General features: G+C 34.0%; 45 protein-coding genes and 1 tRNA gene (2 of these 46 running past the window's edge). 15 read left to right on the top strand and 31 right to left on the bottom strand.

Going from position 1 to position 57,671, the window contains the following annotated elements:
• The 13 genes from EOD40_RS06950 to recF form a co-directional block, all read right to left on the bottom strand.
• A protein-coding gene (locus EOD40_RS06950) for a tetratricopeptide repeat-containing hybrid sensor histidine kinase/response regulator (protein WP_231129592.1) crosses the window boundary here: on the bottom strand, positions 1-1,939 show its 5' portion. The gene continues 245 nt to the left of window position 1, outside the view; only the first 1,939 of its 2,184 coding nucleotides appear in the window; its start codon is at positions 1,937-1,939; its stop codon lies beyond the left edge, outside the window.
• A 4-nt stretch (positions 1,940-1,943) separates the two neighbouring features.
• Positions 1,944-2,942, bottom strand: a complete 999-nt coding sequence (gene gap / locus EOD40_RS06945; RefSeq protein WP_128194167.1) for a type I glyceraldehyde-3-phosphate dehydrogenase — start codon at positions 2,940-2,942, stop codon at positions 1,944-1,946.
• 22 nt (positions 2,943-2,964) lie between these two features.
• Complete coding sequence (gene lipA / locus EOD40_RS06940) at positions 2,965-3,834, bottom strand: lipoyl synthase (RefSeq protein ID WP_128194166.1); 870 nt, start codon at positions 3,832-3,834, stop codon at positions 2,965-2,967.
• A gap of 230 nt (positions 3,835-4,064) precedes the next feature.
• Positions 4,065-4,904 (bottom strand): energy transducer TonB, encoded by an 840-nt coding sequence (locus tag EOD40_RS06935; RefSeq protein ID WP_128194165.1) that lies wholly within the window; start codon positions 4,902-4,904, stop codon positions 4,065-4,067.
• A 381-nt stretch (positions 4,905-5,285) separates the two neighbouring features.
• On the bottom strand, positions 5,286-6,674 hold the full coding sequence (locus EOD40_RS06930; RefSeq protein WP_128194164.1) for an MFS transporter: 1,389 nt from the start codon (positions 6,672-6,674) through the stop codon (positions 5,286-5,288).
• A gap of 873 nt (positions 6,675-7,547) precedes the next feature.
• Positions 7,548-7,841 carry a hypothetical protein gene (locus EOD40_RS06925; RefSeq protein WP_128194163.1) on the bottom strand — a complete coding sequence of 98 codons (294 nt, stop codon included), beginning with the start codon at positions 7,839-7,841 and terminating at the stop codon, positions 7,548-7,550.
• A 221-nt stretch (positions 7,842-8,062) separates the two neighbouring features.
• Complete coding sequence (locus tag EOD40_RS06920) at positions 8,063-8,614, bottom strand: RNA polymerase sigma factor (protein WP_128194162.1); 552 nt, start codon at positions 8,612-8,614, stop codon at positions 8,063-8,065.
• The gene (locus EOD40_RS06915; RefSeq protein ID WP_128194161.1) at positions 8,605-9,711 is read right to left on the bottom strand and encodes a glycosyltransferase; all 1,107 of its coding nucleotides are present in this window, start codon (positions 9,709-9,711) and stop codon (positions 8,605-8,607) included. Before EOD40_RS06915 ends, EOD40_RS06920 begins: the two co-directional genes overlap by 10 nt.
• A gap of 123 nt (positions 9,712-9,834) precedes the next feature.
• A complete protein-coding gene (gene murB, locus EOD40_RS06910) occupies positions 9,835-10,848 on the bottom strand; it encodes a UDP-N-acetylmuramate dehydrogenase (RefSeq protein ID WP_128194160.1) in 1,014 nt (337 codons plus the stop codon).
• Positions 10,849-11,019: 171 nt separating this feature from the next.
• Complete coding sequence (locus tag EOD40_RS06905) at positions 11,020-12,090, bottom strand: glycosyltransferase (RefSeq protein WP_128194159.1); 1,071 nt, start codon at positions 12,088-12,090, stop codon at positions 11,020-11,022.
• A 36-nt stretch (positions 12,091-12,126) separates the two neighbouring features.
• Positions 12,127-12,804: a DUF2461 domain-containing protein gene (locus EOD40_RS06900; protein ID WP_128194158.1), complete on the bottom strand. Its 678-nt coding sequence runs from the start codon at positions 12,802-12,804 to the stop codon at positions 12,127-12,129.
• 19 nt (positions 12,805-12,823) lie between these two features.
• Positions 12,824-13,213, bottom strand: coding sequence for a rhodanese-like domain-containing protein (locus EOD40_RS06895; RefSeq protein WP_128194157.1), 390 nt, complete (start codon positions 13,211-13,213; stop codon positions 12,824-12,826).
• A gap of 182 nt (positions 13,214-13,395) precedes the next feature.
• On the bottom strand, positions 13,396-14,475 hold the full coding sequence (gene recF / locus EOD40_RS06890) for a DNA replication/repair protein RecF (protein WP_128194156.1): 1,080 nt from the start codon (positions 14,473-14,475) through the stop codon (positions 13,396-13,398).
• A gap of 243 nt (positions 14,476-14,718) precedes the next feature.
• Between recF and EOD40_RS06885 the strand changes: the two genes are divergently transcribed.
• The 6 genes from EOD40_RS06885 to EOD40_RS06860 all read left to right on the top strand — a co-directional run bounded on the left by EOD40_RS06885 (position 14,719) and on the right by EOD40_RS06860 (position 20,950).
• The gene (locus EOD40_RS06885; protein ID WP_128194155.1) at positions 14,719-15,495 is read left to right on the top strand and encodes a tetratricopeptide repeat protein; all 777 of its coding nucleotides are present in this window, start codon (positions 14,719-14,721) and stop codon (positions 15,493-15,495) included.
• A gap of 99 nt (positions 15,496-15,594) precedes the next feature.
• Positions 15,595-16,170: a 6,7-dimethyl-8-ribityllumazine synthase gene (ribH, locus tag EOD40_RS06880; protein WP_128194154.1), complete on the top strand. Its 576-nt coding sequence runs from the start codon at positions 15,595-15,597 to the stop codon at positions 16,168-16,170.
• Positions 16,171-16,320: 150 nt separating this feature from the next.
• Entirely contained in the window at positions 16,321-18,207 is a 1,887-nt protein-coding gene (gene mutL / locus EOD40_RS06875) for a DNA mismatch repair endonuclease MutL (protein ID WP_128194153.1), read from the top strand.
• The gene (locus EOD40_RS06870) at positions 18,204-18,953 is read left to right on the top strand and encodes a rhomboid family intramembrane serine protease (RefSeq protein ID WP_128194152.1); all 750 of its coding nucleotides are present in this window, start codon (positions 18,204-18,206) and stop codon (positions 18,951-18,953) included. The genes mutL and EOD40_RS06870 overlap by 4 nt, the downstream gene beginning before the upstream one ends.
• A gap of 33 nt (positions 18,954-18,986) precedes the next feature.
• Positions 18,987-19,850, top strand: a complete 864-nt coding sequence (locus tag EOD40_RS06865; protein WP_128194151.1) for a rhomboid family intramembrane serine protease — start codon at positions 18,987-18,989, stop codon at positions 19,848-19,850.
• Between the two features lie 53 nt (positions 19,851-19,903).
• The gene (locus tag EOD40_RS06860) at positions 19,904-20,950 is read left to right on the top strand and encodes an endonuclease/exonuclease/phosphatase family protein (RefSeq protein ID WP_128194150.1); all 1,047 of its coding nucleotides are present in this window, start codon (positions 19,904-19,906) and stop codon (positions 20,948-20,950) included.
• Positions 20,951-21,010: 60 nt separating this feature from the next.
• Here the strand turns inward: EOD40_RS06860 and EOD40_RS06855 are convergent, their stop codons facing one another.
• The 7 genes from EOD40_RS06855 to EOD40_RS06825 form a co-directional block, all read right to left on the bottom strand.
• Positions 21,011-21,631, bottom strand: coding sequence for a WbqC family protein (locus tag EOD40_RS06855; RefSeq protein ID WP_128194149.1), 621 nt, complete (start codon positions 21,629-21,631; stop codon positions 21,011-21,013).
• A 73-nt stretch (positions 21,632-21,704) separates the two neighbouring features.
• Complete coding sequence (gene lepB, locus EOD40_RS06850) at positions 21,705-23,300, bottom strand: signal peptidase I (protein WP_128194148.1); 1,596 nt, start codon at positions 23,298-23,300, stop codon at positions 21,705-21,707.
• Between the two features lie 38 nt (positions 23,301-23,338).
• Positions 23,339-24,916: a signal peptidase I gene (gene lepB / locus EOD40_RS06845; protein ID WP_128194147.1), complete on the bottom strand. Its 1,578-nt coding sequence runs from the start codon at positions 24,914-24,916 to the stop codon at positions 23,339-23,341.
• 35 nt (positions 24,917-24,951) lie between these two features.
• Positions 24,952-25,653: a 4-hydroxy-tetrahydrodipicolinate reductase gene (dapB, locus tag EOD40_RS06840; RefSeq protein ID WP_128194146.1), complete on the bottom strand. Its 702-nt coding sequence runs from the start codon at positions 25,651-25,653 to the stop codon at positions 24,952-24,954.
• Positions 25,654-25,707: 54 nt separating this feature from the next.
• Positions 25,708-26,268 carry a DUF5683 domain-containing protein gene (locus tag EOD40_RS06835; protein ID WP_231129591.1) on the bottom strand — a complete coding sequence of 187 codons (561 nt, stop codon included), beginning with the start codon at positions 26,266-26,268 and terminating at the stop codon, positions 25,708-25,710.
• The gene (locus EOD40_RS06830) at positions 26,268-27,170 is read right to left on the bottom strand and encodes a ParB/RepB/Spo0J family partition protein (protein ID WP_128194145.1); all 903 of its coding nucleotides are present in this window, start codon (positions 27,168-27,170) and stop codon (positions 26,268-26,270) included. Before EOD40_RS06830 ends, EOD40_RS06835 begins: the two co-directional genes overlap by 1 nt.
• A gap of 4 nt (positions 27,171-27,174) precedes the next feature.
• Complete coding sequence (locus EOD40_RS06825) at positions 27,175-27,942, bottom strand: ParA family protein (protein WP_128194144.1); 768 nt, start codon at positions 27,940-27,942, stop codon at positions 27,175-27,177.
• Positions 27,943-28,142: 200 nt separating this feature from the next.
• Between EOD40_RS06825 and EOD40_RS06820 the strand changes: the two genes are divergently transcribed.
• Together EOD40_RS06820 and trxB are read left to right on the top strand one after the other, a co-directional pair.
• Positions 28,143-28,217, top strand: a tRNA-Pro gene (locus EOD40_RS06820).
• 135 nt (positions 28,218-28,352) lie between these two features.
• On the top strand, positions 28,353-29,342 hold the full coding sequence (gene trxB, locus EOD40_RS06815) for a thioredoxin-disulfide reductase (RefSeq protein ID WP_128194143.1): 990 nt from the start codon (positions 28,353-28,355) through the stop codon (positions 29,340-29,342).
• 114 nt (positions 29,343-29,456) lie between these two features.
• Here the strand turns inward: trxB and EOD40_RS06810 are convergent, their stop codons facing one another.
• From EOD40_RS06810 to EOD40_RS06790, 5 genes are all read right to left on the bottom strand, one after another.
• A complete protein-coding gene (locus tag EOD40_RS06810) occupies positions 29,457-30,293 on the bottom strand; it encodes a GIN domain-containing protein (RefSeq protein ID WP_128194142.1) in 837 nt (278 codons plus the stop codon).
• Between the two features lie 87 nt (positions 30,294-30,380).
• Positions 30,381-31,106 (bottom strand): head GIN domain-containing protein, encoded by a 726-nt coding sequence (locus EOD40_RS06805; RefSeq protein ID WP_128194141.1) that lies wholly within the window; start codon positions 31,104-31,106, stop codon positions 30,381-30,383.
• 2 nt (positions 31,107-31,108) lie between these two features.
• Positions 31,109-32,785: a PspC domain-containing protein gene (locus tag EOD40_RS06800; RefSeq protein WP_128194140.1), complete on the bottom strand. Its 1,677-nt coding sequence runs from the start codon at positions 32,783-32,785 to the stop codon at positions 31,109-31,111.
• A complete protein-coding gene (locus tag EOD40_RS06795; RefSeq protein ID WP_128194139.1) occupies positions 32,782-33,120 on the bottom strand; it encodes a PadR family transcriptional regulator in 339 nt (112 codons plus the stop codon). The genes EOD40_RS06800 and EOD40_RS06795 overlap by 4 nt, the downstream gene beginning before the upstream one ends.
• A gap of 15 nt (positions 33,121-33,135) precedes the next feature.
• On the bottom strand, positions 33,136-33,591 hold the full coding sequence (locus EOD40_RS06790; protein ID WP_128194138.1) for a DUF4870 domain-containing protein: 456 nt from the start codon (positions 33,589-33,591) through the stop codon (positions 33,136-33,138).
• 150 nt (positions 33,592-33,741) lie between these two features.
• Between EOD40_RS06790 and EOD40_RS06785 the strand changes: the two genes are divergently transcribed.
• Positions 33,742-34,197, top strand: coding sequence for a DUF4442 domain-containing protein (locus EOD40_RS06785; RefSeq protein ID WP_128194137.1), 456 nt, complete (start codon positions 33,742-33,744; stop codon positions 34,195-34,197).
• Between the two features lie 128 nt (positions 34,198-34,325).
• Here the strand turns inward: EOD40_RS06785 and EOD40_RS06780 are convergent, their stop codons facing one another.
• The 6 genes from EOD40_RS06780 to EOD40_RS06755 form a co-directional block, all read right to left on the bottom strand.
• On the bottom strand, positions 34,326-35,333 hold the full coding sequence (locus tag EOD40_RS06780) for an FAD:protein FMN transferase (RefSeq protein ID WP_128194136.1): 1,008 nt from the start codon (positions 35,331-35,333) through the stop codon (positions 34,326-34,328).
• 24 nt (positions 35,334-35,357) lie between these two features.
• Positions 35,358-37,541, bottom strand: coding sequence for a PepSY domain-containing protein (locus EOD40_RS06775; RefSeq protein WP_128194135.1), 2,184 nt, complete (start codon positions 37,539-37,541; stop codon positions 35,358-35,360).
• 12 nt (positions 37,542-37,553) lie between these two features.
• Entirely contained in the window at positions 37,554-38,036 is a 483-nt protein-coding gene (locus tag EOD40_RS06770; protein ID WP_128194134.1) for a DUF2271 domain-containing protein, read from the bottom strand.
• A gap of 4 nt (positions 38,037-38,040) precedes the next feature.
• Positions 38,041-39,555, bottom strand: coding sequence for an ankyrin repeat domain-containing protein (locus EOD40_RS06765; protein ID WP_128194133.1), 1,515 nt, complete (start codon positions 39,553-39,555; stop codon positions 38,041-38,043).
• A 290-nt stretch (positions 39,556-39,845) separates the two neighbouring features.
• A complete protein-coding gene (locus EOD40_RS06760; protein ID WP_128194132.1) occupies positions 39,846-44,798 on the bottom strand; it encodes a LamG domain-containing protein in 4,953 nt (1,650 codons plus the stop codon).
• A gap of 967 nt (positions 44,799-45,765) precedes the next feature.
• Positions 45,766-46,059: a helix-turn-helix transcriptional regulator gene (locus tag EOD40_RS06755; RefSeq protein ID WP_231129590.1), complete on the bottom strand. Its 294-nt coding sequence runs from the start codon at positions 46,057-46,059 to the stop codon at positions 45,766-45,768.
• A 349-nt stretch (positions 46,060-46,408) separates the two neighbouring features.
• Between EOD40_RS06755 and EOD40_RS06750 the strand changes: the two genes are divergently transcribed.
• The 6 genes from EOD40_RS06750 to EOD40_RS06725 form a co-directional block, all read left to right on the top strand.
• Positions 46,409-47,008 carry an RNA polymerase sigma factor gene (locus EOD40_RS06750; RefSeq protein ID WP_128194131.1) on the top strand — a complete coding sequence of 200 codons (600 nt, stop codon included), beginning with the start codon at positions 46,409-46,411 and terminating at the stop codon, positions 47,006-47,008.
• 134 nt (positions 47,009-47,142) lie between these two features.
• Entirely contained in the window at positions 47,143-48,351 is a 1,209-nt protein-coding gene (locus EOD40_RS06745) for a FecR family protein (RefSeq protein WP_128194130.1), read from the top strand.
• A 146-nt stretch (positions 48,352-48,497) separates the two neighbouring features.
• Positions 48,498-51,830 carry a TonB-dependent receptor gene (locus EOD40_RS06740; protein WP_128194129.1) on the top strand — a complete coding sequence of 1,111 codons (3,333 nt, stop codon included), beginning with the start codon at positions 48,498-48,500 and terminating at the stop codon, positions 51,828-51,830.
• A 21-nt stretch (positions 51,831-51,851) separates the two neighbouring features.
• Positions 51,852-53,309 (top strand): RagB/SusD family nutrient uptake outer membrane protein, encoded by a 1,458-nt coding sequence (locus tag EOD40_RS06735; RefSeq protein ID WP_128194128.1) that lies wholly within the window; start codon positions 51,852-51,854, stop codon positions 53,307-53,309.
• Positions 53,310-53,567: 258 nt separating this feature from the next.
• Positions 53,568-55,607, top strand: a complete 2,040-nt coding sequence (locus EOD40_RS06730) for a glycosyl hydrolase family 95 catalytic domain-containing protein (protein ID WP_128194127.1) — start codon at positions 53,568-53,570, stop codon at positions 55,605-55,607.
• 751 nt (positions 55,608-56,358) lie between these two features.
• A protein-coding gene (locus EOD40_RS06725) for a beta-glucosidase family protein (RefSeq protein ID WP_196781421.1) crosses the window boundary here: on the top strand, positions 56,359-57,671 show its 5' portion. 883 nt of this gene lie beyond the right edge of the window; only the first 1,313 of its 2,196 coding nucleotides appear in the window; it begins with the start codon at positions 56,359-56,361; its stop codon lies beyond the right edge, outside the window.

Genomic DNA, 57,671 nt, shown 5'->3' with positions numbered 1-57,671 from the left:
TAATAGCATCTTCGCCATTGTCAATTACTTCGCAAAGAATCTCTTTATTCTCAAGCATTTTTTTAGTAATCATCTGGTTGATGTTATTGTCTTCTACCACTAAGATGTTTTTGCCTTTTATTTTAGAGATATCAAAAGTGGTTTTTACTTTTTGCTCAACCGGAACCAGGTTGTTATTGATGCTTAATTCTAATTCAAACGAAAAGCAGGATCCTTCCCCAAGGGTACTTTTTAAATGAACATCACTTCCCAATAAGTTCAATAGCTTTTTTACGATAGTCAAGCCTAAGCCGGTTCCGCCATATTTTCGGTTAATTTCGGTGGATCCTTGGGAAAAACTCTCAAAAACGGTTTCTAATTTTTCGGCAGGAATTCCTATTCCGGTATCGGTTATTTCAAAAAATACTCTGGCTTTTTCTCCTTCTATGGAATTTAGTTTGGCTACAATGATCACTTTTCCATTTTTAGTGAATTTTAGTGCATTGTTAATTAGGTTAATGAATATTTGGGATAACTTAATAGGATCGCCAATTAAATTATTCGGGATACTAGGGTCGATGTCTAATAAGAAGGCATTTTTGTTTTTTGTGGCAACTTCAATTAAAGAGTTTTGTATGCCTTCTAGCAATTGTTTTAAATTAAAATTGATGTGTTCCAGCTCTACCTTACTCGAATCTATTTTGTTGATTTCTAAAATATCATTGATAAAAGCGGTTAGATAATTCCCTGAATATTGTAGCGAATTAAGATAATGCAATTGCGATTTTTTAGGATTTTCTTCTAATAACAAATGTGTAATCCCGTTAATGGCATTTAATGGAGTTCTGAGTTCGTGACTAACTGTAGACAAGAAATCGGCTCTTGCATTTGAGGCTTTTTCGGCTTTTATTTTAGCTTTTATCAGTTCGTTATTTTTTTCTTTCAGTAAAAGATTCGTCTTTTTTCGAATAAGATTATTTCGATACAATGATAAACTCAATAAGGATAGAATAGCAATTAGGGCAATAGACAAGTAGTTGATTAATCTGGAAAATTTCTCTGTTTGCTCCTGTTCTTCTTTTTCTTTATTAAGTCGGGCTAAGTTTTGTCTTCTTTGGTTTTCTTTGAAAGCTTCGTAGTCGTTAATTCCTAATTTTTCATTAATCGAAATGGCAATACTTTCTTTTAAATTAAGATGTAATTTTAAAAAAGCGTAGGCGTTGCTTTTGTCAAGCATTTTTTCATAAACGTCACTGATGGCAAGTAAAATATTAGATTTTTGATCTAAATTTTCATTCTTGGCATTTAGGTTTAAGGCTTTGTTGAAATAATTTAAGGCTAAGTTATTTCGGTTGTTGTGTTCTTCAATAAGTCCCATTTGGTACAAAGCTTCCGCTTTTGTGTTTAAAATACCGGGATTATCCGCTTTTGAAATTATAGTATTGAAAATAGCAGCAGCTTCATTTATTTTTTGAGTCGAACTATAGATAATAGCTTTTTGAAGATTAATCAGGTCGTCATTATCCTTAATTTGAAGTGCTTTTGAAATGGCAAGTGTTTTGTCATTGCAAATTTTGGCAGCCTTAAAATTGTTGTTCCCTATGTAGGCTAATCCCAGATAATAATAGGTTTTAGCATATTCAGTCGAAGGGCTGAGGGTTTTGTATAAGTTGATGCTTTCGGTGAGTTTTTCTATGGCATCATCATATTTTTTTAGATTATAAAAGAGTTTTCCTAATTTGGCTATTTGATTAGCCTGCTCATTTATTTTTGAATTTCCCTGAGCAAAATCAATCGCTTTTTGAGTATATGAAAAAGCGTTTTTGTAGTTGTTTTCTTTTATGTTAGTATTGGCTAAACTACTGTAATAGCGGATACTATCTGTTTCTTCTTTTTGAGAATACAGAACTGAATTAAATAAAATAACGAAAATCAGGTAGAATTTGATTTGTAATTTCATTCAGTTAATTGGTTTTGGTCAAAAGTATTAAATCTATTAAGCGCGATGAATATCCAATTTCGTTATCATACCAACCTACAACCTTTACCATTTTATCAATTACCGAGGTAAGTTGAGCGTCAAATAAACAGGAATTTCTATTTCCCAGAATATCAACCGATACGATTGGATCTTCGGTATAATCCAGAATTCCTTTTAGTTCATTTTGCGAAGCCAATTTGAAGGCTTCGTTGATTTCTTCGATGCTCACAGCTGTTTTTACATTAAAAGTAATATCAGTCAAAGAACCATCAGGAACAGGAACACGAATACCACATCCGCCAATTTTGCCCTCTAAGATAGGAAAAATTTTTGTTAATGCTTTAGCTGCCCCAGTTGTTGTAGGAACAATTGACTGGCTGGCACCTCGGGCTCTTCGTAAATCCTTATGTGGCTGGTCGTGTAAACTCTGGTCTGTAGTATAAGAGTGAATTGTAGTGATGTAGGCTTGCTCAATTCCGCAAAGTTTATCGATTATTTTAATCATCGGAGCTGCATTATTAGTCGTACAACTCGCATTCGAAATGATTTTTTCAGTTCCGTCAAGAATGTGTTCGTTGACTCCTAAAACTACTGTTTTTATCGTGTCAACTTCTGATGGTGCCGAAAGAATTACTTTTTTAGCACCGGCAATAATGTGCTTGTTTAAGTCTTCGTAAGTTTTGAATTTCCCTGTGGATTCAATTACAAAATCAATGTTTAAATCCTTCCAATTAAGATTGGTAATATTTTTTTCGTGGAAAAATATAAAATGCTTTCCGTCAATAGTAAATCCCTTTTCATCGGCAATTACAGTCTGAGGCAATACACCGTGAATACTGTCGTATTTGATTAGATGCGCCATAGTCTTAGTGTCGGCAATATCATTGATGGCGACAACTTCTATTTCAGGATGATTTAAAAGTAGACGAAACAGGTTTCGACCAATTCGACCAAAACCGTTGATGGCAATTCTTGTTTTCAATTTTTATGTAAACGTTAGGGAATTAAAGAATGTGTTTTTGTGCTTTGTATGAAGAACGAACTAACGGTCCGCTTTCAACATGACGGAAACCTAATTCCAAACCAAATTGCTCGTATTTAGCAAATTGTTCCGGGGTAATGAATTCCTTAACGGGTAAATGTTTTTTACTAGGCTGCAAGTATTGACCAAGAGTGACTACATCTACATTGGCAGCGCGTAAATCTCTCATGGTTTGGAATACTTCTTCTTCTTCTTCACCCAGACCTAACATAATCCCTGATTTGGTTCTGTTAATTCCTTTTTCTTTTAGATAACGCAACACTTCTAAACTACGGTCGTATTTAGCCTGGATACGTACTTCACGGGTCAATCGACGTACGGTTTCCATGTTGTGTGAAACCACTTCCGGGTTGGCTTCCACAATTCTGTCTATATTTCTTTCGATACCTTGAAAATCAGGAATTAAAGTTTCAAGAGTCGTGTTTGGGTTCATTCTGCGAATTGCTTTTACCGTTTCAATCCAAATAATAGAACCACCGTCTTTTAAATCGTCACGGTCAACACTTGTAATTACGGCGTGTTTGATGTTCATGATTTTTATAGAACGGGCTACTTTTTCAGGTTCGTCCCAATCCACCGTTTCCGGACGGCCTGTTTTTACACCACAAAAACCACAAGAACGCGTACAGGTATTCCCTAATATCATAAAAGTAGCCGTTCCTTCGCCCCAGCATTCGCCCATATTAGGGCAGCTTCCCGAGGTGCAAATGGTGTTTAAGCTATATTTATCGACTAAGCCACGAAGTTCTGTATATTTTTGCCCGATAGGTAATTTTACTTTTAACCATTTTGGTTTAGCTACGGGTTTGGTGTTGTCTAAAACAGTTTCCATAAATCAATTTTAAGGTTACAAATATACGTAATGTTGATTTAAAATGCGATGTTTTAACTATTGAAGCTTTTATGTGGATTTGTTATAAAAATGAAGGCTATCTTTTTATTGGTCATAGAAATAATTATGAATAGTGTTTTAGTCTATTTTGCTCTATTTCAAAAAAATGAAAAGTCAGCTCAATGAAAAAGCAGCACTATGGCTGCTTTTGTTTTTATGGAAAAGTAATCTTAATTGATTTGTACGGTGATAGGTAAGTTATAAGCTGTTCTCACAGGTTTTGAATGAAGCATTCCAGGAGTCCATTTGGCTTTTATGGATTGTAATACCCTGATGGCTTCTTTTTCTAAAATAGCTCCCGGATTGTTCATGACTTTGATATTGCTCATGCTACCGTCTTTTTCGACTACAAAAGAAATAAAGATACGAACGTTTCTGTTTTCATCTAATTCCGGACTGTTAAAATTATTGGCAATATAGCGGTAGAATTTTTCTATACCTCCCGGAAATTGTGGTTTACTGTCTAATGATTCGGTTAGAACAAGCTCGGTTCCATTTGAGTTTGAAATTTCAGTACCCGTTCCCGCAGCTGTTCCGTTAACTACACCTTCGCCAGTTGAAGTGCCGATACCGTTAAGAGCTGTCCCTGTAGTAGTATTTTCAACAGGATTATTTCTCTCTAAGGTAAATTTAGTATCAACGGCTTGAGTTGCACTTACCACAATTGGGTTTATGAGTTGTTTGCTGTCTATTTTATCGATAGTTTTTTGCTGTTGCGCCGCCGGAAGTGGAGCCGAAGCAGCCTTCTGTTTATTTTCTATCGAATGAATATCTTTTAACTCAATTACTGTTTTTTCCCAATCAGGAGCTGTGGGGACGGTAATGTCTTTTGGATGAAACAGCAAATTGGGTAGAATTATTAATGCGGTACATAATAAAATACCAATACAGAGGGCATTAATAGAAGTTTTGGTGGTTTCCTGACGCAGTTGGAAAGCGCCGTACTCTTTGTTTTTGTTTTCGAAAACTAGGTTAATCCAGTTGCTTTCATAAAGACTGTGGTGTGACATAAGATATAGATTTAATGGTTAAAGATTCAGTTAAATCGGTATGCGTATGTGGTATTTTTATTTAGAAAGGATTAAGATAGTAATTTTATATGTAAATTCCTTACTGTTTTTGAAAATAATTTAGAATAATTTTAAAATAAGTTGTTTGTAGTTTTAAATGTTAGCTGTGTTCTTTGATGAGCCGAGTTACAAACGCTCTGTTTTGTTTTGGAAAAGAAGTAGGTTGCAAATCCGAGCTATTGGGTTCGAACTGACAAAACGAACTATTTTATAAAAAAATATTGATATAAGAAAGGCTGTCTTTATCCAGACAGCCTTTCTTTTTTATAATAACCGAAACATTTAATTTATTCCTATATCATTTGTGGATTTTAAATGATGTTATTTTGATTTTACATAAGATACAGCAGGTATTACTTCGCCGCTTACTTCGATTTCCTCTTCTTTATCTTTAACTGCAAATTTCACAGCTAAAACAACTACTCCTGTTATTAGAACGATGATTCCTAATATGTAAAAAGCATTGGTGTAATCAATTAAATCTTTAGTTTGTGATACACCTGTTTCATCAATTACATCTTTTGTGAATTTAACTGCTTTGGCTTTGAATAAGAAAGCAATTAACATCGCTCCGATATTTCCACCTGCTCCAACGATTCCGGCAACACTACCTACTGCTTTTGGATTTACGAATGGTACAAGACTGTATGTAGCACCGTTTGCCATTTTTAAACTCATTCCGAACAAGAACATTAAGAAGATAGCAACTCCTAATTGATTAGTCATACCAAAGAAAAGAACTCCAACACCTTCCAAAAGAAGCAGTAAAGCAAGTAATAAATTTTTACCTGAAAAACCATAGTTTTTACCTACTTTGTCAGCAACGATTCCTCCTAATGGTCTTGCAAAAATATTGATCAATCCAAAAATACCTGCGCAGATCCCTGCTGTTTTCAAGGTAGCGCCGAAAGTATCTGTGAAATAAATAGGAGCAAAATTATCAATAGTGATTTCAACACCAAAACAAGCAGCATAAGCAATAGTTAAAACCCAGGTACGGTAATCCTTAACAGCCAACATAAATGTGTTTTCTTTATTCTCTTTTTCAATTCCAAGTTCTTTATAGTTACCGTTTGGCAAATCTTTAGTAAATCTGAAATATAAGAAAGCAAAAACCAATAACATTACTCCAGGAACAATCATAGCATATCTCCAGCTGTCTTCCTTAGTACACACTCCTAATCCTACAAATCCTGCTGCAATAAGAGGCATGGTAATATTAGCTAAACCGGCACCTGCGTTTCCGAAACCACCTGCTGTTGCATTAGCAGTTCCTTTAATAGACGGAGCAAACATTACTGAAGTATGAAACTGTGTGATAACAAAAGAAGCACCAATAACACCGATAGCTAATCTAAAAAACAAGAAACTTTCATAAGTCTGTGAAGTACCAATTAATAAGACCGGTACGGAACAAATTACTAATAACCAGGTGTAGATTAATCTTGGACCAAATTTATCAACTAATCTACCTATTAATAATCTGGCGATGATAGTTGCCGATACGGATGCAATTTGAATATTACCTAATTGGTCTTTTGTCAGGTGCAATTGTTCTTTAGCGATTGGCATAAGTGATGCCATACCAAACCATGCAAAAAAGCAAAAGAAAAAGGTTAGCCAAGTAATGTGGAATGTACGCATTTGAACGCCCTTGCCACTAAAAATGTTTAAACTAGAAAGCGGTTGATTTGTTGAAATTGAACTCATCTTTAAAAAAAATTAATTGTTTTGCACTATTTTTTCTAAGTATCTAACTTATGTCTAAGTAGTAAGCTTAACTTTAAGTATATTACTTATTTACAAGGCAAAATTAGACGCATTATTTTGATTAAAAGTTGCGAAAACGCAGTTTTTGAAAAAAAATTAAGTATTTTTACGTAAGTATTGATTCTAAGTATACTAAGGTTGGTTTTATTAGGGTAAAAAAAATCCAAAGTTTACAAGGGATGTAAGGCTGTGAATGAGTAAATTTTTAGGTAGTTAGAAAAATTTATAAGGATTGAGAAAATTTTTAATTTTTCCGGTATTTGTACAAAAAAACTTGCTATAAAAGAAGTAAACTTTGATGAACCGCATTGCAAACGCTTTGTTTTGTTTTAAAAAGAAAGTAGGTCCTCGTTACAAATGAGAATGAGTGGGGTGTTGCTCACTGTTGTGGGCATGGAAAACATTTCCGCGCTATCGTTGTTTTGATATATATGGGCGGTCGGGTCTTGACAAAGTTGGTAGTTGATAGTCTCTTTGTAGATAAGTTTGCGCTATCGGGGTTTTTTATAATTATCCGCAATCTTGTCATTCCGACGAAGGAGGAATCTCATCCAGTGATTCCACAAAGTTGTTCACTGTTGTGGGCACGGAAAATATTTACGTGCTATCGTTACGTTAATATATTTGTGAGGTTGGGTCAATTTTTAAGTTATACAATACAAATTTCTTTTTTTGAGGAGTTGTGCAACAGTTACTGATGTTGTGCGAAGGTTTTCTCTTCGATATTTTTGTAAGCTTTAGCTAATCCAAATAAAGTAGTCAAAAACCACCAAATAAAAAGAAACAAGAACCATTGTAGTACTTCTGTCGTCCTCACAATTGCTTTATTATATTCTTGAAAAGATTTAGAACTTTTGCATCTCCTTTTATTGCTGAAATATCATCTGGATAGCCAAATGATTTTAAGCTTGGAGTTGAGGGAAGAGATAGCCATAAGACTACTAAAAGAGCACCAAAGACTATCGAAGTGATTTTAAAATGGTCAATTGCTTTACTTAATTCAGAAGCGTTTTGTTTATTACTTCGGTTTTTAATTATTACCAAGACAATTATTGCTATTAGCAAGGCAGGTCCGAAAATGTAAAGAAGGTCGATGTTTGAAAACATATTTTTAAGGCTTTGAAGTTTTGTGTTTAGGGCTTTGTCATAACTAGTTTATACACGTATAAATTTGAACTGTTTTGTTTTTATTGTTGCGTATTATTTTCTATTTACGAATACAAATTTAAAAACTTTTCTTATTTACGAAAGAAATGACAGTATTATTTACAGCTACACTAAAACAAATTCTTAATGCAACTTAAATCCCTTAATGGTTTTAAAAAAAATTATCGTTTATTGTTGATAATCTCAGCTAATAGTTTCTTAGCCCTGAGGAGTTTTACTTTGACGTTGTTTAGGGGTTCGTCAATTTTATTGGCTATTTCCTGATAGCTCATTTCCTGGAAATAACGCAGCTGGATTACTTCCTGATAATGCGGTTTTAATTCCTTGATGTATTGCAGTAATTGCGACAAATTTTGCTCAGTAATCAGTTCGTCTTCTTTAGACGGAGTGGTATCTGCAATATTGTAGGCTTTCTGGTCTTCCTGTTCGGTAATTTCCACAAAAAGACTCGATCTTTTTTTGCGAAGCATGTCAATATAAACATTCTTTGCAATAGAAATCAGCCAGGTGTTGAACTGGAATTCAGGATTGTAAGTGGCTATTTTATCAAAAGCTTTCGAGAAAGTTTCAATGGTAATGTCTTCGGCATTGGTTTCGTTTTCAGTGCGTTTAAGCATGAATCCATAGACCTCACTCCAATAATGGTTCAATAGAAAAGTAAAGGCCGTTTGGTCTCCTTTTTTTGCTTTTTCTATTTGAGTTTTTATTTCCAATTGACTGGTTTTGAAAAAATATTAGTGATAAAGACATTGATTTGTGTAAAAACAAGCGCAATTTCAATAATTGGAAACCAAAATTTAATGTCTTTTTCTTTTAATTTTCCAGCTGAAAAACCAATGATAAGCCAGGCACATAAATAGCGTAATCCTACTAAACTCAATACCAGAATCCATTGGAATTGGAAAGATAATAATAAAGTAGCCAAAACAATAAATAACAATTGCGAACTATAAAATAAACCCAATTGGAATTGATCGATGCTTTTGTAATGTTTTGCCGTAGCTACATGTCTTCTTTTTTGGGTAAACCAGTCTTTGTATTTTGTTTTTGGTGCTGAGTACGTAAAACTCTCAGGAGTGTAAGCTACTGCGGTATTACTTCCTTTAGCAGCTTCGTTTATAAATAAATCATCGTCGCCCGAACGCACCTGTATGTGATTGATAAAACCGTTTACCTTGAAAAATTCTTCTTTTTTATAGGCTAAATTTCGACCCACTCCCATATAAGGATGTCCAATTTTAGCCCATGAAAAATATTGAACTGCAGTAAGCAAAGTTTCAAAACGAATGATTTTGTTCAGGAACGAATTGGCAATTTTTTCATAGCCTCCATATCCTAAAACAATCGTTCTGTGTAATGTAAATTGCGAACTCATAGCAGTAATCCAATCTTTAGATGTTGGGTAACAATCGGCATCAGTAAATAGTAAATATTCTTTTTTAGCGGCTTTGATACCTAAGGTCAAAGCATATTTTTTATTTCCCCAAAAAGCTTCGTTGTTTTCTACCTTAACGAGACGAATGTTAGAATATTGTTTTTCGAATGCTTCAAAAAGTTCCAAGGTGTTATCACTCGAAGCATCGTCGATTAAAACAATCTCAAAATCAGGGTAGTTTTGCTCGGCTAACAACGGAACAAACTTTGCTACATTTTCTTCTTCATTTTTAGCACAAACGATAACCGAAACAGGAATTCTTTTGGGTGTTATTTTTTGTGCTTTGGCGAAAGCAAATTTCCCAAAAACACCTAAATAATACGCAATTTGAATAGCAACAATAGCAATAAAAAAGTAAAGAATCAGTATAAGCATCAGAGTTTAATGGGTTATTAATCCCGAAAGCTTTCGGGAGACTGCAAAGGTATGAATAGAATTAGGATTTGAAAATGATACAATATGAATTTTCAAAGAAAATTTTCAGAGCTGTTTTTAGCCTTAAATTATGTTTACTTCGGCCTCAATGTGAATGCCAAAAGTCTCAAAAACAGTTTTTTGGATGTCTCTGGAAATGGCTAAAATTTCTTGTCCCGTTGCATTGCCATAATTCACTAAAACCAAAGCCTGGTTTTTATGAATTCCTGCATCGCCAAAGCGTTTTCCCTTAAAACCAGCTTGTTCGATCAACCAGCCCGCAGGAACTTTAACTTCGGTTTCCGAAACCGTATAGAATTTCATCTCCGGGAATTTTTGGTGAATTGTTTCGAAATCGGCTTTCGGAACAATCGGATTCTTGAAAAAACTACCGCTGTTTCCCAGTTCTTTCGGATCAGGTAATTTACTTTGTCTAATGGCAATTACAGCATTGCTCACGTCTTTTAATCCCGGATTAGTGATGTTGTTTTTAGTTAATTCTGCCAAAATATCTCCGTAAGAAGTATTGATTTTATGGTTGCGTTTAGTGAGTTTAAAAACCACCGAAGTAATAATGTACTGGTCTTTTGCCTCGTGTTTAAAGATGCTTTCGCGGTATCCAAAACGGCATTCCTCGTTATGGAATACTTTTGTTTCCAATGTTTTAATATTTATGGTGTTACAGGAAACAAAGGTGTCCTTGATTTCGGCTCCGTAAGCGCCAATGTTTTGAACTGGTGTTGTGCCCACATTCCCCGGAATTAGCGACATATTTTCCAGTCCGCCAAAATCTTGCTCGATGTTCCAAAGTACAAATTCGTGCCAGTTTTCGCCTGCCTGACTTTCAATCCAGACAAAATCATCGTCTTCCTTGATGATTTTTTTTCCTTTTAAATCAATGTGAATCACTAAAGCGTCGATATCCTGAGTCAATAACATATTGCTACCGCCACCCAGAACGAATTTTTTCTCAGAGGAATGTTGTTCTAAAATCGTTTTCAAATCGGCTATGCTGTGAACAGCAACAAATTGTCTGGCCTTGGCCTCAATGCCAAAAGTATTGTAGTTTTTTAAAGAAAAATGATTTAGAATTTCCATAAAAGAAAGCGCTTTGTTAAGATTGAATTTGCGATTCAAAAGTAAGGATAAAATATAAGTTGATTCGAATGAATTTTAAGGTTTTTCTACGACACCTAACTTTTTTCACCATTAAGAGATTTAAGAGAATTAAGCAAAACATTACTTAATTAAACTTAATTACTTAATGGTTTATTTTTTTGAAGAGCTTGTGTCAATCAACTCGTTGTATTTATCGGCAATGATTTTCATGTTGGTTTTGTAATTGACATGTTTTTCAATGAATTCGCGGTTGTTTGTAACAGCTTGGTTTCTAATGCTTGTATTTTCAAAAGCCCAAAGGATTTCATTGGCCAATATTTCAAAATCGTTAATAGTAATTAATTGTCCGTTTTCACGGTGGCGAATCCAGTTTTGATTTCCCGAAATATCGCTGACAATAGGGTAGCAACCGCAAGCCATAGCTTCAAATAATGATGCTGAAACGCCTTCGGTTATTGGCATGCTCAGATAAAAATTAGATTGCTGTAAAAGCTTTGGTAAAGCGGTGTTTATAACTCTTCCTGTGAAAACGACTTTGTTTTCAATATTCAATTCTTTGGCTAATTCTTTTAAAAAATCGAGTTGTTTGCCGTTGCCAATGATGGTTAAACTAAAATTAATTCCTTTTTTGTGTAAAATGCCAAAAGCTTTTAAAATAACCTCATGTCGGTATTCCGGTAAGAGCGAACGAGTAACAATAGCCGAAATTTTATCAGGATTGGCTGTGTTTTTATTTTCGAATTGGTTCAAGTCAATTCCCTTTGGTAAAACCAAAACTTTGGTCATATCCACCTTGGCTTTAGCCATAGAATCAGCCATTACAGGACCCCAGGCGTGAATAAGAGAGGCTTTTTTGAAAGCGTAATTCTGTAAAATTTTCTTAAGCGGAATGGTGATAGAATCTTCCGGCCATAAATCGGTTTTACCTTGTTGGGCAATGGCGGAGGGTTTTAATCCTGAAAGTGCCGCCAGAAAACCATAGCTGGTCGTTCTCTCGGCAATAATCATATCGGGTTTTCGCTGGCGAATTATTTTTCGAATAGCAATAGGAGCGAAGAAAAATTCAAGTGTTCGCAGGATTCTATTGTGCAAGGAATCGTTGGGCGTTTGTAATTCCCAACTGATAATTTCAAAATTTCCAAATTCTTTTAAGCCGTTTATCCAGGTGATAGCGTCAGCGCGATAGGATTCTCCAAGAAAAAGTATTTTTCTTTTTTTCATTAAAGATGTTTTTTTGCCACGAATTTGCGAATTGATTTAAAATTCATCTGTTTCCAACGCGCGATTCATGAATTCGTTCAATGGTTTCAAAAGGATTAGCTTTTGACTCATTTTTGAAACAAAATCTTTTTTAGTCACTTCGGAAATGTCGAATTTCTGAACGGTTTCGAAACTTTTTAATTTTAATAGTTCAATGGCAGGATGGTCTTTTTCGTAACCTCTTGGCGGACTTTTAAGCATGCTTTTTTCATTTCGACTAAAATCGCCAAATTCTCTTTTGAAATTAGCCTCGTTTAAAATGGCTTCTAAATCTTCATGGAAAAAAGCAATTTCTTTACGCACTTTTTTTAAATCGTCGGCTTCGGGGGCATAAAAACCACCGGCTATAAAAGAACCGTTTCTGTCAATATGCACATAATAACCCGCACGATTGAGACCTTTGGAACCAGAAGATAACCAAACGCCCAAATGCGATTTATAAGGCGATTTGTCTTTAGAAAAACGGATATCGCGATTGATTCTGAAAGTACAATTTTTAATCTCTAGCATTTCTAATGTAGGATCCATAGGTTTCATGGCGTCCAGAAAATCACTCACTAACTGATGATAGTCTTTTTTGAAAATCTCATAGCGTTTTTTATTATCCTGAAACCATTCTCGGTTGTTATTGGCTCTTAAATCGTCTAAGAATTGTAGTGATTCTTTTGTTAGCATGAATGTGACTTTTAGTTTTTTATTGTGCTTTTTGTTTTTCGGCATTCCATTTAAGGAAGCCGCCGTCCAGATTGTAGATGTTTTTGAATCCTAATTCTTCCAGTTTTTCAGATGCTTTCAGACTTCGTTTGCCACTTCGGCAATACACATAAACAGGCTTGTTTTTATTGAGTTTTTCGACGTTTTTAACAAAATTTTCTCCTTGCCAGTCTATGTTTTGTGCATTATCAATATGCCCTGTGGCAAATTCTTCGGGAGTGCGAACATCCAGGATTTGTGGTTTTTGAGTTGTTTTTATTTCTTTTGCGAAAGCAGTAACTTCAACTGTTTTGATATTTGTTGCGGTTTGGGCTTTTCCAGAAAATAGTGTGAATAAGAAGATTAACGAGAATAAGATTTTAGATTTCATTGAATTTGAATTTTTATAGTCTCAAAATTAGTTAAAACGATAGACTTTAATGCATTTTACTTTTAGTTTGTGAATTTTTTTGCCACAGATTAACAGAGATTTAAACGGATTTTTTCTTTTTGCTTCGCTAAAAAAAACTTAGTGAGCTTTGCGGAAAACTTAGTGTTCTTTGTGGTTAAATATTATAAGTTGAATATTTTATAAGATTGCAGCGTCGATTTCACAATGGCTTCGGTGCGTTCCGGATGGGTATCTGAAATAAACAGTTGACCAAAAGTATCCGAGTTGACCATTTCGACAATTTTAGCTACCCGGGTTTCGTCTAATTTATCAAAAATATCATCAAATAATAAAATGGGTTTTACGCCACTTTGTTTTTTCAGGAATTCAAATTGTGCCAGTTTTAAAGCAATCAAAAATGATTTCTGTTGGCCTTGCGAACCAAATTTCTTGATAGGATGATTGTCGATTTCAAATGCCAAATCATCTTTATGGATTCCCACGCTGGTGTAATGCAAAGCTCTGTCTTTATTGATGTTTTCCTGTAAAAGTGTTAGTAAATCATTTTCGAATAAATGACTTTCATACACCAACTGAACTGATTCCTGCGAACCCGTAATGGCATGATGGTGTTCGTTGAAAATGGGAATAAACTCGGCGATGAATTCTTTTCTTTTTTCGAAAATGTACTTTCCATAAGCATTTAGTTGCTCATTATATATAGAAAGGGTGTCGTTGTCAAAAACATGATTCAAAGCAAAATATTTCAACAAGGCATTGCGCTGACTCATTACTTTCTGGTACTGAATGAGTTGTTGTAAGTAATGTGAATCGAGTTGGGATATAATGCTGTCAATAAACTTTCGGCGGGTTTCGCTGCCTTCGATAATTAAATCCCTGTCGGCTGGTGAAATAATAACGAGCGGAATGAATCCAATATGATCTGAGAATTTATCGTAAGCTTTGCCGTTGCGTTTCAATACTTTTTTTTGTCCTTTTTTCAGGCTGCAAACCAGTTGTTCGCTTCTCTCATTTTTTATGAATTCGGCATCAATTACAAAAAACTCTTCGCCATGTTTGATATTTTGAACCGCCAACGGATTAAAATAGCTTTTTCCATAAGACAAATGGTAAATGGCATCCAGGACATTTGTTTTTCCGATACCATTTTTACCTACAAAACAGATTATTTTACCATCAAATTCGAAATTGGCTTCCGAAAAATTTTTATAATTGAATAAAGAAATTTTTTTTAAATACATTTTAAGCGCTGCTGATATTGAGGTGTTTGCTGTTTTTGCCTGGACTTTTAAAAGAGGCTGCAAATTATTGAAAAATATCGATATAAAAGGCTTTTGGATGTTTTCTGTGCTAAAAAAAATCCGACTGAATTTGGAGTTTGTTCGTTAAAATAAAAATATTTTGGATTTAGATATAAAATATGAGTTTTTATGTGTGGGTTTGAATAAAAATTTTATTTTTGCGGTTCACTAAATTATTTTTAAATGGCTACGTACAATAAAAGAGGATATAAAGCACCAAAAGAGAAAGAAGTAAAAGAGGCAGTAGAAGAACAAGTAGTAATTGACGAAAAAAACAGTACAACGGCTGAGGTTTTTTCTAAATTAGATGAAACTGCATCAAAAACGGAAGACTGGGTTGCTAAAAACCAAAAAATCATTATTGGTGTAGTAGCAGCTGTGGCTTTGTTTACAGTAGGATATGTAGTTTTTCAAAAGTTTATTGCTGAACCAAAAGAAGAAGAAGCTGCCAGTGAAATGTTTGTTGCCCAACAAAATTTCCAACAAGCCAGTAATGGAGTTGCCAGCGATTCATTGTATAAATTAGCATTGAATGGTTCAGAAGGTAAATTTGGATTCGTTAAAATTGCTGATGAATATTCAGGGACTTCAGCAGGAAATTTAGCTAATTATTATGCAGGTATTGCCTATTTGAATACAGGAAAGTACGCTGAAGCGATTGATTATTTAAGCAAATTCAAATCGGAAGATGTTATTTTGAGCGCAATGGCAAAAGGTGCTATTGGAGATGCTTATGCTGAGAAAAATCAGCCAAAAGAAGCTTTAGAGAATTATGTAAAAGCTGCTGAGTCAAATAAAAATGATTTTACAACACCTCGTTTCTTGTTGAAAGCAGGAAAAACAGCTTTAGAATTAGGAAACAAAGAAGACGCTGTGAAATATTTTATAGATATTAAAGATAACTATGAGAATTCACCTGAAGCTGCTTCAGTTGATGCTTTAATCGGTTTATCTCAGTAATAAAAAACAGCATTTAAAATATTGGTGATTGCAGGGATTAAAAAGACTTGTAATCACCAATTTTTATTTATAAATTGAAAGTCTAAAATTAAATTTGATATGGCAACGATTAATAAAAATTTATCCGCTTATGATAAAAACGCACTTCCTAGTGCGAAAGATTTTCGTTTTGGAATTGTGGTTTCTGAATGGAACGAAAATATAACAGAAGGCTTGTATAAAGGAGCTGAAGATGCTCTTTTAGATAATGAAGTTCCGGCAGAAAATATTATCCGATGGAATGTTCCGGGAAGTTTTGAGTTGATTTATGGAGCGAAAAAAATGTTGCAGACTCAAAAAGTGGATGCTGTAATTGCGATAGGCTGTGTAATTCAGGGACAAACTAAACACTTTGATTTTGTTTGCGAAGGGGTAACGCAAGGAATCAAAGACCTGAATGTGCAAACAGATATTCCGGTAATTTTTTGTGTTTTGACCGATAATACCATGCAACAATCTATTGATAGAAGCGGAGGGATTCACGGAAATAAAGGGACTGAAGCAGCTATTGCGGCTATAAAAATGGCTTACATTCGTCAGCAGGCTTCCTTGGCTCATGATTATGCAAATCAGAATTTGTTGACTTCAGGAGCAGTTCAGTTAGGAGAAGGGACACCTTTGGAATTAAAAGAATAAAACTAAATAATTCAGAATGAAACCTATACTATTCTAGCCAAATGGTATAGGTTTTTTTGTTTTATTTATGATTATTAAAGCAATAAAACCCCATGGAAATTTGTTAAATTTGTGCAGCTTTGTTTTTAAACTATAACTTAATTTTTTTTAATGTCGAGTATAATCCAATTACTTCCTGATCATGTTGCTAATCAAATTGCTGCGGGCGAGGTGGTTCAAAGACCGGCTTCGGTTGTTAAAGAATTGCTTGAAAATGCAGTAGATGCTAATGCAACGGATATCAAGTTGATTATAAAAGATGCCGGAAAATCATTGGTTCAGGTTATTGACAATGGAAAGGGGATGAATGTTACCGATGCACGTTTGTGTTTTGAGCGTCATGCTACTTCCAAAATTCGTCATGCTGAAGATTTGTTTAGTTTGCATACAAAAGGTTTCCGTGGTGAGGCTTTGGCTTCTATTGCGGCGATTGCTCATGTGGAAATGAAAACCAAGCAGGATCAAGAAGAATTAGGAACACAAATTGTTATTGAAGGAAGTAAATTTGTTTCCCAGGAATCGGCTGTGTTGCCTAAAGGGACTTCGTTTGCCGTTAAAAATTTGTTTTTTAATATTCCTGCCCGACGTAATTTCTTAAAGTCAGATACCGTAGAATATCGTCATATTATTGATGAATTTCAGCGCGTGGCTTTGGCTCACCCCAATATCCATTTTACTTTTTACCACAATGGCAGCGAAATGTATAATTTGCCCATTTCTACGTCAAGGCAACGTGTAGTGAATGTTTTTTCGGGGAAAACTAACGAGAAATTAGTTCCTGTTCAGGAAGATACTGAAATTGTTACCGTTGAAGGATTTGTCAGCAAACCTGAATTTGCTAAAAAAAACAGAGGAGAGCAGTTTTTCTTTGTCAATGACCGATTTATAAAAAGTGGTTATTTGCATCATGCGGTGATGGCTGCCTACGACGGAATTTTAAAAGACGGAGCACAACCGAGTTATTTCCTGTATTTATCGGTTCCGCCAAATTCTATCGATATCAATATCCACCCTACCAAAACCGAAATCAAGTTTGATGACGAAAGTGCGTTGTATGCTATTTTAAGAGCTTCAATAAAACACAGTTTGGGACAGTTTAATGTGGCGCCTGTTTTGGATTTCGAAAGAGATGCTAATTTGGATACGCCTTATCATTATAAAGATTTGGAAGGGGCTATGCCTACCATTCAAGTGGATAGTACTTTCAATCCGTTTTCGGATGATAAAGTTAATAAGCATTATGCCAATTCTGGTTCTGGCTCTAGTTCCGGTTCTGGCTCGGGCTACAAGAAACCCGCTTCAACAGCCAGTTGGGAGAGTTTGTACGTTGGTTTAAAACAAGAAGCTGATTTTACGACTGAGAGCACCGAATTTTCATTTGAAAGCGAAGAAGTGACTGGGTCGTTATTTAATGACGAAGAAGTAGAACATGCGGTTCAGAACGTATATCAAATTCATAAAAAATATATTGTTTCTCCTATCAAGTCTGGAATGGTAATTGTGGATCAGCAACGCGCGCACCAGCGGGTTTTGTACGAACAATTCTTGACTAATATGACGGTACATCAGGCATCGAGCCAGCAGTTGTTGTTTCCGTTGAATTTGTATTTTTCGTCAAGCGAAATGGAATTAATTGACGAATTGAAGCTTTCTCTTGTCAATACAGGATTTGTTTTTGAAGATACCAATGATGATCATGTGGTGATTTCAGGAATTCCGGTTAATGTGACCGAAAGTGAAATTTCGATGGTATTAGAACAATTATTGGGTGATTTGCAGGAAGGAATCCCGGAGAATAGTTTTAGTCAAAATGATACCATTGCCAAATCGATGGCGAAGAGTCTGGCTGTGAAAACAGGAACGAGTTTAACAATAAAAGAACAGGAGAATCTAGTAAACGGACTTTTTGCCTGCAAAGATCCAAATGTGTCTCCTTTTCAAAAACCAACTTTCATCACGATGCGTGTGGAAGATATAGATAAAAAATTTGCAGTATGATGAATATAACTCCAATTGTCAAACAATTAATAATAATTAATATTCTTTTTTTTGTGGGAACATTGGTAGTTGGAGATCCAGCTTATCAAATGTTGGCCATGTATTTTCCAGAAAACTCAAATTTTCATTTTTGGCAACCCTTAACGCATATGTTCATGCATGGGGGATTTGCCCATATTGCTTTTAATATGTTTGCACTCTATTCTTTTGGATCAACATTAGAGCACTTTTGGGGTGAAAAGAAATTTTTATTTTTTTATATTTCCTGTGGATTAGGGGCTGTATTGATAAATACTGCAGTAAACTATTATTTTTTTCAAGATGGATTAAATGTTTTGATGAATCAGGGTTTTTCAAAAGAGGAAATTATATCTGTCTTAAATGGGAAAGGAAATAGTGAACTTGCACCAATATTGAATGGGATTGAATTTAAAAGATTTATAGAAGCTTATTTTGGAACTGTCGTAGGTGCTTCGGGTGCAATTTATGGTTTGTTAGTTGCTTTTGCATTTATGTTTCCTAATGCAGAGTTGGGAATTATGTTTATTCCTGTACCTGTAAAAGCTAAATATTTTGTTCCGGTATATATGCTTCTTTTTGATGGGTTCTTTGGTATTTTTGGTAATTCGTTGATGGGTATTGATTCCGGAATAGCACATTATGCACATATTGGTGGTGCTTTATTTGGTTTTCTGATTATGTGGTATTGGAAGAAAAATCAGTTTAATGATAACCGTTGGAATTAATAAAAAAAGAATAAATCTTATAATGACGAATAAATGAATATTCTAGACGACTTAAAATTGCAATACAAACTAGGGGGAGTGGCTCATAGATTGATCTATTGGAATGTGGCTTGTTTTTTAATATCATTGATTTTTTTCTATGGTTTTCAAACGGGTTCGTTTTCTTATCCTTCATGGGTTGCGCTGTCCACAAATCCAGCAGATTTTATATTTAAGCCATGGACGTTTTTAACCTATGCTTTTTTTCACGAAGGATTTTGGCATTTGGCTTTTAATATGATGGTTTTAAATTTTGCGAGTCAATTGTTTTTAACCTTTTTTACCCAAAAACAGTTTTTAGGATTGTATGTTTTGAGTGCTGTTTTTGCGGGTATTGTTTTTGTTGCCAGCTATTATTTTATGAATATCAGTACGGCTATTGTGGGAGCTTCGGCAGCAATCATGGCAATATTGGTTGCAGTTACCACTTATCAGCCTTTAATGCAAGTGCGTTTGTTGTTGATAGGGAATGTGAAGTTGTGGCACATAACTGCTGTAATTCTGATACTTGATTTAATGCAGTTTCGTACGGAGAATATGGGTGGGCATATTTCGCATTTGGCAGGTGCTTTCTTTGGATTCGTGTATATAAAAGCCTTGCAGAATGGCAGTGATATTAGCGTTGTGATTACCAGGATTATTGATCTTTTTGCTAATAGTTTCAGGAAATCGCCATCGACTCCTTTTAAAAAAGTACATAAAAATTATTCTAAGCCAGTAGAAAAAAGAGCTTCCAGAATTGTAACAAAAGATAAGGTACAGCAACAAATCGATGAGATTTTAGATAAAATCAGTCAATCGGGTTATGATAGCTTAACAAAAGAAGAGAAAGATTTTTTATTCAAATCAGGGAAATAATTGCTTGAAATTTCTTTATTTTTATACAGACTTTAAGCATTAAATTTAAAAAAATGAAAAACCTTTCGTGGTTCAATAGAGGGATGTTTTCTTTAAATATCTTTCTGATAGTCATTACTTTTATCGCTTATATTTTGCCTTTTTTGGCACCGAAAACTTTTCCTCTTTTATCGGTGCTAACTCTTTTTATGCCTGTGTTTTTCGTATTTAACAGTCTTTTTTTTGTGTACTGGGCCGTACAATTGAAAAAAAGAATGATGATGTCCGGTTTAGTGCTTTTGATAGGGATTACTTTTATCAATAAGTTTTATAAATTTTCGACTAAAGAATATCCTCAAAGCGATAAAGATTTTGTGGTGATGAGTTACAATGTCCGACTGTTTAATTTGTTTAAATGGCAAAATAAGCTGGATATTCCTGAAACCATTTTGGAATTCATCAATGATAAAAATCCGGATATTCTATGTATTCAGGAATATTCTAATTCGGCTCATGTTGACCTAAAAGTATATCCGCACCGGGCTATTTTTATGGAAGGTAATCAGATAAAAACCGGGCAAGCCATTTTTTCTAAATTTCCAATTATTGAACAGGGTAAAATTTCGTTTCCCAATTCGAATAACAACGTGGTGTATGCTGATATAAAGAGAGGAAAAGATGTTATCAGAGTGTATAATATGCATTTGCAATCCATCAAGATTTCACCGGATGTTAATGAAATTTCGGAGAATATTGATGTGATTAACAAAGAAAAATCGCAAATGTTGTTTTATAGAATCAGTAAGGCTTTCAAGCAACAACAACAGCAGGCAGAGATTTTAAGGGATAATTTAAGAGAATGTGAGTATCCTGTTATTATTTGTGGAGACATGAATAATAGTGCTTTCTCCTATGTGTATCGCATTATCAAGGGAAGTTTAAAAGACAGTTTTGAAGAAGCTGGAAAAGGTTTTGGGCAAACTTATCGATTTAAATATTATCCAGCCCGAATAGATTACATTTTTGCCGATAGACAAATGAAGGTGAAAAGCTTTGAAACTTTCCCTGAATTTGATAATTCTGACCATTACCCAATTATGGCAAAACTTTCATTTGAATAAATCTTAGGATAAATTCCAATCCCGAAGTTTCAGGATAAAATTCCAAATCCCTAAATAATACTATTCTAATTGCTGTGATTTTAGGTAATCAACAGTAAATTTACCTTCGTTAAAAAGTAAATCAAGAATACTTAAGTTGTTGATAAAACCGTATTTGTCATCAAAAACCTGGGTGTAAGGCTCAAATACAGAAGTGTCTTTTTTTCCGTTTACCAAAAAACGATAATCTTGAATTTCATTTGAATTTACTTCATGAAAATATTCTGTTGTGGTTTCGAAATTGAATTTGGTACGCATGCATTTTGAGATGATGTTGAATGCTTCAAAATTCAAATCCATTAGAAAAGTATGCTTTTTTTCGAAAAAAGGTATGAAGTCATCTTCGAAGAATTCAAAGAAAGGAGAGCTTCTGTAAGCGGCTTCCAGAGATTTAAAATGCTGTTTTTGCCAGTCAAAATCGTTTTCTATCTGAATATCTTTTGTTTTTTGATGGCTCGTTTTCGAATGCTTTATAGGGATATTTAATAGCTGGATCCCATTTGGACTATAAATATAAGTACGGTTTCTGTTAGTCTGTTTTTGAAAATTATCTTCCATTTCAAATATAATACTTTCTGATTGCATTATGGCAACAAAATGACTAATCGATGGGAAATAAGATGGATGTAATAAGGTTTTCATTTGTTAATTTATTATATAGTTTAGGTCTGAAATTGAGATTTTACTGACCCAATTTCAAACCTAAAACTTTAGACTAGATATTGTTTTTCTCTTTTCTTTTTTTCCAAAAATACTCGCCTACAAAGAATGCTGCCAATAAGATCAAGAAAATTTTGAAATAAGATTGTGGTTGGCCTTTACCATTAACGGTTGTAAAAATTCTGTTCCAGCGTACTTTGTTTAATCCTTTTGCGTTAGAATCCCAGCTCATCCAGATAAATATCGGTTTTCCTACAATATGATCTTCTGGAGTATAGCCAAAATAACGTGCATCTAGTGAATTATGGCGATTGTCACCCATCATCCAGTAATAATTTTGTTTGAAAGTGTAGCTGTTAACTACTTTGCCATTCAATCTAATCTCGTTTCCAGTTATTTTTAGGTTGTTTTTGTTTCCGTTGTCGTCTTTTTCGTAATCGGTAATGATTCTTTTGTAAAATGGCAGGCTTTCAAGTGTAAGCGCTACTGTTTTACCTTGTTTAGGAATATAGATTGGACCAAAATTATCATTAGACCAATTGTTTGTTATAGAAGGTTTTTGGTCCTTAAAATCAGGAAATATTCCGTCTTCAGAACTCTTGTTAATTACTCTGCTTACAGAAGTAATTCCAGGAACTTTTTTCAATTTTTCCGCTCCGGAAAAAGTTAATGCGTATATTATTAAAGTATCTCTTGAGCTATTTATAAAAGAGGCTCCGTCAGTTGCATTTAATTCTTTTAATAAATATTCGAAATCTATTGGTGTTTTACCATCATAAACTGCTTTGTAGGAGTATTGTGGTTTTGCTCTTTCAGGTAAAATCAATTCTTTTCCATTGATAAAAACAATTCCATTTTTTATCTCCAGACTATCGCCAGGAATTCCTACACAACGTTTTACATAATTTGTTTTTTTATCAATAGGTTTATAATATTTTTTATCAGCAGGAAGATACATGTTAAACAAAGTATCTGTCGGCCAATTAAAAACAACAATATCATTATTATTTATTTTTTGATAACCGAGAAGTCTTAAATAGGGAAGTTGAGGTTTAGAAAAATATGATTTAATGTTAAAGAAAGGTATAGTGTCGTGAACCATTGGTGCGGCAATTGTTGTCATTGGAACTCTAGCGCCATAATTAAATTTACTTACAAATAAAAAATCGCCTATTAATAGGGTTTTTTCTAATGATGCTGTTGGAATTGTATATGGTTGAATAAAATAAGTGTGCACTAAAGTAGCAACAATAATAGCAAATAATAAAGAGCTTACAGTATCGGCAGTTTTATTTTTTGGGTGTAAGCTTCTTTCTTTATTGTATTCTAATTTTTGTGTGTAATTGATATAATAGATATACAATCCGCAAGTTACAATTCCTAAAATAGTGTCTAACTGACTGCGTTTTCCAAAACTTTTTAATGTTTCTACCCAAATAACAGGAAACATAATGAGGTTGATAATGGGAATGAAAAGTAATAATGTCCACCAGGTTGGACGCTTAATAATTTTCATCAGCACAATAGCATTATATATAGGTATTGCTGCTTCCCAGCTTTTTTTTCCAGCGGCTTTGTATAATTTCCAAGTTCCTAAAAAATGAACTGCTTGAATTATGAGAAAAAAAATAAACCACTGGTTTAGTGTCATGATATTTTGATTATAACTTTAAGAACTTTGAATTTCAACTATATATTTTTGTTCTCTTTTCTTTTTTTCCAGAAATATTCGCCTACAAAGAATGCTGCCAATAAAATCAAGAAGATTTTAAAATAAGATTGTGGTTGACCTTCGCCGCTTACAGTCGTAAATACTCTGTCCCAACGCACTTTGTTCAATCCTTTTGCGTTTTTGTCCCAACTCATCCAGATAAAAACCGGTTTTCCTACAATGTGATCTTCCGGAACATATCCCCAATAACGACTGTCTTCTGAATTATGGCGATTATCACCCATCATCCAGTAGTAGTTTTGTTTAAACGTGTAACTGTTAACTACTTTTCCGTTCAGTCTGATTTCGTTTCCGGTTACTTTTAAGTCATTTTTGTTACCGTTATCGTCTTTTTCGTAATCAGTAATGATTCTTTTGTAAAACGGCAGGCTTTCAATTGTAAGTGCTACTGTTTTTCCTTTTTGAGGGATGTAGATAGGGCCAAAATTATCGCCGTTCCATTTGTTGATGTGTGGAAAAATACCAGGTTCAGTACCTCTGGCAATCTGTCTTTTCACAGCAGTTATTCCGGTGGTGTTTTTTAATCTTTCAGCTCCAGCCGCAGTTAAAGCTCTAAAATAAAGAGTGTCTTTTGAATCATTTATACCTACACCATCGGTAACATCCATTTCTCTTAATAAATTTTCTAAATCAACGGGAGGTTTTTTGGTATCTATTCCTACCGCATAAGAAAATTGAGGTTTTGCACGTTCAGGCAGTTGTAAAACTTTTCCATTCACGTAAACGATTCCGTCTTTTATAGCTAAACTATCTCCGGCAATACCTACACATCTCTTTACGTAGTTTGATTCCTTGTCAATAGGTTTTATAACTCCAGGTCGACCTTTAGGTTCGAAAAAGTAATGTACCGTATCTACTGGCCAGTTAAAAACAACAATGTCTGTGCGTTTTATTTTGTCTTCAATTCCAGGTAATCTTAAGTAGGGCAATTGTGGCCAACTTAAATATGATTTTCTTTTAGTCATCGGAATAGAGTCGTGAACCATTGGCAAGGCCACAGTAGTCATAGGAACTCTGGCTCCATAATTGACTTTACTTACAAACAGAAAATCACCTATAAGTAATGATTTTTCTAATGAGGAAGTTGGAATAGTATAAGGTTGCACAAAATATGTATGCACTAATGTAGCTACTATGATGGCAAACAATAGAGAACTTACAGTATCGGCAGTTTTGTTTTTTGGGTGTAAACTTCTTTCTTTATTATAATCTAATTTTTGTGTGTAATTGATGTAATAAATATACAATCCGCAAGTTACAATTCCTAAAACAGTATCCAGCTGACTGCGTTTTCCAAAACTTCTCAATGTTTCTACCCAAATAACCGGAAACATAATCAGGTTGATAATTGGGATAAAAAGCAATATGGTCCACCAAGTAGGGCGGCCAATGATTTTCATTAGGACAATAGCATTATATACCGGTATTGCAGCTTCCAATTTTTTTCTTCCCGCTGCTTCATATAGTTTCCAAGTTCCTAAAAAATGAACAACTTGAATAAAAAGAAAGAATACAAACCATTGATATAGTGTCATAGTTCTTTTGAATTAAAGGTTAAATTTTGGTTTGATTATTTAATGTTAAGTACGTCTCTCATGCTGAAGATACCTTGTTTTCCTGCTAACCATTCGGCTGCAATTACAGCTCCAAGAGCAAATCCTTCACGATTGTGAGCGGTATGTTTGATTTCGATACTGTCAATACCAGAATCGTAAGTTACTGTATGTGTACCCGGAACTTCACCTGTACGAACAGCTTCAATGTGGATTTCTTTTTCTTTTGCATTTTCAAGAGTCCAATTGTTGTAGTTGCTGTTTTCAATAACGCCTTGTGCCAATGAAATAGCTGTTCCGCTAGGAGCATCAAGTTTGTGGATGTGGTGAATTTCTTCCATAGTTACATTGTATCCGTCAATGTTAGCCATCATTTTAGCCAAGTATTCGTTTAGACCAAAAAACAGATTAACACCTAAACTAAAGTTAGAGCTCGAAATAAAACCACCATTTTTTTCTTTGCATAAAGCAATCATTTCGTCATAACGGTCTAGCCATCCGGTAGTTCCTGAAACTACAGGAACATTGTTGTTGAAACTAGCAGAAATATTATCTACGGCTGCCATAGGAACACTAAAATCAATAGCAACATCGGCATTTGAAAGTCCTTCATAGGTGTTGAATTCATCCTTTTTTAAGACAATTTCATGTCCTCTTTCCAGAGCAATTCTTTCAATTACCTGACCCATTTTTCCGTATCCTAAAAGCGCGATTTTCATTTGTACTATATTTAAATTATTAAAAAATTGAATGTGTCAATCTTTTTATTTGGATTAAAAATTATAATTAAGGCTTAGCCCTACGTTTGTTTTAAAGTTGAGACTGTTTTGATAAAGAGTAGGTTTTACTGACAGTCGATCGTCTACGTTAAATTGCATTAATGCCGCATCTACATTGGCATCAATAATATTTAAAACATAAAAACCTACCACGAATAAAGAAGATAAATCACGATTACGCTGGTAAAATTTTTGCCCTGCAATTAATCGGGCATTGTCTAAGTATGAAAATTCTTCGCTGGTATGTCCTTCTAATCTTCGTTTGTATTCATCTCTAAATTGATGGTATTTTTTATTACTGTCAATATAAAAATAAAGACTGGTTCCTATGGCGCCATAAACCAAAGGGATTTTCCAATATCTTTTATTATAAGCCTGACCCAAACCAGGTAAAACTGCCGAATAAAAGGCTGCTTTGGCCGGTGTTAATGGATCAATGTCTATTGACTTTAAAGTATCTTTAGCTACTACTTCTTGCTTGGTTGTTTTTTGTGCCAATGCAGCGGTATTGCTTAAGATAATAAGAAATAGTGTTATGGAAATAAATTTGTTCACTATCCCTTTATTAATTCAATAATTCGGTTAAAATCTTCTTCAGATCGGAATGGAATAGTGATTTTTCCTTTTCCATTAGTAGCTACTTTAATGTCAACTAAGTTTCCAAAATAATTATTGAAAATTCTTTTATGAGTTTCATCTATATCAAAAGAAGCTGCTTTTGTTTTTTCAACAGCAGGTTTTGGTTTTAGACTATCGTGGTAGTTTTTTACCAAAGCTTCGGTATCGCGAACTGAAAGATTCTGACTTACAATTTTTTGGTAAATATCAGTTTGTGCGTCTAAATCTTCAATGTTAATGATGGCTCTACCGTGTCCCATGCTGATAAAACCATCGCGAATACCGGTTTGGATAATCGGATCCAGTTTTAAAAGTCTTAAATAGTTGGCAATTGTAGAACGTTTTTTACCTACACGTTCGCTCATTTGTTCCTGAGTTAGTTGGATTTCATCCATTAAACGTTGGTACGAAAGTGCTATCTCGATGGGATCTAAGTCGTGACGTTGGATATTTTCAACCAAAGCCATAACCAAAGATTCGTTGTCATTGGCAATCCTGATGTAAGCAGGAACAGTCGCCAATCCTATTAATTTTGAAGCACGCAAACGACGTTCCCCAGAAATTAACTGGTATTTGTTGAAATCTAATTTTCGAACTGTAATAGGTTGAATTACACCTAATTCTTTGATAGAAGTGGCTAATTCTTTTAAAGATTCTTCGTTGAAATTACTTCTAGGCTGAAACGGATTGATTTCAATAGCGTCAATTTCAAGTTCAATGATATTTCCAACAACTTTGTCTGCATTTTTATCTTCTACAGATTTGATATCGTTATCCGGGTCTTTTAATAATGCCGATAAACCTCTTCCTAAAGCCTGTTTTTTTATCGCTTTTGTCATAAAATTATTGGATATTTTTCTTTATAATTTCCTGAGCAAGATGTAAATAATTAGTAGCACCTTTACTGGTCGCATCATAGTTGATGATGCTTTCACCAAAACTAGGAGCTTCACTCAATTTTACATTTCGTTGAATAATAGTTTCAAAAACCATATCGTTAAAATGCTTTTGTACCTCTTCAACCACCTGATTGGATAGACGTAATCTGGAATCATACATGGTTAATAATAAACCTTCGATGTCTAAGTCCGGATTGTGGATTTTTTGTATACTTTTTATAGTATTCAATAATTTGCCTAGACCTTCCAAAGCAAAATATTCACATTGGATAGGAATAACCACAGAGTCAGCAGCCGTTAAAGCATTTAGTGTTAATAAACCTAGAGAAGGAGCACAGTCGATAATGATATAATCGTAGTCGTCTTTTACACTTTCCAATGCTTTTTTAAGCATGTATTCCCTATTTTCTTTATCTACCAATTCAATCTCGATAGCAACAAGGTCGATGTGAGCCGGAATAACATCTACATTAGGAGCTGTACATTTTACAACAGCTTCTCTTGGAGTGTTACTGTGTTCCAGAATTTGGTAAGTCCCAATTTCTACACTTTCCACATCGATACCTAATCCGGAACTAGCATTGGCTTGAGGATCAGCATCTATTAATAATACTTTTTTTTCTAAAACACCTAGGGAAGCAGCAAGATTTACAGATGATGTAGTCTTTCCAACGCCTCCTTTTTGATTAGCAATCGCAATGATTTTGCCCATTTATTTTCTATAATTTTGAACGGTAAAAATACAATTTATTATCGTTTCTGAAAATCTATTTTGTTAACATTTGTTAAAGCTTGATTTGAGGAGTTTTTAGAAATTTTGATTTGCATTTTCGACTAATTTTAAAAATCAGATTTTATTTTTAATAATAGTTTGCAGAAGTTAAAAAGAGTTGTATATTTGCAGCCGCGTTACGGGGTGTAGCGTAGCCCGGTTATCGCGCCTGCTTTGGGAGCAGGAGGCCGCAGGTTCGAATCCTGCCACCCCGACAGAAACCTTCTTGTGAACCAAGAAGGTTTTTTTATTTGTCTATGTTAGGATAATAAAAACTGATTATTCTAGTCTAATTTTCCAATAATAAAAACTTACTTTTGTGGTGTTTTTAAAATTAAACCTTAATTATTATGTCTGATACAATCGAAAAAATAAAATGTCTTATTATAGGTTCAGGTCCTGCGGGTTATACTGCAGCAATTTATGCGGCCAGAGCTAATATGCATCCAATTTTATACCAAGGAATGCAACCAGGTGGTCAATTGACTACAACTAATGAAGTAGAGAATTTTCCTGGGTATGTTGATGGAGTTACAGGACCGGAAATGATGGTGCAGTTGCAAAAACAAGCGGAGCGTTTTGGAGCTGACATTCGTGATGGATGGGCTACTAAAGTTGATTTCTCAGGAGATGTTCATAAAGTATGGATTAATGATACTATCGAATTGCACTGTGAAACTGTAATTATTTCTACTGGAGCTTCGGCAAAATATTTGGGATTGCCATCTGAACAACACTATTTACAAATGGGTGGTGGAGTTTCGGCTTGTGCCGTTTGTGATGGGTTTTTCTATAGAAATCAAGAAGTGGTAATTGTTGGGGCAGGAGATTCAGCTTGTGAAGAGGCTCATTATTTATCAAAACTTTGTAAAAAAGTAACTATGTTGGTGAGAAGTGAGAAATTCAGAGCTTCAAAAATCATGGAAGAACGCGTTCGTAGAACTGAAAATATCGAAATTTTATTAAACCACGACACAGTTGAAGTTATAGGAGATGGCCAGGTAGTGGAAGCTATCAAAGTATTGAACAAAACTACAAATGAAACCTACGATATTCAGGCAACAGGTTTCTTTGTGGCTATTGGTCATAAACCAAATACAGATATTTTTAAAGATTATTTAACATTAGACGAAACAGGATATATTATCAATACTCCGGGGACTGCAAAAACTAATGTTGACGGTGTTTTTGTAGCTGGAGATGCTGCTGACCACGTGTACCGTCAGGCAATTACTGCTGCGGGTACTGGTTGTATGGCTGCTCTTGATGCTGAAAGATATTTGGCTGGAAAAGAAGTAGTAGAAAATGTATTTACCGATGTCGATTCAAGTAAATCTTAAATTCATCACTAATTTGATTTTTTGATGATCCAAAGGGCGTAAAAACCTTAATGATAATAAAAAGAGGCTGTTTCATTCTTGTGAAACAGCCTCTTTTTTGATTTAGAGAACTTTCTACAAAGTTTGTTTTTTAGATAATTTGGCCTTTTCGGTAAATTTATTCAGTTCTATTTTAGCATCGCCATAAAGTTCGACTTCCGATTTTTCGCTGGCATTAATAAGGATGTCTTTTTTAGAATTGATAATAGCCTTACTTTGTCCTTCGGTAATCAATTCAATGCTGTTTATTTCTAATTTCGGGGCTTCAAGAACAGCATTGTTTTCTAATCTAATGATAGAAGTATTCGCTGTTCCTTCGATTTTAGCCTTTGTTTTTTGGTACATATCTAAGGCTAAATCATTAATTGTTATCAAGGATTTTAATTCGGCATCTTTAATTAGCTCGATTTTTGCTTTTTCGCTTTTCAAATTCAATTCTATTTTTGAATTGCCATCCGCCTGTAAAACAAAATTCTTTGTATTGGCATTCATGAATATTTTAGAATTGTCAAAGCTTTTAATGCTTAGATTATTTGTTAGAATTTCCTGGATTACATTAATTACCGCATCATTTTTAGAAGTGATAGAATTCAACAGTTCAGTGTAAGTTATTTTTACTTTTAAAGATTTGCTTTTTATCACTTTTTTAGAAGTTGAAAGATGCAGCACGTTATCGGTAACGTCAATATCAATAACGTCAATTAAATTGTCATCGGCTTCTATTTTTATTTCGGGATATTCTCCTCTTTCTAACGAAATGATTAGGTTGTCTTCGACTTCAATAGCGCTAAAGTTTTTTGTGTTTTTTTGTTTGTTTATTATTGTTTTCGAACCGCTTATTTTTTCTTTTTTCTGAGCCAAAACAATTGTTGTGGATAACAATACTAAAAGTAGAACGCTAATTTTCTTCATGACCATTTTTTATTTAGGTTGTATACAAATATAAAGAAATCGCCTATTAGTAATGGGCGATTTCTGGTTTTTTAATGAGTATTTTTGTTATTTCTGGCTGATGTCTCCACCGGAACTTGTTGATTTTTCAATTTGTTTAGGATTGTTGTTGTATTCAATTTTTCCTCCGCTACTGGCGTCTGCTTTTAGACTGACAATAGGATGAATGCTTATTTTTGAACCGCTCGAAGATTCAGCTGTAATGATGTTTACCAGTAAATCTTCGGCCTCTATTTTACTGGCACTTGTAGCTTCAGCCTCTAAATTGAGAGCCATTCCTTTAATGTCAATTTTGCTGGCGCTACTACTATTGGTTTTAATATTATCAAAAGCCAGTTGAGCTTCTATTTTTGCTGCGCTGGAAGCGTTCAAACTGATGTTTTCTCCCTTTAAAGTGCTTTTTGTTTTTATTGATGAAGCGCTACTTGCTGTAAGTTCTTCAATAAAAGGCATTTTTATAAAAACTTTTTGTCCATGATGGCTGCTGTAATTTCCGTTTTTCCGACTGATAATCAGATTTCCATTATTGATTTTAGTAATAATGCTGTTTTGAAGATTATCATCGGCTTCAACTAAAATTTCGGCTTTGTCAGCCTGCTCAATAACAACTTCGATAGCACTGCTTACTTCTATGCTTTTAAAGTTTTCCGTAATCTCTCGTTTTTCGGTAATTAAGTTTCCGCTTCCTTTTATGGTATGTTGATTTCGATTGTTACAGGAAATCAATAGCAGCGAAGCAAAAACAATTATGCTTTTTTTTAAAGTTGTCATCATAACTAATTGGTTTTAATGATGATACCATCCTCGTTAATTTTCAATTCGTGAAGATGTGTTTTAGAATTTACTATAGTGTCAGTTATTTGATTGTTATCTTCTGTATTTTTATTATTCGAACAATTCAAACACATTACTTCTGAGTGACTTACTTTATACAATGGTTCGTCAGTATCATAATCTAAATCGAAAAAGTCATCGTCAGATCGGTCGTAATCATTAACACTGGAATCTACTTTAAAAAGCGTTCCTTCGGTTAGATATAAGGTAATTTCTATTTGCTGGTTTCTGAATTTATTTTTTAAATCGGTAAGCAAGTAATTGTCAAAAACAAGTTGGTTTCCAATTATTTTGTACTGGTAACGAATTTGATCTGCCTTTTGTCTGGCTTCTGAAAACGATTTTCCTTTGGCTTCTTTTTCTATTTGAATGTAAGAGTAATTTTCGTTTGATTTTTTTATTCTAAAACGCACCTCATTCGAGTAAATAATATCGTTATTAGTCGAATCTTGGGTAATTTTAAATTCGGCACGATCATAAATGTCTTTGGCAAAATAATCATTGTGTATGAATTTAATACGCAAGGTATCTTTTAGAGGAATGTTCAGGGTTTCTTTTTTTACCACGCGACCATCCATTGCAAAGGCTGAGGCTTGTTTTATTCCTAAGGAAATTGCTAAAACAATAGCGATGAGCCAGAGTGCTAATAAAGTATATTTGGCAATAGGACCAATTGATTTTGTGTTGGGCGCCAATAACTTAAATCCTAATAAGGTTAGGAAAAAGAATGGGATTCCAACGGCAAAAAACATTAATAAGCCAAAAGCCCAGATAGGATAATCTGTGAAATTACCGGTTTCTATAAATCCTTGCCAAGGAAAATCAATGAATGTATTGGTTCCCAAGGTGAAAACGCCAACTAATAAAAAGACTAATGTGGTTAAACCAGCAATTATCAGTATGATTCCAAGAAATTTAGCTATGATTTTGAAAACACTGATGATAAAATTTCCTAGCGAATTCCCAACTTTGTTGGCATTTTTTTTTATCTGATTTCCATATTTATCATAATCGGCATTTTTAATTTTGTCGGAAACATTTTCAAATTCTTCCCTAACTTTTTTTTCGATATTCGAAATGTTAACAGGTTCTCCGGTCATTTCCAGTTTTTCAGAAGTGGTTTGGGCTTCTGGAGTTACAATCCAAAGAATGATATAGGCGAATATTCCTGTTCCAAAACCAAAAAACACAAAGAGTACTAATATCACTCTAATCCATACGATATCAATTCCAAAATAATGGCTCAATCCGGCTGCCACACCACCAATCATTCCTTTTTCGCTATCGCGGTATAGTTTTTTTGATTTTCTTGAAGGATTGTATTGGTATTGATTTTCGAAATTTTTAGGTTCATCTTCAATGATGTAATCCTCAGGTTGTCCCATTATGGCAATAACTTCATCCACATCTTTTAAACCCACTACGTGTTTTTCGCTTTTTTGTTTTTCGTTCAACAATTCAGCAATTCTCATTTCGATATCTTTAATAACCTCGTCTTGACCAGTGGAGTTAGCAAGAGAACGTTTTATGGCGTCAAAATAACGGGATAGTTTTTGGTATGCATCTTCGTCTATATGAAAAAACATCCCACCTAGGTTTATGTTTACAGTTTTGTTCATGACTCTGTTTTTTGATTTGTTATTAAATTTACAGCATTAGACAATTCAGTCCAAGTACCATTAAGTTCGTTTAAGAAAGTTTGTCCGGTTTCTGTGAGACCATAGTATTTTCTAGGTGGTCCAGAAGTTGATTCTTCCCAACGATAGGTTAATAATCCGTCGTTTTTTAGTCGGGTTAGTAAAGGATAAATGGTACCTTCGACGACTAATAATTTTGCGTTTTTTAATGTCTCTAATATTTCGGAGGTATAGGCATCTTTTTCTTTTAAAACAGATAAGATGCAAAACTCGAGAACACCTTTACGCATCTGGGCTTTTGTGTTTTCAATGTTCATGATTTGTCATTTTTTTTACTTAATAAAGTTTATCGTTAGAGGATAGTTGTATTTTTCTCCATTGGAAGCATTTATAGCCCCGATTATGATTAAGAAAAACTCAACTATTTTTAATAATACGACTAATAATAGTGATACGATTCCTATGGTTATTAAACCAATATTCTCATCCATATTAATCTTGTCCCAAAAGAAGTCATGATTGTTTAGTAGTTCGTTCCAATTCATATTACTTAAAACTACTGTTGCAAAAGTGGGAACAGCAATAAGAATAAATACAATCGAATAAAGCAATAAGCTAAGCTGAAAATTGATTACTTGCTTTCCATTATAATCTATAAATTCCGATTTGTCTTTTTTACTACTCCAAATTATTATTGGAATAATAAAATTTCCAAAAGGGATAAAGTACTGGGACAGCGCACTTAAATGAGTTAATGCCGCTATGGTTTTTTCGTTTTTGGTTTCCATTTTAGTAGTATATAGTAATTTCTTATACAAATATATGTCTTAAAACAGGTATTGTGTATTGCAAAGTACTAAATGTTAACAAAAAATTAACTAAAATAAATTAAATCGAGAGAACTAATTATTTTGTATATTGGTTTAAAACCCAATACAATGAAACTCACAACTACAAAACTCAATCGTTTTTTATTGTTCAAATTACCCTCGGCATACATTTGTGGAGTGCGGGTAAAGGAAATAGCTTTTGATAAATGTAAGGTATCAGTAAAACACCGATGGATAAACCAAAATCCATTCAATTCTATGTATTTTGCTGTTCAGGCTATGGCTGCCGAATTATCAACAGGAGCTTTAGTGATGTTGCATGTTCAAAATTCTAATCGAAATATAGCCATGCTTGTTGCCAGTAATAAAAGTAAGTTTACTAAAAAAGCAACCGGGAGAATCACTTTCGAATGTCAAAATGAAAACCAAATAGAAACGGCTATCCAGAATACAATAGCAACTGGAGAGGGACAAACTTTTTGGTTAAAATCTATTGGAGCAAATGAAAGTGGAGAACAGGTTTCTGAAATGGATTTTGAATGGACGATAAAATTAAAGCAATAATAACAAGCGGTATAAAATAAATTGTACCGAGCCTACGGCTCTTTTTTTGTATTTTGACTTATAAACTGGACTAAAGTCCAGCCTTATAAAATAGTTCGAGCTTATGGCTCTATTATCTAAGTGTGGTATTATTTGTACTTCTTTAATTGATGTTTGGGGAAATTCTTTGATTTTATCATTTTACCCGAGTCGGTAATTAGGATAAAGCTGTAGTCAGGATATTTATTGAGTAGTTTTATGGCTTTTTTTTGTCCTAAAACCATAGCTGAGGTACTGAAACCGTTAGCCATTTCGGCATTAGGTCCCAAAACTGTTACACTGCACAAACCTGTTGCTGGATAACCTGTTGCTGGATTGATAATGTGGGAATAACGTTTACCATTAAAAACCACAAATTTTTCGTAAGAACCGGAAGTGATTATTGCTGTATTTTTTAACGATATAACTGCTGAAATGTCTTTAGGATGAAACGGATTAGTAATGCCAATATTCCAAGGTTTTCCGTTGGGCTGTGTACCCCAGACACTCATGTCTCCTGAGGCATTTACAATCCCCGATTTGATGCCTTTAGCAAGCATCATTTTCTGGCATTTATTGGTTGCGTAACCTTCGCCGAGAGCTCCAAATCCAATTTTCATTCCTTTTAATTTCAGGAAAATAGTGGAATTGATGCTGTCTAAAATAATGTTTTTATAGCCTACTTTTTCTACTGATTTTTTTATCGCTTCGGGTGTTGGCATTTCTGTCATCGAACCATCAAATTTCCAGATTCGATCCATAGCAGCAAAACTAATATCAAAAGCGCCATTAGTAATTTTAGAAAAATGGAGCGCTCTTTTAGTTAATTCAAAAACTTCCGTATCCACTTTTACAGGACGAATTCCCGCATTTTGGTTGACTTCGGAAACTTGAGAAGTAGGTTTCCAATCGGAGATTAGATTTTCAATTCGACTAATTTCGGTGATTATAATATCAATATTTTGTTCGGCTGAAAGAGAATCTCGAGCTACAATACTAATATCAAAACGTCCTCCCATAAGCATAGTCGTTCTTTTTCGTAAGACTTGCGAATGACAGGAAAAACCAAATAACAGAAAAGTAAAAAAGCTTACAATTATTAAGGATTTGGTTTTCATTGGAGAAGATAAATTAAAATACTATTAGTAACAATCAGTCAGAATTTGTCCTTTGGATTTGTATTCAGAAAGTGTGGTGTTGTTTCTAGTGATGCAAATACTATCCAACACGCTCTCAACATCAAACTGCATGGCTAGTGCGCCACAAATCATGATCACGCCGCCATCGTTTAATAAATTGGCAAAGAAATCAGCATCTATTTTGATTAAATCCATTACATAATGATGGTTTTCTTCACGGGAATAGGCCAAATGAAAATTATGTAATCGCTGTTTTTGTTTCATTTCAGAAGCGAAATCCTGATAATGAGCTGTGATTTCAGTTTTTTGGCGGAAGCCGGAATACAAATGAATTTCGGTTTTTTTCTTGTTTTGAGCAATCATTCCAAGAAAAGGAGCAATACCTGTTCCATTGGAAATCAGAGCTACTTTGCTTGCTTTTTTCGGAAAATGAAAAGCATGATTATTGATAATTCGGGCTTTAATTGTTTTGCCAGCTTCTAAATTGTTTAAAAAGCCAGAACCCAAACCATGAGGATGTAATTTTATCGCCAATTGAATATTTCCTTTGATATTAGCGATAGAATACAAACGTTCTCTGTTGTCATTGGCAGGATAAATTGCCAGAAGATCACCCGATGTGAATTTGCTTCGCATTCCGGCACGCAAAGTCAGTAAAAAGGTTTGGTCTGCATCGGCAATAGTTGTTTTTTCCAAAACCATCAATTGTTCTAATCCTTTTGGAATATGATTGTATAAAGAAGGAGTGGTAGCTAGTGGAATTTCCGTTTTTGTATTCCATAATTTGATCCAATTTACAAACTCTTCAGCCGATTTGTCGTTTACTGTTTGTAAATCTAAAAATCGGTTTGCCCAGCTTTGTGTTGCCAATAGCGTATCAATTTCGCGTGCATAACCACAAAAATCAGGATAGGATTTAGAACCGAAACCAATTACAGAATAATTGATTTGTTGTTGCTGTTTTTGTTTTTCTAAAAGCGATACAAATTTATTCGCATTAGAAGGAGCATCACCCAGGCCATAGGTTGAACTGAAAATCAATAAATGTTCGGCTTTTGGATAAAGCGTGTAATTATTCAATTGGGCAAGATGTGCTTTTTTACCTTGATCATTTAATTGTTTGAGGATGGCATTGGCAAATCGCAACGAACTTCCATTTTCTGAACCTACTAACAGGATGTATTGACTTTCGTTAGCTTTGAATTTATTTTTAATGCGGCTTTCTCTTCTTTTAAGAGTCATGGCAAAGCCGGAATAGATAAAAAACAGAATGTTTAAAGAAGCTAATCCAAGGATAAAAGCCCAGATGCTGTTAGCTCTTCCGGTGTGCAGATCCAAACTTAAATCGGATAAAAGTTTAGTTGTTGGAAATTGTTCTTCAGAAACTATTTCGTTAGAATATTGATTGACTTCTATTTTTCGGTCTTTTAATTCGAAGGTATAATAATCTTCAGCATCATCAGAAAAAGGGAATTCAATTTTAGTAACTTCTGCTAAAGAGGTGTTTTTTAAATCGAAAGTTTTTTTGGCGTTAGCTTCAGGTTTTTCTGTTTTGTTTTCTATTTCATCTTTATTTTCGAAAAGATGAAAACGTTCCATCGACAAAAAAGTCCCGGAAAGGGCTATTATCAGAATAGGAATCAAGGCCAAACGCCCGAATAAAACATGGTAATATTGGGCAAAATATTCTTTTATAATTTTAGAAAAGAAGTTGCGTAAACCCCGTTGTCTATTGAGCACAAGGGCGAAACCCGAAATTGCAATTAACAATAAAAGAAAAGCATTGATTCCGATAAAAAGACGTCCTGTTTCATGTAGAAATAAAGAGCGGTGCAGGCTGGTAATCCAATTAATGAAATCACTTTTTTTAGTTGGTGTACCAATAATTTTTCCCGTTGCAGGATTGATATATCCATTGACGTCGTTTCCATCATTATCAATAGCTTGTAGAGTTACAAACTGATTGTGGTCGATACTCAATTCGGTTATTTCGGGATAGATTTTGCGTAGCTTAGGCAAAGACTGAGCCAATGTAATATCTTTGAAATTTTCCACCCGATAAGACGGAATTTTCTGCTGTATGGCATCAACTGCAAGTATAGTACCTGTTGTGGATGCTAAGATTAAAAATAGAGAAGAAAATACCGCCAAAGCGAGGTGTGAGTACCGCCAAAAAGAAAGAGTCATCTAGTTATGCTGTTATATTTTGTTTAATCTTACGTAACGAATGTATCCTTTTCCTTCTGTTTTTTCGGACATAGCCGCCGTGGTAAGAGGCATTTCTAAATCGGAAGTATAATATTTCTGGTCTTCTACTGCCGATTCAAAACGCAATTTATAACCGCTGTTAATTTTAGAATTATCAATTTCGATAGTTGTAACGCTACGATCGCCACCTGTAACAGAAGCTCCTGTAATCGCGCTAATATTTGAAGGTTTTTTCGAATAGAATTTATGCCATTCTTTCAAACTTTTGTACCATTTTTTATCGTCTCCCATTACGTAAAGTGTTTTTTCGTAATCCCCTTTAGGATTTATTAAAGAGACAACTACATAAGCACCTTCGCCCATATAATTAGACATTTGAAGCATGCATTTGTATTTGCTGCTTTGAGCGGTAATTTGAAAAGATATTAGGCAGATAAATGCAGCTGTTAGGGCAGTTTTAAGTATTGAGTTCATTTTATTATTTTAAAATTTCAACTGAGACGTTGTTTTTGGTTAAAGTTTCATTTTCTTTAGCTAAGTCATAAGCACTTTCGTTAAAGTCAGTTTTAAGATCTTTTTTAGCTCCTATAGAAAGTAAGTATTTTAAAACAGTATCGTTTTTTGCAATCATGGCAGCTTTGTGTAGCGCAGTTAATCCATCTTTGTTTTTTGCATTAACATCAATGTTTAAATCGGCTATTTTTTTAAGCAAAGTTAAATCATTTTTTAGCACAGCAAAATGATAAAGAGTGCTTCCGTCTTTTTGAGCTTGTGCCAAGTTAAAACCATTATTTTGTAATAATTTTACTTTTGCGGCAAAAGGATCTTCTGTAGGTGTATTGCTGGATTCAGGCCCACGTCCTCCCATCATTTGTGGGTGATACGATTGAATTAAATAAAATCCCAGGTTGTTATTGTCTTTGTCTAAAACGTTAATGTTGGCTTTTTTGCTTAATAAAAGTTCTACCGCTTTTGGAGTTCCTGATTGGATTGCTATTGATAGCGCTGATTCTCCTTTTGCATTTTGAGTGTTGATATCTTTTACTTTAGGAAGTAATAATTCTAAAGCTTCAGTGTCTCTTCCAGCCGCAGCGTTCATTAAGGCAGTATTCCCGTCGTTATCTGCTTTGTTAATGTCAACTCCTTTATTGATGAAGTAATTGATAATTTCAGTTTGGTTTGCTTTACGCACTAAACTGTGTAAAACCGTTTCTCCATCAATTGAAATTACAGTTGGTTTTAACTTCAAATTTTCTACTAAATATTTGTAAACTTCAAAGGTATTTGCTTCACGACGAGATCCTTGAGAAGCAATGATAAGTGCGTTATCAGTATATTTTACTCCTTTTTCTAATAATGTTTTCAAAAGAGTTATATTTCCTGTTCTTGCAGCATAGTTAAATACAGTATTACCGTAGTTGTCAGTGTCTTTAAGAGACAATCCTTTAGATATGAAATAATTACTTAGGGTTAAATTTTTGTCGCTAGGAATCGCCATAAGCAAAAGATTTGCTCCATCCTTGTACTTTTTCTTTGGGTCTAATCCTGCTTTAAAAAAAGCATCGTAAATAGCAGTATTGCTTTGAGCACTGTTGGCGGCAGAAGTTATTGGAGTTGTTCCGTGGCTGTCTTCAAGGTTGATATCAGAACCTTTAGCAATTAAGTAATTTACTATTTCAACATTACCTTTTGTAGCAGCCCAATGAAGGTAGATGCGGTTATCATGAGTTGGTTTATTCACCGTGTTTCCAGGTTGTTCTAATAAAAATTTAATTGTTTCAGTTGGTGCATCATTGTTTATGGCATAAACTACTGCATCAAAAGCATTATTAGTACTTTCAGAAGGATTGTTTCCTTTTGCTATTTCGGCTTTTAGGGTTGCAACATCAGGAGATGTTTTCCAAAAAGATTGCTCTAATAATGAGTTTTTTTGTTGGGCAGTTGCTAAAAAAGTAGCCACTAATGCAAACGAAACAAATAGATTTTTATTCATTGTTTTTATTATTTTTCGATTAGATATAGTTTTTTATTTTTGGTTTAATCCGAATGCTCTATTTAGAATAAATAAAAATAGAGCAAATGTAGAAATTAAAACCATATTATCAATTACTAGATCGTTCTTTTTTGAAAATATTGGCAGTGTTTTTTATTCACGACTGATTAATATTAAAATAGGAGAGGTGAAAAAAATAATCCCTAATTGAACAGTAAAATTCAATTAGGGATTATTTAAAATAGTTTACTTAAATCAAGTCTGATTATTCAGGTTGATTTGATATTGTTTTATTCAATAAGAATCTTTTTAGTGAACTCGCCTTTTGTTGTCTCAACTTTTACAATATAAACACCTGGTTTTGTCTTTTTGATGTGTACTTGTATATTGGATTGATCTCGATTTTCTTCGATTTTCCAATTATCAACTTCAAGGGCTGCATCGTTATATAATTTTACTTTTTGAACTCTACAATCTTTAATGCGATTGTCAATATTAATATTGTTTGATTTTTGAATGTGTATGATGTCAATGTCTGCACTAGTTTCTGGTTGTGGCTGAGGTTCAGGTTCTTTAACTATTACGTCAACAGCCGGGTTGAAAAAACGCAATGAAAATCGTGTTGTATTTGTTCCTGCAATCAGATTGACTTCGTAATTTGTTCCTCGAATATTATTATAAGTACCGGTTTCGTTATCGTAAATGTAAATAGGTTGGTTTGCATCAAAATTTTCCAGATCATCAATCATAAATTTGACTTTACCTTCAGCATCTGCTTTTACACCAATAGTGTAAGAGGCATTTTTATTGAAAGTACCAACTCCTTGAATAACAAATTGATCTTCTCCAATTAGGAAAAACATGTCATTAGGAAAGTTATCCATATTGTAGGCATCATAACCAAAATCCATTTCGTCAGTAGCTTTTCCGTCTATAAACCCTAACAATATTTGTCTGTGGTAATCGTTACGAGAGTTAAAACCTAAGCGAATTTTTTTGTATTTATCTTCAACTACCACATCATTCTCATTTGAACTTGATGTTGTTAGTTTTGCAGTAGTACTCATTTTATACATAACATTGGAATTAGTAGCATCGTCTTCTTTATGAAAACTTCTTTGATTGTTATCATAAATGATTGTGCCTCCTGAACCTGCTTTTCCGATGACAAAGAAAGCTTGTCCTACTGGAATAAAGCGATTAGGAATCCCTCGTGATGGAGTTCCCAGTTTGCTAATAAAATCGACATTGGTTGATGATGGAGCCACGCCTCCTGTTAAGTTTCGAGTAGCATAACCCCCTTGATAATCTCTTAAAATGTGAGTGTTGTTAGTAGCATAGTGTTCCCAGTAATAGATGGTTCCGTTTATTGAATTTATGTTATCATTAATAAAAGCTTCGCTATCTAGTGAAGATGGATATGGATTTCCAGCTAGTAATAATTGATTATCACCTACAGAATTAGTGTTGATTAATCCGTTATTTGGTTTGCCGACAAAGGTGTAGTTTTGAGTTGTTGTGGCTGCCCCGCTGCCTTTCATAGTGTAACCTTGACCAACTCTAATAGCTGAGTTTTCATTCATTTGAACCCAATTAGCATAAGCATTGGCATAATTATCAAATTTATAAAGCCAATAACGGGCAATGCTTATTGGACTAGAAGGAGAACCATTGTAGCCGCCTATCCAAGTGATGTTTTTTGGAGTGGTTGATGTACCATCTTTCATTACACTGCTTACAGTGTAATTTTGATTATTAGCTGTTGTATTGATTGCCCCTACTGGAGAACTCCAGTAATTATAATTATATAAATTAGATTGTCCTTGTTGGTCTCTTTCTATAGAACCAAAACTGCTTACGTCTAAATCACTATCGGTTGTTTGAATTAATTGTGATTTGCCAACTAAATCTATTTTTCCATCTAACTTTAGATAGCTAGAAATCTCAATTTTGGAATTATTGGTTGCGCTTATTGTATAACTATTTACTAATAATCCTAATACGGTTTTATTATCAATAGAAGTAATGTTATGTGAGGTTTTAACAATATTCCAGTCTATTAATGTAGTACTGTCAATTCCTAAACTATTAGGAACGTCCCATACATCATAGTTGGTCCAGCTGTTATCTGTTTCCCAGCTACCATCAATTCTTGAGGTGTATGGTATAGGTGCTGTGTCAGGTTCCGGAAGGTAAATGCCTTTTAATTTACCATTGATTGCATTTATGGATTTATCCACTAAATAGCCATTGCTGACATCATTAGCATTATTCATTTGATAATAACCAGATAAATTAGTCCAGTTTAATCCACTGATGGTTTTAGGGATAATTGCTCCTTTTACATTATTGCTTCCGTCATTAATAATTTCCTGATTCATCATTTTACGAATTTGTTCTACTGTCAATTCGGTATTCCAGATGCGGAGTTCATCTATCCATCCATTGAAATAATTATAAGGAGTGTAAGTGTTTTGACTCATCGCACCTATAATAAAATCAACGCTGTTTGCTATTGGGTTCGCGCCAGAAGTGGTTTTGTCTAATATACCATCGATATATAATTTGTAATTAGTGCCATTGAAAGTAACCGCAATGTGATACCATCTGTTGGTGTCAATGCTATGTGCGGCAACAATGGAAGTGTTATTCCAATTAAAAGAAATGAGATTGTTTACTATTCTTAAATCATAGCCGTTAGTTGCGCTTGGACTAAGGTGTTTTGAAAGTATCGTTTGTGTGTTTCCATTAGTAGTATTCGATTTTACCCAAGCTTCTATACTGAAATTACCACTGTCCAAACTAAATTTGTTTTTAAAGTTGATGTTGTCATCAACTCCATCAAAATTGACGACATTACAAAGTTCAAAAGTAACAAGAGCATCATCAGTTGTGCCGCAAGTAGTTGTCCATCTTAAAGTATAGATTCCAATATTTGGACTGTAGAAAGTAGATGTTGGACTTGAGCTGTTAGAGAAAATTTCTCCACCTCCTGAAGGTCCGCTTACAATAGACCAGGTTCCACTAGCTCCAGTTGATGCATTCAATGTAACATATTCTCCTCCACAAGAAGTTGTTTGGTTAGGTCCCGCCATTGATGATAGACAGGAACTGGCATCTATAGCTACTTTAATAGAACCATCTATGGGTAAATGACAAGAGGTGGTATCATATCCCTGAAAGAAATAGTTGGTAAACGAAGATCCGGATACTGCTCCTGTACCTGTTATGGTACCAGTTTCTAAAGACACTTCGGGACTGCAACCAGCACTCAATAAAATAGCACAATCTGTTGTTACATTTAGGTTAAAGCTTAAATCGGCGTAGATGTATTCAGGATGATTTGCTGTTATGGGGAATGTGCCTAAATTCCAAATGATTGAATTTGTTCCCGAATTATAATAAGGAACATTGCTTGTAGTAAATCCATTATAGGTATGATAGGTAATATTTGTTCCTGTGCCGAAAATAGCTGTTGATGGAATAGGTATAGAAACAACGGTGTTGTTAGTAGCTTCAGTTCCTTGATTGGTAATGCTAAGAGAATAATTAATTGCCTGCCCTGGCAGCGCATTTAAAACAGTTGGATTGGTGACATTATTTATCGAATTGACAGTAATCAAGCCTTCCGGGTCTGGGATATAAGCATCTACAGACATCGCAAAACCAAAGATGGTGTAAACTTCATAGGTTGAGCCAAATCTAAAAGTTGTAGAGGTTTGGTTATTACCTATTACAGTATTCCCTGTATTTGGAATTGTAAACATACTAAAATCAACCCCAGTATTATTTTGTAAAATAGGATTACTCGTGCCTGTGGTAGGAACGGGATATATAGAAGAATTGAAAAAGTTAGAGGTTGTATTTCCAGCATGATTCAAAGTCAAATAATTAGTAGAGTTATAAGTAGTTGGATCTGCATTTAGTTTTTGTACAGCCAGGTAGTCACTTCCTGAATTAGTTGCGACATCTCCTTCGGCAGCCATGACGCCCAGTTTCATATTTACCTGTCCAGAACCTACTGTGGTAAATCCTGAAATGGGAATGTTTCCATATTCACCACCACCTGCAAGTTGTCCGTTTACATAGGCATAACCGTCAAATAGGGTCACGGCGCGGCTTTTCATTAATGGATTTTCATAAATAACTACCATTACCCATCCTCCTGAATATCCTGGGTTAGAATTGGTGCCTTCTGTCAAAGCAATATCGGCAACCGTATAGGCTCCGGGACCATGTGCTTTTACATAATCGGTGATTTCCTGATAACCAATAAAAATCCCACTTTGAGCAGCTCCGGGAAAACGGATAACAGAAGTAGCTCCACTGTTTTTTGCGGTAACTGTGGTGTATGAGGTAGCTCCCGGACCTTTTAAAGAGATTACTTTTTTGTCGTAATTTTTTGTTGTGGTCGTATAAGCTGGGATAGTTCCCGAAACATTAATTGATGCGGAAGAATCAGTTGTGTAATCGGTATTGCTTGCACTTGCTGTGTTCCTCTTTAGATTATAGATGGTTAAATTTACCGTGCCGTCTGTTATGACATAGGCAGTTGTAAATACTGCAGTAGCTATAGAACCAGATGTAGTTATTGTTACTGGAACGTTTGTTGCAGTTCCTCCATTTATAGAAAGGGTTACAGTTGAGGTATTGAAATCAAAAGTATAGGTGTTTCCATTTCCTGTAAAAGTATTGATAGGGTAACGATTGTTACCAGTTCCTCCTTTAGTTACGTTGAAACTGTAGTTTGTATTAGTGATACTTTGACCGTTAGTTACGGTTGAATTTGTATTAATGCTCTGTGTTCCACTTTGAACTTGTTTTGAAACTGAAAAAGTATCAGCATCATTTGATTTTCCTGTCCAATAGAGTCCTGCAAAAATAACGGTGGAACAGTTTTGTACAGCACTATTTTCCCCTCCATTAGAAAGTTCAAGTGTCGCCATAGAAGAATTAAAAGTGTTGGAATCACCATCTATGTCTACATATTGCATTGCATTAGCTTCGTTGTTAGTCCCGGTGGCATAATTTGTAAGGGTTAGGTTTGTGTTTCCTAACATGGTAAAATCCCCCTTAACATTATATATAGTTTTGGTCGGAGTGGCTGCTGAAGTTCTTTGCGAAAAATTAACCTGCGGTGATGTTAGTGTTTGAGCTTCTGTTTTAGTAGGAAGTCCTAAAAACAAAACGAGGAGTGTTAAATAAAAATAACAATTTGTTTTTTTAGAGTAAAAGTGTTCCATAAACTATTATTTAAGATTAGAACTATTGTGAGTATAAAGACAAATTCGTTTAACATTAAGAATGTTTTATATTGAATAAAATTACTGTCTTCCGTTTGAAATATCGATAAAAAGCAATAAATATCGATGAAATACATATTTTGTAGTATAAAAATAAGAATAAAGCTTCTTTTTTGTTTGAAATTCTAATTTAACTCTAAACTCTTGATTTTTAGTTTTGGAAGTAGATAGGGGAATTGTTGGTGATTGATTTTCTGCCAGATAGATATATAATTTTAAATTAAATCGTATCTGATTTTAGAAAAAGTAGTTAGGGAAGTATTGTTTTTTGAGCATAAATCAACGGATTAGATCTTCTAATCCGTTGATTTAATTGCCTTTAAATTCGTAGCGAAGATGGGAGTTGAACCCGTGACCTCAGGGTTATGAAAATTGAAAATTGATTTTTATTATGTTATTGATTTATAGTGTTTTATTTGGTTTTTAAAAATGGTTTTTGTTGATTTTTTTAGCTTTTCTTACTTGTTTTCCTCACTTGAGTTTGTTTATTCCTCATTTTTCTAACAGAATAGGTATTTGGTTTTGAACAGTCAAGTTTTTTGAATAGAAAACTTGATGTTTTAAAAATAAAATCATCATATGAGTTTTGAGATTTAGCAGAACTGGGGTGAAAATACCTAAAATCAAAAATGATCTCTTCGATTTTCCAGTATCCAAAAAGATTTCCAGATTAGGTTTGTCCATTTTTTGTAAAAAACGTTTCACTACCGAATCACTGACGGTGTAGGTCAAAAACTCTAATTTGTCAAGATATTCGTTGAGTTTATCTTCACCCTTATTTTAGGTTATACTACCAACAATGACCGATTTTTATTCTTTTAATAAGGCTATAAGTTTAATGACTTGCTCGTTAAATAATAGAAATTATGTATTTATAAAAATTATCGTTAGCCATAATAATTTTTTTCTATATACTCATTAAGTAACCAACAAGGTTTTCATTTTTATCCAGCCCCATTTTTTTTCTTAAACGGTGACGAGCTACTTCTACGCCTCCACTTGAAATATTCATTATTTCTGTGATTTCTTTAGTGGACATATTCATTAGTAAATAAGTAGCTAAGTCTAATTCCCGAGGTGAAATTGTTGGGTGTTTTTCTTTTAATCTTTTCAAAAAATCAAAATGAACATTCTTTATGTGTTTTTCTAAATCTTTCCAACTTTTGTCTGAATTTACCTCTTTCACAATATTTTTGTTCAATTCAGTAAGTTGGGATTAAAGTCGTTTTTAAATAATCAACAAATAAATACTTATTAGTTTAGGAATTTATTTGTTTATTTGTTTTTTATATTGAATATAAAATGCAGAATATATAATTTTAGTGTTCACATGTTTTTATTCACGGATAATTTTTGCTTAAAATAATTAACACTATAATAATAATACACTTCCCAGTTTGGGTGAAAATATTTATCAAAAAGATTTTGTAGTATCATAGAAATCGAACTGACGAAAATTATCATCAAAAACTAATTTTGCCCAACGGATTATAATACTTAAATAAATACACTCAATAAATAATTTGTTAACTATTCGATAGCTTCATGATATGTCTAATTTTAGAGCAAAAGATATAAACAACCCCGACTATAAATTGTGGGATGATTTCAGAAATGGCAATGAGAAAGCTTTTTCTGAGATTTTTAATGGACATGTACAAATGCTGTTCAGATATGGTTTGAAATTTATTTCTGATGAGGAAATGGTTAAAGATTCTGTTCAGGAATTGTTTATAAAACTATATCACAATCGTCAAAACCTTAGTCCAACTGATAATATCCGTCTTTATCTTTTCCGTGCTCTGAAAAATAAGCTCATGGATGCACTTTATTCACGTAAAGACACCATTTTGCTTTCGTCCAACATACTTCCATTCGACATTGCAAACCCCGAAGAAACAGATAAGGAAGATGATTGGGAGTTTATTATTCAAAAATCTCAATTAAATAAAGGACTAAAAGCTCTTACAGCTCGCCAGCGTGAAGCTATTTATCTAAGATACACCTTGGAAATGTCGTTAGAAGACATAAGTTCTTTGTTAGAAATGAACTATCAATCAGTTCGAAATTTGATACATCGATCAATTGAAAAACTTCGAAAAGAATTATTATTGAATCTGGTTTTGATCATTTATATTCTTTTCAATTAAATTTTATTTTCCTGAAATGTGACGAAAAATCAGAATTTTATGCTTTACATAAAATTTATCAGGAAAATTGAGTACATAAAATCAAAAGTGCCGTTACTACAGTAAAGGTTGTAAATAATGTTTAGATAAACAAAATGAAAAATCTTAATATATATAAGGAATATGAAATTGAGCAATGGTTGGAAGATGCTGATTTCATTAGTTGGGTAAAAAAACCAACTAATGAAGCAGGTGCATTTTTTACCGATTTGATGGCTAAAGATGCCCAAATAGCTCAAAAAATGACTGTTGCTGCACAAATCCTGCGGGGTATATCAACTAATGAACCTACATTGAGCGATGAATCGGTGAATCAAATATGGGAGAATGTAAAATTAAAAACAATTCAAAAACAAGCTAAACGATTTAATCTGAATTATTGGAATCGAGCAGTTTCGATTGCTGCAAGTGTAATTTTAGTTATTGGATTTTCTTTTTATTTCTTTTTTGGAATTAATAGGAATATAAATTATAAATCAATTGCTGCAAAAGTGTCTGTAGACTCAATATCGGGAATCAAGCTTTTGTTGTCAGATAAAACACATATGGTTTTATCAAACAGAACAGAAGTAGTTCTGGGTAATAATGGTGAGATGACCTTATATTCATCCAACGGTGATAGCATCACTTTTAATCATGATGAATTTTCTGAAAAGCAATTTGGGCAATTGATAGTTCCAAAAGGTAAAAGAGCGTCGATGATTTTTGCAGATGGCTCACGTATTACAGTCCGGGCTGGTAGTAAAGTTGTTTTTCCAACTATGTTTGCGCAGAATCGGCGTGAGATTTATCTTCAGGGCGAAGCTTTTTTAGAAGTCTCTAAAAATAAAAAACGTCCGTTTATTGTAAAAACTGAGATGATCAACGTTCAGGTTTTGGGAACCAGTTTTGATGTTTGTGCATATCCGAAGCAAAAAGACCAGTCAGTAGTTTTGGTTACTGGATCGGTTAAAGTTCAAGCGGGTTCTAATAATGAAACGAAGATAATACCAAATCAGCGATATTCTTTTGATAAAACCAAACGAATCAGGTCAGTTGACGAAGTGGATGTGTTTCCATATATTAGTTGGAAAGATGGAATCCTCTCATTAAATAGTGAGAATTTAAGTTCGGTACTGGATAAATTGAGTAGCTACTACGGAGTACAGTTCGATTATGATCGAAATGCACTTTCTGAAATACGGTTAACAGGAAAGCTTGATTTGAACAATGATGTTGATAATGCTTTAAAAGTAATTTCTTCAATTAGTAAAACAAAATATAGATACATAAAAAAGACAATAAAAATAGATGTAAAACCTTAATTTTAAAAAAAATGTAGAAACCAAAAGAAGAAAAAATAACCAAAAAAAGAACCGGGAAATATTGAGACTATTCCCCGGTATTGAGTGACTTTGAAAAATAAGTCTAAAACCAGAATTTTATTAATTACCAAAATCGATGTAAAACTATGAAAAATAATGCTACTCCATACATGGATATGGCAAGAATCTTTAATTCGTTGCGAATTTTCAGTGTTCTAATTACCATTTTTCTCTTGGCAGAAAATGTTTCCGCCAAATCAGCTGTATCATACAGTCAAGAAACCAATATTTCTATTAGTGTTAAAAACAAAGAACTTAAAAATGTTTTTCGAGAAATAGAGAAAAAAAGTCAGTTTATTTTTATTTTTAATGATGACATGAATGACTTATTAAAAAAGAAAGTAAGCTTAACCGTAAAGAATGAAACGGTTGATAGTATTTTGAAAAAGTTATTGGAAGGAATTGATGTTAGTTATAAATTAAGTGGCCGTCAAATAATTATCTTTAATTCGAAGACAAAAAAAAGTGAAAGCAGTAAGGATGAAAGTCAGGTACCAATTATTGTCAAAGGTATTGTAACTGACAAATTAAATCTTCCTTTAGTAGGAGTTACTGTAATTGTAGAGGGTACTAACACAGGTACTATTACGGACAATGATGGACAGTTTTCACTAAAAGTTCAAGAGGGTGCTATATTAACGTTTTCATATTTAGGTTTCAAATCACAATCTATTATGGCAGCGAAAGAAGTTTTAAAAATTGTGCTTGACGAGGAAGATAAATTATTGAATGAAGTTGTAGTTATTGGTTATGGAACACAAAAAAAAGGAGATATAACTGGTGCTATTTCAACATTAAATTCAAAGGACATAAATAAAATTTCTGTTGCTGGAGTTGATCAGGCATTGCAAGGACAAGTAGCTGGTGTTCAGGTTACACAAAGCAATGGTGCCCCAGGAGCTGGAATACAGGTACGAATTAGAGGGATAGGTACTATTGGAGATAGTGATCCATTATATGTTATAGACGGAGTACCTACAAAAGACGGAGTAAACAGTCTTAACACTAGTGATATTGAGTCGATAAGTGTACTAAAGGATGCTTCGTCTGCTGCTATTTATGGGGCTAGAGCAGCTAATGGTGTCGTACTTATTACAACAAAAAAAGGTAAGATAGGATTGACCCGAGTTAATTTTGACATGCAGTATGGAATTCAGAATGTAGCAAAAAAGCTCGACTTACTTACAGCTGATCAATATACAATGATTAGTGATGAAGCTCTGGTTAATGCAGGAAAACCAGCAGTATGGAACAATCCTGGATTAGGTAAAGGCACAGACTGGCAAGATGCTGTCTTAAGATCAGCAGTTTTTCAGAAATACGATTTTTCAGTTAGCAGTGGTAATGATAAAACGAGATATGTTTTAGGAGTTGGTCATTACAGTCAAGATGGGGTTATTAAATATTCTGATTTTACACGCTCTAACATCCGTTTTAATCTTGATTCAAAAGTAACAGATAAGTTTAAGATAGGTACTAACATTAATTTATCAAGAATTAACGAAAATCTAGTTGATACAGAAATAAGTGGAGTAGTTCGAGCAGCGATTTTTCAACCACCAACAATTCCAGTTTATAATACTGATGGAAGCTATGCTGGACCGGGAGCAAACGAAGGTGATGCTCAAAATCCATTAGGTATGGCTGAAAGGTCTGATATGAATTTAAAAAAGAATCAGCTTTTTGGAAATTTATTTATTGAATATAATTTAATACCAGATTTAATTTTTAAATCAAGTTTAGGATTAAATATTTATTCAAGTCAGTCAAAAGATTTCAATCCAACATTTTCTGAAGGTAATGCAAATCGTACGATAAATTCACTTTCTCAAGGAACTGTTAATTATTCAGATATTACATGGGAAAATACCATAAATTATTCCAAGGAATTTAATCAAAAACACAAGGTAAATCTCTTGGTTGGGAATACTCTTGAAAGTGTTAAAACAGATCAACTGACTGGTTACAGAGAAAGTTTTTCCAATAACGATGAATATTTACAATATCTTAATGCAGGTTCGGCTAACGACCAATCACGTGGGAATTTAACAGAATGGTCTCTTGCTTCATTCTATGGAAGAGCAAATTATAGTTATTTAGATAAATATTTAATCTCAACAAATGTTCGTATCGATGGATCATCCAGATTCGGAAAAACCAATCGATGGGGAGTATTTCCTTCTGTATCTGCAGGTTGGAGGATTTCAAAAGAATCATTTTTTAAGGTGCCATTTATTGATGATTTGAAACTAAGGGGATCGTGGGGACAATTAGGTAATCAGGATATTGGTTTATATGCTTTTTCAAGTGTAATGGCTCAATCATTCTATACTTTTGGCAACCCTCAACAGTTAAATGTATCTTATGCTCCGGCATCAGATTATAACCCTGACGTAAAATGGGAAACTACAACGCAAACAGATTTAGGAATAGATTTAGAGTCATTTAATAGTAAGTTGAGTTTTTCTGCTGACTATTATTATAAGAAGACATCGGATATGCTTTTAATCCTTCCTCAGGCTATGACATCAGGATTTAGTACTACCGGCTATGAAAATGTTGGTTCTATTGAAAATAAAGGACTTGAATTTCAGTTCACATGGAGAGACAATATAGGGGATTTTCAATATAGTTTTGGTGCTAACCTTGCCACTCTTAAAAACAAAGTGTTAAGTTTAGGTTCAATGGGAAAACCAATAAACTCAGGACTGTTCTTTGATTTGTCAACTCGTACTGAAGTTGGGCATTCAATTCGTGAATTTTATGGATACGTTACTGATGGAATATTTCAAGATCAGACTGAGATCAATGCACATGCAACACAGCCTGGTGCTGTTCCTGGTGACATCAGGTTTAAAGATTTGAATAATGATAATAAAATAGACAGTAATGACAGGACTTTCATTGGTAACCCTTATCCAGATTTTTATTATGGAATAAACGCTTCCTTCGCTTATAAGAATTTTGATCTTTCGTTACTATTTCAAGGTCAGCAAGGAAATGATGTCTACAACGGTACAAAATTTTGGCTTACCAACTCAGGATATAATTTTAATAAGGGAACCCAGATTCTTGACCGATGGACAGGTCCCGGTACAAGTAACTCTGAGCCACGTGTTACTACAATTGATTCAAATCAAAACTCAAGAGCATCTGACCGTTATATTGAGGACGGATCATATCTGCGTTTGAAAAATGTGCAACTAGGGTATACCTTACCTGAAGACCTTCTAAAAAAAGCAGGAATCACTAAAGCAAGGATATACTTTTCAGGACTTAACCTGTTGACTTTTACCAAATATTCTGGCTATGATCCAGAAGTTGGTATGTCTCGTTCTTGGGACAGAACTATAGGTTTTGATGAAGTAACCTACCCTCAAAATAAATCTTACAATATAGGGGTAAATCTAACCTTTTAACAATTTTAAAATATTATCGAAATGAAAATCAATAGAATAATATCCGCATTATTACTATGCATTGTGCTATTAGTTACAATGTCATGTGAAGATTATCTGGATAAATCACCTAATGGGGTTATATCTAATACTAGTTTTTATAAATCCAAAAATGATGCAATAGCCGCAGTTAATGCTAGTTATACTATACTTCAGGATTTCTGGCTTGAAAACGCTGCATTTGAAAAAGACATCATTTCTGATGATGCCGTTAAAGGACATGGTGTCGACTTTTCAGCACTTACCAATCTGGAAAATTTAAATCCTTTTCCCACAGATGGGGTTATTAGCTCACTTTGGGGGGACTATTACAGGGGTATTCTAAAATGCAATCTTGTTTTGGATAATGTTCCTAACATACAAATGGATCAAAATACTAAAGACCGTATTCTAGGAGAAGCTTATTTTCTAAGAGCCTTTTATTATTACAACCTTGCAATTCGTTGGGGGGGAGTGCCACTGGTTAAAACAACCATAAATGCAGATAAAACTCCTTCAAGAGCTACAATTGAAGAAACATGGGCTTTTATGGAGGAGGATCTAACTAAAGCAATTGAAAAACTTCCCCAAAAGAGTGAACTTAGTAGTGAAAATATTGGAAGAGCAGATAAAGGTGCTGCACAATCATTACTTGGAAACGTATATCTTTTTCAAAAAAAATGGCAGGATGCTTTTAATGTATTTCAGCAAGTAATTAACTCGGGGGAATACAGTCTCCAGCCAAATTTTGGGGATTTGTTTAAACCAGAATTTGACAATGGAGTAGAAGTGGTTTTTGAAACACAGTATAAAGGTGGAGCACCATTTGACTTCAGTAATGGATTCAATTTTTGGGTAAGACCTAGAAATGGAAGTACAATATTTGGTTTAGGTTTTTGTATGCCTACTCAAAATTTGGTAGATGAATTTGAAGTTAATGACCCAAGATTGAAATATACAGTTATTCGTGATGGTGATATTATTTCTGATGAGGTGAAAGACTTTCCCTTTAAAAAAGAATGGGCTCCGGAAACTGGTATGAATTGCGGAAAATATGTTGTGGGGATTCCGGTAGGCAATCTAGCAGAACGTCACGAACAGAATTTAAAAAATATTCGGTATGCAGAAGTACTTTTAGGTTATGCAGAAGCTGCTTTTCAAATTGGAAATAAATCCGAAGCTGTTGCCAAAATCAATATGGTACGTGCCCGTGCCCGTGGAACAAATTCAGGTATTCTTCCTGATGTTACAATCGCGAATGATATTTTTGCAGCAATTATTCATGAACGCAGGGTTGAACTTGCATTGGAAGGTAAACGATATTTCGACCTTGTTAGATGGGGACTAGCCGAACAGAAACTTGGTGCTAAAGGTTATAAAGCAGGAAGGAAAGGGCTATACCCTATTCCACAGGGAGAATTGGATACTAATCCGAACTTAAACCAAAATCCAGGATATTAGTATTTAGAATAATAACTGATTGCATTTCTAGCTTTCAGATTTTTAAAATATAAATTTCAATTAAATTGAGTAGGAGAAACGGGATTATTTTCCCGTTTCGACTTCTCATATATTTCCGTAAGTGCCATTCGGCATACTTCGTGCTATAATTAAGAGTCAGAAATTATTTATGCGGAACCTGAACTCAAAAGGGCTGAAAATACGGTCTTACTTTCCTAATAGCTTAAAATTTATAAAAACAATCAAAATTCATTTGTGATGAAAAAAATAATGTTTGCAATTCTATCATTAATTTCTACAGTTGTCATTGGGCAGCAAGATGGTTGGAACATCTCAACGACAAATTCAGAAAATTATACAGGAATTGTTCTTTCAAACGGTCAATTGGGTATTCTACCCTCTGAACATGTTTTTGGAATCAAACACATAGTCTTAAATAATATATATGATTCAGACGCCGATTTAGAGATTAGTCGAATTTCACAAGGGATGAATTTCGGAAATATTGAGATGGAAATAGACGGAGAGAAAATTACAGATGCAAATATTAGTAATTGGAATCAAACGCTTAATATGAAGGAAGCTAAATTAACCACATCTTTTACATTTAAAGATAAGGCCACAATATATTATACGATATATGCCCTTCGAAATGTCCCAAATGCGGGCTACATAGATATTAAAATTGATGCAAATAAAGAAATTTTAACTAAAGTAACAGGGAAAATCAGTACACCTACGACTGATTATCAAAAGCCTAGAAATACATACAAAATTTTAAAAGATTTAGAAACAAGTATGCCGATTCTTCAATCGGTGGCTTTTAGTTCTTTTAAAAAACATAAGGTCAGCACATCGGCTACTTTTATTTGGCATAATATCAACTCATCAAGTGAGAGCGAACGACCTGAGTTAACCCATTCAACATCTTCAGAGTGGGATAATTGTCTATCATTTGAAAAGAAAATCAGTAAAAATTCTTCTCTGGAATTCGCTTGGGCTGCTGTTGAATGTACTGACAAGGATTTTGCTGACCCAAAATCAGAGAGTGAACGGATTACTATATTCAACTTGTTAACTTCTAAAGAGACACTACTACAACAACATAAATATCTTTGGAACACTCTCTGGGGAGGTGATATCATAATTGAAGGCGATTTACAGGCTCAACAAGATGTACGTCTGGCTTTATATCATCTGTATTCGTTCGGAAGAGGAGATAATGATTTGAGTATTGCCCCAATGGGACTTTCAGTTCAGGTTCCATACAATGGGCATATTTTTTGGGACTCCGAATTATGGATGTTCCCCCCTCTTTTAATGTTCAATCAGGACATTGCCCGATCGCTTGTAAACTACAGATTCAAACATTTGGACGCAGCAAAAAGAAAAGCAAAAACATATGGTTACTTAGGAGCAATGTTCCCTTGGGAGAGTGATGATACTGGAGAAGAAGTAACCCCACCTTTTGCATTGACAGGTACTTTTGAGCATCATATAACAGCTGATATTGCCATTGCATTTTGGAACTATTACAGAGTTACCAACGATAAAGCATGGTTAATGGAGAAAGGATATCCAGTATTAAAGGAGGTGGCAAATTTTTGGGTGAGCCGTGCTGTTAAAAATAGCGATGAAAGTTATTCAATTAAAAATGTTGTCGGTGCTAATGAATTTGCAGCTAATATCGATGATAACGCATTTACAAATGGTTCAGCCATCACAGCATTAAATTACGCAACACTTGCCGCAACAGAATTAGCTATTAAAGCCGATCCTGAATGGAAAAAAGTAGCTGATAGGATTGTAATTCACCATTTTAAAGATGGAACGACTATGGAACACAGCAAATATGCCGGAGATCAAATTAAACAGGCGGATGTGAATTTATTATCTTATCCTTTGGATATTGTTAAAGACAGGCAGCATATACTAAAGGACCTAAAATATTATGAGCCAAAATTATCTATTGAAGGCCCAGCAATGGGTAAATCTGTTTTTTCAATAATATACGCAAGGTTGGGCGATGCTAATAATGCCTATCGACTGTTTAAAGAAAGTTATGAGCCTAATAGACACGCTCCTTTTGGAGCACTTTCAGAAACCGCCACAGCAAATAACTCCTATTTTGCTACTGGTGCAGGAGGTATGTTGCAGGCAGTTCTGTTTGGTTTTGGAGGATTGCACATTACAGATAAAGGTATAATTCAAGAAACCCCTTGCTTACCAAAGCAATGGAAGAAGCTTGTACTAAAAGGAATTGGGCCTAAAAAAGAAACATTTGTTGTAACACATTAGTCTAAGGCAAATAAAAAATCAAGTAAAGTAGGAAAAATATAATTAGTTTGGTTGATTGTGTTGGTTTTATTTGCCTCATTCGTCAGAAATGTCAAATGAGGCTTAAACCAACATGTTTAAATATCTTTTTTTTATTACACCTAATGTACTTGATTATAATCAATTACTTAATTGATCAAATTCTATAGCATAGATAGTAATAAATAAAAAATAAAAACAGTCTTGTTTTGTCTTATTATTGGAGTAGGACTACAGATAAATATAAACTAATAAAGCGATTTATTTAGACAACTCGCAGCCAACATAAATACGGCTAAAAGATGCTCTTTCTCACATAACGCTGGAAGAAAAAAGGACAATGTTTTCATGCATAATCTAAATTTAGTATTTCAGGAGTTGAAAGACTCTGTGTTTTAAAATTAATATCGGCATCTTAAAAAAAAAATAAAATAACAACTTTGTAGAAAAACATAAATCATACCCAATACGAGCTACAAAGATTAACAATAATAATGCTCACACAAAACTTTGGTTAATAGTTTGGTTAATTTGTGTAGTGGAATGGCCCATTCTCTTTTGATTATGGGTCATTTTTATAAAATAATTTTCTAATTAGAATAACTATATCACACCAAAAGCTAATTAGTAATCAAACATTTATTTTTTAATCTTAATTAAGGAGAAAATAGTGTTTTGGAGCATATCTTTTTCATTTTTTTTATAACAAACTATAAAACTTAAATTCATGCTTATGAATATTTTAAAAAATAAATTATTACTACTATTTTTTTGTACAATGATAGTTGTAACTGTTAATGCCCAGGATAGTAATAACTCAAAATCTGTAGAAGCTAAAATAGAAAGTATAATTTCCTCATTAACTATCGAGGAAAAAGTGGCCATGTGCCATGCACAATCTAAGTTTAGTACCCCAGGAGTTGAAAGACTTGGTATTCCCGAATTATGGATGTCTGACGGTCCTCATGGGGTTCGCGGAGAGATTAATTGGGATAATTGGGGTTATGCCGGATGGACTAACGATTCTATAACTGCATTTCCTGCATTGACTTGTTTAGCAGCAACATTTAATCCTAATTTATCTAAAGATTATGGAATAAGTATTGGTGAAGAAGCTCGTTACAGAAAAAAAGAGGTGTTGTTAGGTCCAGGTGTAAATATTTATCGATCTCCTCTAAATGGTCGAAATTTTGAATATATGGGAGAAGATCCGTTTTTGGCTTCGAAAATGGTAGTTCCATACATTCAAGGTGTTCAACAAAATGGAGTTGCAGCTTGTGTAAAACATTATGCACTCAATAATCAGGAATTATGGAGAGGTCATATCAATGTTGAAGTAAGTGACAGAGCCTTACACGAAATTTATTTACCTGCATTTAAAGCTGCTGTTGAAGAAGGAAAGGTTTGGTCAATCATGGGGTCATATAATCAGTTTAGAGGACAATTTTGCGGTCATAATAACATATTATTGAATACGATACTAAAGAAAGATTGGAATTTTGACGGCGTTGTAATATCCGATTGGGGTGGTGTACATGATACAAAACAAGCGGCTCTTAATGGTTTAGATATAGAAATGGGAACTGGTACAGATGGTTTAACATCATCTACGAAAAATGCTTACGATTCCTATTATCTGGCTGATCCTTTTTTAAAATTACTTAAAAGCGGCGAAATTAAGGAAGAAGTTGTAAACGATAAAGTTAGAAGAATTTTACGACTAATGTTTCGTACCAATATGAATCCAAATCGTCCTTTTGGAAGAATGAATAATCAGGAACATATAGATGTTGCCAGAAAAATTGCGGGTGAAGGCATTGTGTTATTAAAGAATGAGTCTTCTTTCTTTCCTGTTAATGCCTCAAAAAAGATAACAATTGCAGTTATTGGTGAAAATGCTACCAAATCAATGACAGTTGGTGGTGGCTCATCTGAATTGAAAGCCAAAACCGAAATCTCTCCGTTAGAAGGGTTGAAAAAACGATATAAAAACGCAACTATAATTCACGCAATGGGTTATGCCTCAGGTCCTTCGGCCTATGACAG

Source organism: Flavobacterium sufflavum (assembly GCF_004016525.1).
In the GTDB taxonomy this organism is placed as follows: Bacteria; Bacteroidota; Bacteroidia; order Flavobacteriales; family Flavobacteriaceae; genus Flavobacterium; species Flavobacterium sufflavum.
The sequence above is the reverse complement of the archived record's forward strand: the minus strand, read 5'-3'. Positions and strand labels throughout refer to the sequence as shown.

Bases quoted from the DNA above. Each gene is read 5' to 3' on its own strand.
- EOD40_RS06785 (WP_128194137.1), top strand. From the start codon at position 33,742: ATGAAACTCACAACTACAAAACTCAATCGTTTTTTATTGTTCAAATTA.
- EOD40_RS06830 (WP_128194145.1), bottom strand. From the start codon at position 27,170: ATGACAAAAGCGATAAAAAAACAGGCTTTAGGAAGAGGTTTATCGGCA.
- EOD40_RS06765 (WP_128194133.1), bottom strand. From the start codon at position 39,555: ATGAATAAAAATCTATTTGTTTCGTTTGCATTAGTGGCTACTTTTTTA.
- lepB (WP_128194147.1), bottom strand. From the start codon at position 24,916: ATGACACTATATCAATGGTTTGTATTCTTTCTTTTTATTCAAGTTGTT.
- EOD40_RS06790 (WP_128194138.1), bottom strand. From the start codon at position 33,591: ATGGAAACCAAAAACGAAAAAACCATAGCGGCATTAACTCATTTAAGT.
- ribH (WP_128194154.1), top strand. From the start codon at position 15,595: ATGGCAACGATTAATAAAAATTTATCCGCTTATGATAAAAACGCACTT.
- EOD40_RS06895 (WP_128194157.1), bottom strand. From the start codon at position 13,213: ATGAAATCTAAAATCTTATTCTCGTTAATCTTCTTATTCACACTATTT.
- lipA (WP_128194166.1), bottom strand. From the start codon at position 3,834: ATGGAAACTGTTTTAGACAACACCAAACCCGTAGCTAAACCAAAATGG.
- EOD40_RS06745 (WP_128194130.1), top strand. From the start codon at position 47,143: ATGAAAAATCTTAATATATATAAGGAATATGAAATTGAGCAATGGTTG.
- EOD40_RS06760 (WP_128194132.1), bottom strand. From the start codon at position 44,798: ATGGAACACTTTTACTCTAAAAAAACAAATTGTTATTTTTATTTAACA.
- EOD40_RS06810 (WP_128194142.1), bottom strand. From the start codon at position 30,293: ATGAAGAAAATTAGCGTTCTACTTTTAGTATTGTTATCCACAACAATT.
- EOD40_RS06735 (WP_128194128.1), top strand. From the start codon at position 51,852: ATGAAAATCAATAGAATAATATCCGCATTATTACTATGCATTGTGCTA.
- EOD40_RS06860 (WP_128194150.1), top strand. From the start codon at position 19,904: ATGAAAAACCTTTCGTGGTTCAATAGAGGGATGTTTTCTTTAAATATC.
- EOD40_RS06740 (WP_128194129.1), top strand. From the start codon at position 48,498: ATGAAAAATAATGCTACTCCATACATGGATATGGCAAGAATCTTTAAT.
- EOD40_RS06885 (WP_128194155.1), top strand. From the start codon at position 14,719: ATGGCTACGTACAATAAAAGAGGATATAAAGCACCAAAAGAGAAAGAA.
- EOD40_RS06805 (WP_128194141.1), bottom strand. From the start codon at position 31,106: ATGATGACAACTTTAAAAAAAAGCATAATTGTTTTTGCTTCGCTGCTA.
- EOD40_RS06905 (WP_128194159.1), bottom strand. From the start codon at position 12,090: ATGAAAAAAAGAAAAATACTTTTTCTTGGAGAATCCTATCGCGCTGAC.
- lepB (WP_128194148.1), bottom strand. From the start codon at position 23,300: ATGACACTAAACCAGTGGTTTATTTTTTTTCTCATAATTCAAGCAGTT.
- EOD40_RS06800 (WP_128194140.1), bottom strand. From the start codon at position 32,785: ATGAACAAAACTGTAAACATAAACCTAGGTGGGATGTTTTTTCATATA.
- EOD40_RS06795 (WP_128194139.1), bottom strand. From the start codon at position 33,120: ATGAACATTGAAAACACAAAAGCCCAGATGCGTAAAGGTGTTCTCGAG.
- EOD40_RS06780 (WP_128194136.1), bottom strand. From the start codon at position 35,333: ATGAAAACCAAATCCTTAATAATTGTAAGCTTTTTTACTTTTCTGTTA.
- recF (WP_128194156.1), bottom strand. From the start codon at position 14,475: ATGTATTTAAAAAAAATTTCTTTATTCAATTATAAAAATTTTTCGGAA.
- EOD40_RS06900 (WP_128194158.1), bottom strand. From the start codon at position 12,804: ATGCTAACAAAAGAATCACTACAATTCTTAGACGATTTAAGAGCCAAT.
- EOD40_RS06925 (WP_128194163.1), bottom strand. From the start codon at position 7,841: ATGTTTTCAAACATCGACCTTCTTTACATTTTCGGACCTGCCTTGCTA.
- EOD40_RS06870 (WP_128194152.1), top strand. From the start codon at position 18,204: ATGATGAATATAACTCCAATTGTCAAACAATTAATAATAATTAATATT.
- EOD40_RS06865 (WP_128194151.1), top strand. From the start codon at position 18,987: ATGAATATTCTAGACGACTTAAAATTGCAATACAAACTAGGGGGAGTG.
- EOD40_RS06930 (WP_128194164.1), bottom strand. From the start codon at position 6,674: ATGAGTTCAATTTCAACAAATCAACCGCTTTCTAGTTTAAACATTTTT.
- murB (WP_128194160.1), bottom strand. From the start codon at position 10,848: ATGGAAATTCTAAATCATTTTTCTTTAAAAAACTACAATACTTTTGGC.
- EOD40_RS06775 (WP_128194135.1), bottom strand. From the start codon at position 37,541: ATGACTCTTTCTTTTTGGCGGTACTCACACCTCGCTTTGGCGGTATTT.
- EOD40_RS06855 (WP_128194149.1), bottom strand. From the start codon at position 21,631: ATGAAAACCTTATTACATCCATCTTATTTCCCATCGATTAGTCATTTT.
- mutL (WP_128194153.1), top strand. From the start codon at position 16,321: ATGTCGAGTATAATCCAATTACTTCCTGATCATGTTGCTAATCAAATT.
- EOD40_RS06825 (WP_128194144.1), bottom strand. From the start codon at position 27,942: ATGGGCAAAATCATTGCGATTGCTAATCAAAAAGGAGGCGTTGGAAAG.
- dapB (WP_128194146.1), bottom strand. From the start codon at position 25,653: ATGAAAATCGCGCTTTTAGGATACGGAAAAATGGGTCAGGTAATTGAA.
- EOD40_RS06750 (WP_128194131.1), top strand. From the start codon at position 46,409: ATGTCTAATTTTAGAGCAAAAGATATAAACAACCCCGACTATAAATTG.
- trxB (WP_128194143.1), top strand. From the start codon at position 28,353: ATGTCTGATACAATCGAAAAAATAAAATGTCTTATTATAGGTTCAGGT.
- EOD40_RS06770 (WP_128194134.1), bottom strand. From the start codon at position 38,036: ATGAACTCAATACTTAAAACTGCCCTAACAGCTGCATTTATCTGCCTA.
- EOD40_RS06915 (WP_128194161.1), bottom strand. From the start codon at position 9,711: ATGCTTATACTGATTCTTTACTTTTTTATTGCTATTGTTGCTATTCAA.
- EOD40_RS06935 (WP_128194165.1), bottom strand. From the start codon at position 4,904: ATGTCACACCACAGTCTTTATGAAAGCAACTGGATTAACCTAGTTTTC.
- EOD40_RS06730 (WP_128194127.1), top strand. From the start codon at position 53,568: ATGAAAAAAATAATGTTTGCAATTCTATCATTAATTTCTACAGTTGTC.